We start from the raw sequence: 57,671 nt of genomic DNA, 5'->3' as shown, positions 1-57,671 counted from the left end.
ACTCAGATAGTAGACTATTTAAATTCAGGAAAAATTGATATAGCTATTGTTGAGAATACACCTGAACTACAAGCAAACTCAACTCTTTCAATTACGTCTTTATATGAAGAAACATATCATTTATACGTACCTAAAGACGATGCTATTGCCTTATCATTTAATCCGCCCTTAACACAACTTAAACAATTTGAAAAAAATCCTTTATATACACTTCACGATTTTCCTGATTCTATTAAAAAACGATTAGAATCTGTAATTAAAGTACCTATATATACACTAGGTACAAAGTCTCTTGGTCAGTATCTATTAAAACAACGTCGTGGCCATCTACTCTTACCTGATTATATATCGTTGGATCATTCATCTGAACAATTAGAGGATATCTCTTTATCACATACAGAATTAAAACGTTCATTTTGTGTGGTATTTAAAAAAGACAATAAAAAAGTAGATATCTTTAATCTATTTCATCTCATTCAAACATTGCTAAATAAAGTTTCAACATATCACTAGGTCTTGTAACGAACACTAACACATAACATGTGATTGAATATCATTTTGAACACGCATATATTTACTTTATTGCAATAAAGGGGTAAATTATATAATTAAAAAGAGGTTTAGGTTTAATGAATATAAAGACACTTCATGTTTCTAAAATTAAAAACACTCATCGTCTAATTATTATTGTTACTTTCATAATGATTGGATTATTTATTTTTACATTTTTTAATGCTTCATTTTATCAAATACCTATTGGTAAAATCACAAATATCGAAACAAGTCATGGTCAAAAAGTCACAGACGAGCATCATAATACTGACACAAAATATAATCAACGATTAACTATACGCATTCTAAACGGTAAGTATAAAAACGAGATCACAACTGTTAATAATCATTTTGTAAAATCTCAAGCAGATTCAGAGCAATTTGCTAAAAACGAAAAAGTATTATTACATATACAAAAAGGTCCATCTGACGCTACCATTCTAGAAAAAAAACGCGATGGCCTTACTGTGGCGATTGTAGGCATATTTATCGTGACACTTTTAATTGTAGGCAAAAATGTAGGGTTACAATCAATTCTATCTCTACTATTTAACACTGCGTTTATTATTGTTTCCATAGGCATTCATAATACTTTTTCAGGTACAAATTTATTTTTATTAATGAGTATAGCCATTATTTTATCAACTATTCTTACATTAGTATTAGTAACTGGGTGGCAAAAACGAACTTGGGTTACGATAGTTGCTACTTTATCTGGAACGTTTTTATGTGTAGGGATTACTGAATTATTAATTCAGTTTACAGGTGGTAATGGCATCAAATATGAAACAATGAGTTTTTTAACGCTACCTCCAAAAGATGTCTTTATGTCTTCTGTTCTTATAGGAACATTAGGAGCGGTGATGGATGTAGCCATTACAATTTCTAGTGGAATGTACGAAATTCTCCAGCGTACGCCTCACATTTCAATGGCTCGTTGGGTTTTAGCTGGACGTCATATTGGCCAAGATATTATGGGTACCATGACCAATATCTTATTATTTTCATATTTATCAGGTAGTCTAGCTATGGTATTAATTTACTTAAAAAATGCGAATACATTTACTTACACTATATCTATGAACTGGTCTCTAGAAATGACACGTGCACTGACTGGTGGTATCGGTATTGTATTGACCATTCCTATAACAATAGGACTTATGGTCACTATATTTAAGTGGAAAGGAGTAAGCCGATGACTACAATTTTTTTACTCGCACTATTACTTTTTATTTTAATGATTTTGCTTGGCGGTAAAAAAGGACTCATCTCCTATCTCACTTTATTTTTAAATTTTATTATTCTTATTATTAGTATTGTTTTCATTCTGTTTGGCATGCCAATCTATCTTGTAGCCTTTATCTTTTGTCTTGTAATTGCTGCTTGTAACCTCTTTATTTTAAATAGTTACAATATTAAAACACAAGCCGCATTTATCGGAACGATAGTAACAACCGTCCTTCTTATCATAGGCGTCTATTTATCTGTAAAATTTGGTCATCTACAAGGTTTTGCTACAGAACAACAAGATGAAACCTATATATTTTCAATGAATATTGATATAAATATGCTACAATTCTCTGTTTTTACTATTATGTTGGCTGTCATCGCTGCTGTAATAGATTTAACGATTACAATAAGTTCACCAATGTATGAGTTGAATGAAACCAATCCTAATCTTTCTCGTAAAGAATTATTTCAATCTGGTATGCGTGTGGGCAGAGAAATTCTTGCTACTTCCGCTAATACAATTTATTTAGCTTATTTTGGTGGACAATTAACATTATTCTTTTGGTTTTTTCAACTTCATTATTCATTTGGGCATATTTTAAATTCTAAAATTTTTGCTCAAGAGTTTATCTCAATCTTATTAGGTGGCATTGCAGTCGCGTTAAGTATTCCTATCACGGCTTGGGTTAGTGCTCGGTTGATTAAATATCATCAACTTAAACAAACAGATCACCACATTACTACTTCATCCTTAAACGAAGATATAAAATAGTAAAGACCAAACAGTGGCATTTAATGATTGAAAGCATCAAATGTCACTGTTTTATTTATTCAATACTTATGTTGAAAATGTTTCAATCCACTTAATTACAGCTGGTGCGATATATTGTGTATCAAATTTATTGAACCAACGAATATCAGTAACTTCATTATCAATTTGAACTTCATTCCAATTAATACTTCGATTAACCTTAAATCCATTTAATTCGGTCAAAGTATTTGGTTGAGGATAGGCTTCACCAATCACTTTTCCAATATATGTAAAATCATCTTGAGAAAAATGAAGTTGTAGTTCTTCTTCAATTTCTCTTTGAATAGCTTCTAAGAGCGTTTCACCTTCATCAATTTTCCCACCAGGAAAATAATATTTTTCTCTGTGACGCACTTGTACCAGTAAAATTTGGTCCTCTGTTTCTTCCACTAAACATACACATTTAATCATTCTATTCATCCTTATTAAAATATTCTCACTTCAAAAAAATAATTTAATTTAGTATGATATTAACATACATTAAAACAAACATTGGGACAAATTCTTAATGAGTGGTATAACATTCAGATTTGTTTTTTATTTTTATGGAGGTCTTGTATGATGGCAAAACAATCAAAACTTTCACGCTTATCTAGTTTAGTAAGTACAGCAGGATTTATTGTGGATGGATATAATGGACTTAAATATAGTGCAAAAAATAAAAATTTAGTTTATCTATCACTAGCACTTAGCACAGCGGGTACTGTGTTCGATTTTATAGTTTCTATGAGATCACCACGTAAATTCCGTAAATTCACATCATTTATCTCATTTATTGTTAATGTGACACGCTTAGCTTCAAGCTTTAGAAAAGTGAAAGAAGATTATCATTTCGAATAAAAAAACGAGCCTAAGACATAATGAATTGTCTTAGGCATTTTTAATATATTGGCAGTCGATGACTGAAGTAAAAATACGCTTGTATCAAGCTTTTTTCAATTCTAGTCCCGGATTCCCAACATAAAGACTTTCAATAAGAAAGTCTATGTCCAACGCAAATTAGGGATACGTTGCCAAGGTAGGACGACGGATTCAAAATGAATTCTGTCCCATTTCCTTCATTTTTTTACTAATGAATAAATTTATATTGTCTAACTTGATAGGCTGGAATTGTACGATATGTTAAAATTCCTGGACCTGCACTAAAGTTCATTTCAGATACTAAAATACTTCCATTACTATTGACGCGTTCTACAAATGCAACATGACCATAGTAGCCAGCATCTGATTGAGCAATTGATCCTACAGTAGGATGATAATCAATTCTATAGCCATCTCTTTCAGCTGCATTATCCCAGTTATTTGCATTCCACCAATATGTACTAATACCTTTACCGATTTGAGCACGACGATTAAAGACATGCCATGTACATTGACCCCAATCATATAAATTTCTATGATTAAAAATCGGTGTATGATAATAATAATTTGATGATGAACTTGTACTATTTGTATTACTACTTGATGATGCTGTGCCGCTTACGCGTAATGTTTGACCTGGGTAAATAAAGAAATTATTTAACCCATTTAAACGCATAATATTTTGATATGTCGTATTATATTTCCAAGCGATGCCCGATAATGAATCACCGTAACGCACAGTATAGTAGCTTGAAGAACTAGATGAATTTGAGCTACTTTGTGTGTGGCTACTCGAACGTGCTGTCCCTGAAACTTTTAATGTTTGACCTGGAAAAATTAAAAAGCTATGAAGTCCATTTAATTCCATAATATGGCGGTACGTTGTACCATAGCGACTAGCAATTGATGATAAACTATCTCCACTTTTTACTGTATATGTACTGCTTGAGTTATTACTATAAGAATGGGATGAACTAGAGCCTGAAACAGTTAATACTTGATTTGGAAAAATAAGATTTGATGTCAAACCATTTAATGATTTTAATTTAGCTATTGTTATACCATAGCGATTTGAAATAGACCATAATGATTCTCCACTTTTTACGGTGTGAGTTGTTGCTGCTTCTGCTTGATGTGCAAATATTGTACTAAATGCCCCAGTTCCAATAATTGCTGTTGCAAGAACTTTTTTATTCATAAATAAGCGCCTCCTTAATTTTATGCTTATCTTTGACATGTCCTCATGACAATTGTTGTATTAACGCTTAGTTTTATTACGTTAATTCTAGTGCTTTAACTTTAATTTTTTCTACTCAAGTAGTCTACTTATATAAATTAATATATTTCATCATAATATTCCATTTCAATTTGATTACATAATGATGAAATTTTAGTACGATACTTATAAATTTAAAACTTTATAAAAATCAATTTCTTTAGTCTAATTATTGCATAACGCAAATAAGGATTTTTTTAATGTGATTATATTTAATCAAAAATTTATGATACTATTGAAAATGATATAAAAAAAGAGCGAGACAGAATTCATGTTTGAATTAGCTGTCCCACTCCAAGAGTCGAAAAAAGCTTGATATATGTGTATTTTTAATTCATTAACCTACGATACATGCTAAACGACTAAACAACGATTGATATTCTACAATTTTTAACTTACTATTTTAAGCTATCTTCAATGTCTTTAATTTCTTTTTGAGATAAATCGACTGCTTTTTCGCCATCTTTAGTGTCTTTTTTCAATGCTTCTTGTGCTTCTTTACTATGATATAGATCTACAATTTTTTTGTATGTTTTATTATCTTTATCTTTTGAGTTAACGGCAATTAAATTAATGTATGGTTTAACTGCATCTGAAGTAGAACTTTCTAAATAAATTGGATCTTTCTTAGCATCTAAGCCTGCTTTCGTTGCTACACCATTGTTGATAACTGAAATATCAACATCATCTAATGCACGTGCAGTTTGTTGAGCATCTACTTCTTTAATTTTTAAATGTTTAGGGTTATCTTTAATATCTTTTGTTGTACCACTTAAACCAAAGTTATCTTTTAATTTAATAAGTCCTGCTGATTCTAATAATTTTAAAGCACGCGCTTGGTTAGAAACATCATTTGGAATCATCACTTGCGCGCCATCTTTAACATCTTTAATATCTTTTACTTTTTTAGAATAGATGCCTAAAGGTGCTAATACGGTTGTACTAATTGCTTCAATTTTTGCATCTTTATGTGCTTTTTTATATTCATTTAAGAAAGCAAAGTGTTGGAATGCATTCATATCGATATCTCCATCACTTAATGCTTTATTAGGTACGTTATAATCTGAAAAGTGCTTAATTTCTAAATCAATATCATCTTTTTTTGCTAATTCTTTTACTTTTTCCCAAGCAGCAGTATCATTTGATGCTACGCCAACTGTTACTTTCTTACTATTTCCTCCGCCTGAACATGCTGCAAGGACAATAATAGATGCTAATAATAAACCGATTATTCTCTTCATTAAAAACTGCCTCCCAATATTAAAATAATTTATTTAAATAACTAATTTCTGCGAATTATTCTAGAAATAAAGTTACCTAATGACTGAATAATTTGTACGATAATAACTAGAACGACAACTGTAATAATAATGACCAATGTATCAAAGCGTTGGTAACCATAAACAAGCGCTAAATCTCCAATACCACCGCCACCTACAGCACCGGCCATAGCTGTACTACCAATTAAACCAATAATCGCTGTAGTAATAGCTAGTACAAGTGAACCTAATGCTTCAGGCAATAAAAAATGACGAATAATTTGAAGTGGTGATGCTCCCATAGCTTTTGCTGCTTCAATAATGCCATCATCTACTTCTAAAAGTGAATTTTCTACTAAACGCGCAATATATGGTGCTACATATACTGTAAGTGGAACAATTGCAGCTGTCGTACCGATTGACGTACCTGCAACTAATTTAGTAAAAGGTACAATTGCGATTAATAAAATGATGAATGGAATAGATCTTAAAATATTAATAATTGGATTAAGAATTTGGTGAATAACGACATTAGGCCAGATTCCATGTTTTCGAGTGACTACAAGTAAAATACCTAATGGGATACCAATCAATGCACCAATAATTAATGATACTGTTACCATATAAAGTGTTTCATACAATGCTTGCATTAATTGAGATGACTCTATGCTTGAACCAAACATTTAACGCACCTCCTCATAATGAATATGTCGCTCATTAAAATATGATTCTACCGTGTCACGACTAAATTGTGCATCGTGTTCAAAGCGTAACCATAAATAACAAATCGTTTCATCTTGAATATCTGACATAGACGAGAATAGAATATTTACATTAAAACCATATTGGTTTATTAACTCGTTCATTAATGGATAATCAATTTGCTTTTTATCTAAGAAAAGTCTGTAATCTGTATAATGATTATCTGCTCTTTCAAATGAGGCACGTAATGCTTTAGAAGGCTCTGTACTAATAACTGTTGATACAAAATTTTGTGCTGTTTTCGTTTTCGGATGACTAAACACATCTTTTACTGTACCAATTTCTACAACTTCCCCGTGTTCCATTACAGCTACACGATTACAGATTTTTTGAATCACGCTCATTTCGTGAGTAATCATCATAATCGTAACCCCAAATGTTTCATTCACATTTTTAAGTAATTGAAGAATAGAACTTGTTGTCGCAGGGTCTAATGCACTTGTCGCTTCATCGCACAATAATATTTTAGGATTTGTTACAAGTGCTCTTGCAATTGCAACACGTTGTTTTTGTCCTCCGGAAAGCTCATCTGGAAATTGATTTTTCTTATCTGCAAGTCCCACAAACTCTAGCATTTCTTCAACTTTCTCTTTAATCTCAGAATTACTTTTGTGACTCAGTATCAATGGCATTGCTACATTTTTAAAAACGGTTTTAGAATTTAAAAGATTAAAATGTTGGAAAATCATTCCTATATCTTTTTTTACGTTGCGAAGTTCTTTTTCACTATATGTATTAATATCATGTCCATCTACAATAACATGGCCCTCTGTAGCTTGTTCTAATTGGTTAACTAAACGTACTAGTGTACTTTTACCAGCACCACTATAACCAATCACACCAAACACATCACGCGCATCAATTTTAAAAGAAACATCTTTTAAAGCGTGGATGGTTTCTCGTTTCTTTCGAAATACTTTATTTACACCCTGAAATTCAATCACTATGTTCACCCTTATCTAATTCTGATTAAATTCGTATGATATGAAGTATAGGCAAAAGTTAAGGATGCGTCAATATAGTTTTTTAAAAAATTGAAAATTTCAGATATTTTTAGTATTGAATTACTCTTTTAGTTCCAAATATCATAATAAAAATACAAGAGTACAATAAATATCGTTTCAATTTCTATTGCACTCTTGCATTAATACTTTCACTATATTCTATTTATTTAGCGTATCTATGGCTTGTTTTAAATCTTGTACTAAATCTTCAGTGTCTTCAATACCGATTGATAATCGAACTAAACCATCTGTAATTCCTTCTTTAGCACGCACATCTGCTGGAATAGATGCATGTGTCATCAAAGCAGGTACAGAAATTAAGCTTTCCACCGCACCTAAGCTTTCAGCAAGGGTGAAATAGTGTGTTTCACGAATTAATTGTTTAGCTGCTTCTGTATCTTTGACTTCAAATGCAACAACGCCAGTATGACCACTTGCTTGAGCGATATGAATATCATGATTAAGATGACTTTCAATACTAGGATGGAACACTTGTTGTACTGATGGATGTTCTTGTAACATTTTCACAATACCTTCTACGTTACGATTGATTTGTTCCATACGTAACCCCAGTGTTTTAATTCCTCGAATTAATAAATAACTATCTTGTGGTCCTAATACACCACCTGTAGAGTTAGAAATAAATGCTAAGCGTTCACCTAATTCATCATTAGATGTAGCGACTAAACCTGCAACAACATCACTGTGTCCACCAATATATTTTGTTGCTGAATGTAATACAATATCGATTCCAAAATCTAACGGATTTTGATAGTACGGTGTCATAAATGTGTTATCGACTACAGAAATGAGTTGATTTTCTTTCGCAATTTCTGCTGCACGTCGAATATCTGTCACACGTAATAAAGGATTAGACGGCGTTTCGATATATAACATTTTTGTTTCTGGTTTAATATAATCTTTTACGTTTTCAATATTTGTAGTATCAACGAAATCAACATCAATACCAAATCGTGTAAAGACTTTTGTTAAAGCACGATAAGTTCCACCATACACATCAGAATTTAAAATTAAATGATCACCTTTATCTAATAACATTATAACAGCGCTAATCGCAGCCATACCTGAACCAAATGCAAATCCATGTTTACCATTTTCTAAATTCGCAATGACGCTTTCAATAGAAGCACGTGTTGGGTTTGCAGTACGTGAATATTCATAACCCTGTCTTAAATCACCAATATCATCTTGCAAATAAGTACTTGTTTGATAAATTGGTGTCGTTACTGCTCCAGTAAAATCATCCGTCGTATGTCCACCATGAATCATTTGTGTTTTTTTCTTCATTATTATTCTCCTTTGTATTCAAATATTTTTTTTGACATATAACGATCACTGCCATCTGGAAAAATTGTTACAATAATACCTTTATCAATACGACGTTTAATATCTAAAGCACCTTGTAATGCTGCACCAGATGAGCTACCAACAAGTAGTCCTTCTTGTTTAGCTAATCGTTTTACATTTTCAAATCCTTGATTATCACTAACTGTAATAATATCATCAACGATAGATTTTTCTAAAAATACCGGCCATTTTTCAGAGCCAATACCTTCAATATCATGAGCATGTGCTTTGCCACCATTCAAGACTGAGCCTTCAGGTTCAACAATAATATTTTTAACATTAAATTGTTGTAAATGTTTAGCTACACCGGTAAACGTTCCTCCAGATCCAGCACCAGCTACAAAATAATCAATGTGTGGTAATGCCTCTGTAATTTCTTTTCCAAGTGTATGCGTATAGGCTTCTGGATTATGTTCAGTTTCAAACTGGTTCATATATACTGCATCGTATTTGTCAGCATAATGACGCGCTTCTTTTTGTGCACCAATCATTCCCTTATTTTTAGGTGTTCGTTTGATTTCAGCACCCAATACTCGCATAATTGAAATTTTTTCTTCTGAAAATCCTTCTGGGGCAAAAATCACACACTTTAAATGATAACGATTAGCGGCCATTGCTAATCCAATTCCTGTATTACCAGCTGTAGCTTCAACGATGGTATCTCCTTTTACAATACGTTTTTCTTTTAGCGCAGTTTCTACAAGATATTTCCCTAGTCGATCTTTAATACTTCCACCAGGATTAAATTGTTCTAACTTCGCATAAATTTGTACATGTTCATCGCTAAAACTTTCTAATAATACTAGTGGCGTTTGTCCTATTAAATCATAAGTAATCATATCTTTCGTTCAATACACTCATGTAATGTCTGAACATACCTACTTTCTATAATCATATTCATTTCCAATATTTAATTTTAATTCTTACTCAACCGCTACGAATTATACGCTAACTTATATCTTATTGCAAAAAGCTAGATTCTTTATGTAAAATGTAATTAGTTATTGCGTTTAAGTACTCATATTATGATAAAAGTGAACTACTGGAAATGAATTAAATTTTACGATGAATCAACGTACAAAGGAGAATCGATGATGACATCTAAAGCAGACTTATCTTTATCCGTCTTTACTAAGGATGATTATAAAAATTTAAATTATAAAAATAGTACATTTAGAAACTCAATGTACGACGAAATTGAAGTAAATAAAAGTCACTTTAAACATTGTGATTTTAGCGAAGGTATTTTTAGGAATGTAAGCACTATTTCAAATTCAAAAATGATCAATTGTAATTTTGATAAAAGTATCTTTGAAAATGTAAATTTTTTCAAGACGCTGATTAGTAAATCAAATTTAACTGTTACCTCATTTGATGAAAATCATTTTAATACATTAACGATTGAACATTCTATTTTTAAAAATAGCAATATACGTAATGTAAAATTTGATAACGTCACGTTTAAAAAAGTGATTTTTGAAAATGTCACTATGGATTTGTGTCATTTTGAAAATGTAAAAATAAAAGATTGTATATTTAAACATGTCACTATTAATAATTCTTCAATTCCTGAAAAAATATTAAAAGAATTACATAAACAAGATGTTACGTTTGAAAATATGTAATTCAAATTATCTTTATGCTAAACAGAGTCTAGAACAACGATTTGTATTCTAGACTCTGTTTATTTTTGTTAATGTTAAAATAATTGAACAATAAAAACTAATATAATAATAATGGGCATCATATATTTAATTAAAATATACCATGGAACAAAAAGTTTAAATTTATCTTTCCCAAAGCTCTCTTTTAATGCTTGTTTATCTAATAATTGACCTACAACTAATGTCGTTCCTAATGCTCCTAATGGCATCAAGATATTCGATACGATAAAATCCATATTATCAAAAATTGTACCCGCTCCAAACTTAATTCCACTTAAACTGCTAAATGATAGTGTTGCTGGGATACTAATAATAAATACTAATATACTTGCAATAACTGATATAGCTTTTCGTTTAGTATTATCATTTTTAGTGAAATTTGAGACATTTAATTCCAATAAAGAAATAGAAGACGTTAATGCCGCAAATAAAAATAGAATTAAGAAAATTAAATAAAATACAATACCAAAGCCCATTTGATTAAATACTAACGGTAACACTTTAAATAAGAGTCCTGGTCCTTCTTGAGGTGCATAACCAAATGTTTTTAAAGCTGGGAATATTGCAAGTCCTGCTAATACAGAAACTAAAATATTCATAATAACAATTGAAATGGCGGAAGATTTAATCGTCATTTCCTTAGGCGCATAACTCGCATATGTAATCATACCTGTCGTGCCTAAGGATAGTGTAAAGAACGATTGACCTAATGCAAATAAGACACCCTTAACTGAAATATCTTCTATTCTCGGTTGTAATATATAGCGAACGCCCTCTAATGCTCCGTCTAATGTCAATGATTTAGCAACAACAATAATTAGAAAAACAAATAATAAGGGCATCATCATTTTAGAAGCTTTCTCTAAACCTTTTTCTACACCTAGCATAACGATAATCATTGTTAAAAGAATAAAAATACCCTGTCCCAACACAGTTAACCACGGGTTACTAATTATTTTTTCAAATTTAATTTGAGTTAATGACGTATGTTCAACAGATAATAATTGTAAAAACACATTCCCAATATATATAACAATCCAGCCACCGATAACACTATAAAAGCCGAATAAAATAAAAACAGCTAAATTTCCATTCCACCCAATAATATTTAACCATTTTTTTCCTGTTAATTTACTATAAATTCGAGTCGTATAAGTGCGCCCCATTATTCCTACCGTAAATTCCATAATCAGTAACGGTAATCCTACAAAAATAGTAAAGATTAAAAATAAAAATAAAAAAGCGCCACCACCATAAATACCAGCCATATATGGAAACTTCCACATTGCGCCTAATCCTATAGCAGAACCAGCACTTGCTAGAATAAATCCGGTTGATGTTTTCCATTGTGATTGATTACTCATTTTCTATCTCCCTTTAACGCGTTAAAGCATGTGTGCGATTAAGTTCTACTCTAACATGTCTGACTAAATAGTGCAATATGCATATAAATGAGTATTAAAAAGATAAGAATAGATGTAAATGACATCTCTCAACTATTCTTATCGTTTAAACTTACTGTTACATTTATTTTTCAAAATCATATATTATGGATTGACCTTCATCTACTTCTTGAATATTCAAACTTTCGATATGATCAACATTAATGTAATGAACTTGTGAGTCATCTTTTAGAAATAAATAGGCCAATTCATCAAATTCATCAATAATACGCTGTATGCATGTGTCATAGTCTGGACCATCTTGGAACGTTTTAAATTCTTTATAAGTAGTTCCAGAAACCGTTGTATATATAAGTAAGAATGTACGTTTCATCTTATTACTCCTTTATTCAGATTTAAAAAAAGTTACAACTTGAGTGATAACGTCTTCATGTCCATCTCCATAAGTCATTAAATGACGACTTAACGGATGACATGTTAAATCTTTGTTATTACTATCAATATGATTAAAAATATAATGGGCACTATTTTGATAAAAGGCATCATCATTACCACCATACAAAATACGAGCGGGAACATGTATACGTTCTAATTCATTAGAAATTATCTCAATAAATGCTTTAAATTCTGCGATATGTGGTTGATAGTCTTGAATTGTTCCAAGTTGTTGTTGTGAAGTAGTTTCATCAAATTTCAATAATTGATTCATGCGCTGACCATAACGTTCCATACGCCACGCAATACTTTTTTCTTCTTTTTCACTTGGTGCAGACATCACTGCTATTTTAGAAACATCAAATAACTCAGCTAACTTTAATGTAAATAGTCCCCCTAGTGAGATCCCCGTTACAAAAATAGTGTCAAACCCTTTATTTTTTAAAAATTGATACCCTTCTAATACATCATTCCACCAATCCTGAATCGTAAATTGAGTAAATTGGTCTAAAGGTAAGCCATGTCCCTGATAATTTGGTGCAAAGCATGTGAAGTTTTCTTCATTAAGCGCCTTAGCTAATGGTTTTACATCACGAACAGTTCCTGTAAATGAGTGAAGTAATAATATCGCTTCTTTTCTTGAACCTTCTAAATAAATCGGATGTGGTGATTTGATTTTCATAGTATTCTCCCCTTTTAAAATACTTATGTTATGAAACTTAAGCTTTACTTCTTTCTTAATTTAATATTAAAGAGTGGTAACGTCATTGAAAATAAAGCAACCCAAATCATTCCTAACGAAAAACCACCAATGACATCAGTTAGATAGTGAGCGTGGAAATATAACCTACAACTTAATACGCCTATCCAAAATATAACGACAACTATAGCAATACTATATCGTATCGCTTTGTTTTTAATAAGTGGAATAACAACTAAGAGTATAGCTAAAGCAAATAATGTACTGGCATTTGAATGACCACTTGGAAATGAATATCCATGGTCTACTAAAAGATGGTTATACGGACGAGGACGAGCTATTATTTGTTTAATTAAAAAATTAACATAAGTTCCTGTATAAATCGTAACTAATAACCACAATGAAAGTTTATAATTTTTAAAAATTAAGATAAGTGCTAAAAATAACGTTATGTAGAGAATGGATTTTACTTCTCCAAAATTAGCACAAAACGTCATCATTTTATGCCAAATTGTACCGTCATAGTGTCTTCTAGGTTTACCAAAATAGTTGGTCAACTCATGTAATGAGTTTAAATCTAATTTTTGCATTAGTGTGGTATGATAAATGACATTCATTGCCGTTATTATAAAAATAATTAATCCAACAACAAACATAGAAATAGTTTTAGTTGGCGATACTTCTAATTTATTTTTCATATTTGTTTTTCCTTTACTACATTTGATACTAATATTTTATGAAAACTCTTTCAAATAATATATCCGTTCTTCATATTCATTAAAGTTTGAAGATGTATCACACAATTCATTCATCAATATGTTGACTACTTAACTTAACTCATTGATCGTATTGCCCTTTTATACCTCTAGCATCAGAATAGTCGGACAAATGATAATGAGTAAGAGGTTCTGATTGAATTGATTCGTTCGCATCTCTATCTCTCTTTTAATGTTAGTTAGATTTTACAATAAATGATAAAAATTCGCTTGTAAAAAAAGAGATTAGGAATTATTTTTTATATAACATTTCCTAATCTCTTCTCGTACTTATAACATTTTATTTTAAAGTGATTTTTCAAGGTTCTTATCTAATTTAAAAACAATAATACGTTCACCAGTAATTGTACTTAAATCACTATGGAAGCTTTTAACTTCAGTACCTGTGATTTTGAAAACAAGTTGCATTAAATCATCTTGTCCAGATTCCACCAGTTCTGAGCGTGTACGTTTAATGTTAAGTAATCCCTCTTGAGTTTCACATACACGATACTCCGCAGGCGTCAAAATACCTTGTAAGTTGACGATAATCATATCTCGTAGAATATCTGTCTTTACTGACAACGAACCACGTCCAAGAAAATCTTTTTCCCATTGCGTAATTGCTTTACTAATTTCTGCTTCATACATACCTTTCGATTTCGTCATTGCTATAACAAATCTCCTAATGTTTAATTAACATTAGTGTATCATTTTTTAAATTAAAATCGAATAGCTTACCAATCTTTAAAACTACCCTTTTCATCAATACTTGCAAGACGTACCCATTGATGATCGACTTTTTGTTTAAACTTAATATTATCATTAAGTAAACGTTGTATATAACGATCTGGTGCTTGAATCACGACTAATAATCGAATTGGAGCATGATAAATTTTATTGTCCCCTGCCATCACAGACTGCCATGGCAATCCAGCTAATAAATCACTTGAATTCCCTTGCATAACGCCAACACCAGAAGTGACAGATTGTGTTGTTTTATTACCGCTACCATAAAAATGTGGTGCCACTGTAGAGGCATAATACTGTAGGTTAATCCACTGTGCAACGAGTGCTGGACCAGAAATAATTGTATTTAGTAATTGACCATCAGGATCTTTCGCATAATCATAATTATGTAAAAATGCACGTCCTTCTAAATTACTACCTTCTGTAATACTTCGTTGCCCAATAATAAATTCTGCATTACGTGCTAAGCCCCATTCTGGACGGATTTCGCTCCAATCATTTGCAAAGCGATGTGCTTCCGCAATTGGATGTTTCAATTCTCTATCGCTTAAACGAGGTAATTGAGCAAGACGTTCTAAATTTGCATGATAACTTACACGTGGCATGGCTTCTTCTAAAATATCAAATGCTTTCTTTGCTTCTGATGTTAATGAGGGAACGTAAATCCATTCTAATTCATCAATTGATGTTTTATGTTCTGCAGCAACAAATACTGTCTCATCCGGAATATGAATGCCTTCAGCGGCTAACCCTTGACGTACTAAAGGTAAATTGCACATCATGGCAAGTAATTTCGCATTAAATCCACTTGAAGCTCCTCCACAAGCACCACATTCTAATGATGCATGGTAGGGATTATTGTTTGTTTCGCTTCCATGCCCTCCAAGTACTACTAATGGCGCAAAATTTGTAGTTAAATCCATTAATTGTAACGCTTGTTTCGTAAAAGCAATTTGTTCTTCTTCAGTAAATCCAACAGGCAAATCACTATGTACATGATGATCTCTATCAATCGTTAGCTTAGCATTCGGTTTTTTTAACCAATTTTTAGTCAATTTACGAATAAATACGCCTGTTTTCTTTGGCATTAATGTACTTGCAAGTGTATTTAAACTTAAAAATGGCCCACTTAATTCTGGCAATAATAAACTAGGTAGCACATTATTCTTCATTAATTTAAAAGTATAAAACATGGATGTAATGGAATGTTGCTGTTGATTATACGTATTTAATGCATGTCGCTCTGCATATTCTTTAATAGTATATGCAGGAGGTACCATCACTGGTAAAGAATCATGACTAAACTGTTCATCTAATGCTTTTTTTCGTATAGGTAAACCAAAGAAACCTGCAATTCCTATAGTTTCAAATGGCCCTTGATTTTCTAAATGACGACGAAATGGTTCAGAACGTACATCGATACAAAATGCAAGTTGTACTTTTGTAGGTTGTTTGTCACGCTTGACCGATTTATCGTAAATCATCTCAACAAGTTTGCGTTCGTGAGTTTCTTCCCAAGCCTCTAACCATAATTTCTTGAAGTATAATGGATTAAAATCATGAGCAAACTTCAAGTGTTCAATTTGACCCTCAATAGACATCTCAGCCCATTCATCAATCGTCATTTCACCATAATATAACCATTTACTCACAAGTTCTTTTATTCTTTTTTCAACATTTAAGACTGCCGGACGGCTCATTTTTTCAGTATCTAATAGAATACATTCCATTGTAAGGCGTATTGCAAGATATTGAGTTAATAAGTCTTTTTCATGTTCATGTTTTTCAGCACGATAATACATCATACCTGCCCAACCTGGTAACGATAAAAGATGTCCAGTTAAATAAAATTCATATTCATCTTCAGCAATATCTAGATGATTAAGTGCCATGATTAATGCGTCTTCATAGTTGTGTGGCAACATCTTAATCATTTTACGTTGAGTTTTAGTCAACATTGGATCATATTTCGCTAAATGTAACCAGGCTACATAGAACCCTTCTTCGCGTTTAGGCATTGTCCAACTTGATTGGAAAGTATCTAAATATAATTTTGACCATTTAATAATATGAGTATTTAACTCATCCATTAAAGATTCGCCTTTAGCATTAAATGCATTTGCACTTTTTGAACGTGCATAAGCGAATGACTCATTTTCGAATACTTTTTTGAGTTTTGAGACTTCTAATTTCAGATAGGCTTCTTTAGTAATTAAATCTCTCGGAATATCTTTAATATTCATAGCATTTTTGCAGTACGTATCCACATGAGTCTTAGGAATATCCGTCTTATAAGATTGAATAGCTTGTTGTACTTCTTCTTCAACGATATGTTTATCAATCTCACCATTTTCAAGCGCTGTCATTACAGAAGCATGGCTTGGATATAAATCAATATCACGCACATGTTTAAACCATTGTGCAACTTGATCAAAGGTTTGATACTCAAGTTCTTCCCATGGATTACGTGCTGCAAAGATTGAAATTGGTGAAAGTGGCGTAATCACACGACGTGCAGATTGAACAACGTCTTCTATATTAATAGTCATGTAAATGTTCACCTCTTATAAATATTTCTTTAAATAATTTGGATGGCTTTCTACAGATTTAAATTTAGCTTCTCCAATTTTAATTAACCATAAGTAAACTTTAGCAAAGGCTGTAGATGTACGATGGCGAGCGACCCAAATACTAAAAATACTACCTAGCACTAAAATTGCAATACTAATGATAATACTAATTAACGGTGGATGGGCAGGAGCCATATATACATGATGGAGTATATTAACAAATACTTGATGAGTCACAATATAAACCATTGCAACAACTACAATCATTGTAATACCTATAAAGCGTCCCATTACTCCTTTATTTAATGCTACAAGTTGATTCCATGATACAGAGATAGACCAAGCTAAGATAAATGCACTAATCAAAATATATGGACTATGGTCACTTGTCATAAAAAATACAATTGCAATAATCAATGCAAGAGCTCTTCCAAGTATTATCCATCCATATGATTTCTTAATATTAGGTGGAGTTGGTATATTAAATCGTCTGACAACTGAGCCTGATTGTAAGAATAATGTAGCTTTAAATATACCATGCAATATTAAATGGATAATCGCAGCTGAATAAACACCCATTGCACATTGAACGAGCATAAAACCCATTTGACTCATCGTTGATCCAACAAGTTGTCGTTTATAATCAACATGTACTAAACTAATGCCCGAACCAATCAATACTGAAATACTAGAAATAATTAATAATATTGTAAGAGCAATAGAATTATCAAATATCGGTGAAAAACGCGTTAAAATAATGCCCCCCGCATTAACTATACCGGCATGCATAATAGCTGATACAGGTGTAGGCGCAACAACTGATTCAATTAACCAACTCTGAAATGGATATTGCGCAGCTGGAATAATAACAGCAACAACAAGCAATAAATCAATAACTAATTTTAGACCATGATTTAGAGCATAGTCATAATTTTGAGAAGGATCGATTGTCCATTCTCCTGTTCCTATGTATAGCAAAATAACCGCAATTAATAGCGCTAACCATCCAATAATAAAGGAACGTGCAGAAACTTTTGCTGCCTCCGCTGGAACTTTCCAAGTTTTATTCAATCTAATTAGTTGCGTTAAACAAAATAACGTTAATCCCCAGCATAAAGTCATTAAACGTAAGTCATTGCTTAACCATCCTAGTGAAGCAAAAATAGTTATAAATGTATATAAAGGAAAATACTTACGATAATTGTGATCTCCTAATAAATAACGCGTTGAAAACTTTTGAATAATAAAACCTAACGCTAAAACAAAAGCACCTACTAACCAAGCAAGTTTATCTAAGGCAAATATGCCAATAACTTCTCTTTCATTTATAGTCACTAACCCTACAATACCTACAATAACTGGCAATAGAAGTAAAGCTAAGTGAAATCTTATGTATTTAACTGGAACTGAGGGGATTAAAACAATCAACCCACTTAACGCTGCCATAATAAGCGTTATAAAAAATAATATAAGTAAACTACTCATACTTAACATTATCATTCCTCCACTTTTAAACTGTAACCTATATATAACTATTGCTTATAATATAATAAAACACCTACAATAGTTTAGTTTTATCCCATTAAAAAGGACGACTATCTATTGTAGGCTTCTTTTATGCTCATTCAATATATTTATTAATGCTCTTTAAGCAACCTATAATTTAGATTTAAGTACATTAGTTTTACCCTTCAATTAAACAATAAAGTAAATGATACTTTTTGCCTCATTGCTTGATATAAACCTATGTATAATTTAATGCATATTAAATACAATATATGAAAATATCAACTAAAAGTCAAATTTCTAATATATAAAAAGAGTTTGAGACGATAAAGTATGTCCCAAACTCTCACGGATAAAATGAATTTACTTCATTACTTATAAAATAACATATTTTGTTCAATATTCATGTAACAATTCTGTGAAAACGCTTAATTTTTTTGTAAAGTTTTTTTATATTTTATTTGCTTTTTTTGAATAATGAAGGATGACTATCATATTTTTGTGATTACCTTAGCTTTTTTGTCTTTAAATTTATTTTAATATTAAATCATTCTTTGTATCGATAACTTTAGCGCTTTAACAAGTTAAACTAGATTAAAATAAAGAAAGGTATAGTACTGATGCAAAATAAACAATATACATTAACCATTTCATTTATAATAAGTAGTCTCATTTTTTTAATAACTATTTTTTCGGTTTTTACTAAGTCGTTATGGACACATATATTAGATTTACAATCATTCTATTGGTTCTTAAACACATTTGGCGAACCAAAAATGAATTTCAAAGGTAATTGGTTCAATGACTTTATGACGTTTCTAGCATCATACGGTGATATTGCAACCTTTATTACCCTGACCCTTATCATCGCAACTATTGTTTTAATTAAGCGACGCTTCTTATTAGCAATATGGTTACCGACAACAGTAGCTTCAGCAGGTATCATAGGTATTGCGTTAAAAGACATCATTCATCATTCAAGACCTTATGATCACTTAACAATTGATGCAGGATTTTCATTCCCAAGCGGACATGCTTTAACAAGTACGATTGTTATTTTTGCTCTTATTTTTGTACTTATCCCTAAATTAGGAACTATCTGGGTAAAACGCATAATAAATACGGTGTTAATTGTAGTATGGTTAGGTATTTTATTTTCAAGATTATACTTCCATGCTCACTATCTCACTGACGTAGTTGGCGGCATATTTTTTAGTTTTTCATGGTTATTCATATCATTGATGGTGTATCAATATATTCTTCAAAAAGTACACCATAGAACATCATTACAACAAAGACGATAATCATTTCAATCAAAAAGAAATTAGCATAAACGTCCAAATTATTGAATTTAATAAAAAAAAGCGAGCATTTCTCACGAAAATGCTCGCTTTTTTTAATGGGCTACTCCCATTCTATAGTGCTTGGTGGCTTAGAAGTAATGTCATAGACGACACGGTTTACATGGTCTACTTCATTAACTATACGACTAGAAATTTTTTGTAATACTTCCCAATCGATACGTGCAAAATCACTTGTCATACCATCAATTGATGTTACAGCACGAATACCTACTGTATGATCATACGTACGATAATCACCCATAACACCTACAGATTGAATACCTGGTAGTACTGTGAAGTATTGCCAAATCTCTCTTTCAAGACCTTCTTCTCGAATCACTTCACGTAAAATCGCATCAGATTCACGAACGATTTCTAATTTATCTTCCGTAATTTCACCTAACACACGAATACCTAAACCAGGACCTGGGAATGGTTGTCTCCATACTAAATGTTCAGGGATACCTAATTCAATACCTAAGGCACGAACTTCATCTTTAAATAATGTATTAATAGGTTCAATCAATTCAAATTCCATGTCTTCAGGTAATCCACCTACATTATGGTGAGATTTAATTGTTTGCGCTGTTTTTGTACCTGATTCAATCACATCTGTGTAAAGTGTACCTTGTGCTAAGAAATCAACATCTGTTAATTTAGCCGCTTCATCATCAAACACATATACAAATTCATTACCAATGATTTTACGTTTTTTTTCTGGATCAGAAACGCCTTTTAGTTTTTCCATAAAACGTTCTTTGGCATTTACACGAATAATATTCATATCAAAGCCTTCACCGAATTGTTCCATTACCATATCGCCTTCGCCTTTACGAAGTAAACCATGGTCTACAAAAATACATGTTAATTGATCACCAATGGCCTTATGCAATAATACTGCAACAACTGATGAATCTACACCACCGCTCATGGCACATAATACTTTACGATTGCCTACACGTTCACGAATTTTTTCGATTTCAATTTCAATGAAGTTTTCCATTGTCCATTCACCTGTACAATTACATACACGACGGACAAAATTTCTTAGTAAATCATTACCGTATTCTGTATGACGTACTTCTGGGTGGAATTGCACACCATAAATACGACGTTTTTTATCTTCGATAGCAGCATAATTTGTACTTGGGCTATCAGCAATAACTTCAAAACCTTCAGGAATTTCAATGACTTTATCTGAATGACTCATCCACACTGTTTGTTCTTCTGGTAAACCAAAGAATAACTCATCAGATTTTGCTTTAATAATTGCTTTACCATATTCACGTTCATTTGCACGTTCAACTTTACCGCCTAATAGTTTGGTTGTAAGTTGCATACCGTAACAAATACCTAACACTGGAATACCTAAATTATAAATTTCAGGATCAATCGTAAATGAACCTTCTTCATAAACAGAATTTGGACCTCCTGAAAGAATAATACCTTTAGGATTCATACGTTTAATTTCATCTATAGAAATTTCATGATCGTGTAATTCACTGTAAACGCCCATTTCACGAATACGACGTGTAATTAACTGGTTATATTGACTACCGAAATCTAAGACAAGAATTAACTCTTGTTCTTTAGCCATTTCCATAATAGTAAATCTCCTTTAAATTAATTTATGTAAACAATAGAAAGACGCTTTTCATATTTATAAAGACAATAAATAATTTCAACCTCTATAAACAATTTATAGAAAAGCGTACTTTCTTAATTTAATCGCTTCTTGCTCACCTTACATTAAAATGAATAGTTTGGTGATTCTTTAGTAATTTGTATGTTATGTGGATGACTTTCCGCTAAACCTGCAGGGCCCATACGTGTGAATTGTGCTTCTTCACGCAATACTTTTAAGTTTGGTGAACCAGTATAACCCATACCAGCTCTTACTCCACCCATAAGTTGATAAATGGTATCTTGTAATGGTCCTTTATAAGCTGTGCGACCTTCAATACCTTCTGGAACAAATTTTCTAGGAGATTTATCTTCTTGGAAGTAACGATCATTTGACCCTTTTTCCATGGCTCCAAGAGAACCCATTCCACGATATACTTTATATTGTCTACCTTGGAAGACTTCAGTAGCGCCTGGGCTTTCTTCAGTACCAGCTAATAAGCTACCTAACATAACAGCATGACCACCAGCCGCTAATGCTTTAATAATATCACCAGAGAATTTAATACCACCGTCAGCAATAATCGCTTTACCATGTTTACGTGCTTCAGTAGCACAGTCATATACTGCAGTAATTTGTGGTACACCTACACCTGCAACGACACGTGTTGTACAGATTGATCCTGGTCCAATACCTACTTTAACCACGTCTGCACCTGCTTCAAATAAAGCGCGTGTCGCTTCAGCAGTTGCAACATTTCCTGCAATAATTGTAAGGTCAGGATATTTATCTTTCATTTTTTTGACTTGCTCAATCACACCTTTAGAATGTCCATGCGCTGTATCAATAATTAACGCATCTACTCCTGCTTCTACAAGTTTTTGTGCACGAATTTCAGTATCTTTAGATGTACCGATAGCTGCTGCTGCAAGTAAACGACCATGCTCATCTTTCGCTGCATGAGGGAATTCAAGTACTTTTTCTATATCTTTAATTGTGATGAGACCTTCTAAACGACCATTTTCTACTAATGGTAATTTTTCAATTTTATGCTTTTGAAGGATTGCTTCTGCTTCATCTAATGTTGTACCAACTGGAGCTGTAATTAAATTTTCTTTAGTCATCACATCTGAAATTTTAATTGAGAAATCTTCAATAAAACGTAAGTCACGGTTTGTAATAATACCAACGAGTGTTCTTGATTCTTCATCTTTTACAATAGGCACACCTGAAATACGATATTTACCCATTAATGCTTCTGCTTCATAAACACTTTCATCTGGTGTTAAGAAGAATGGATTCGTAATAACACCATTTTCTGAACGTTTTACTTTTTGTACTTCATCAGCTTGCTCTTCAATGCCCATGTTTTTATGGATGACACCTAAACCACCTTGACGTGCCATAGCAATAGCCATTTTAGATTCAGTTACTGTATCCATACCAGCAGAAATAACTGGAATATTTAATTTAATTTTATCTGATAATTCTACGCTTAAATCAACATCACTTGGTAATACGTCTGATGCAGCTGGAATTAACAAAACATCGTCAAAAGTTAATGATTCTTTAGCAAACTTATTTTCCCACATTTATAACACAGCCTCCATTTTTTATATAGTTAATCTTATTATTTCACATTTTCGTCGTTTTGTTTATACTTTATACCGTTAAAAAAGAAATTAAGAATAATAGCAGAGATTGCTCCTAAAACAATACCATTTTGAGTTAACCAAGCGAACTGTTCTCCTAAAGCTTTAAATGCTTGAGGTACAGCACTAATTCCTGTACCAAGTCCGACTGATACAGCAATAATTAATAAATTATTTTGATTTTTGAAATCAATATTTCCTAAAATACTTACCCCATAAGCCATTACCATACCAAACATAGCAATCATTGCACCGCCTAATACAGGTAAAGGAATAATATTAGCCAGAGCACCTAGTTTAGGTATACAACCACTTATTAAAAGTAAGACTACCATTCCGTATATGACTTTATTTTTCTTAGCTCCAGAAAGTGAAACAAGTCCTACATTTTGCGAATAAGCTGTATAAGGGAAAGAATTAAAGATTGATCCTAAAATGATGGCTAGACCTTCCGCAGTGTAACCTTTACGAAAATCTTTACGTTCTAGCTTACGACCAGTGATTTCACTTAATGCATGATATACACCAGTTGATTCAATCAGACTTACAATTGCTACAATTGTAAACACTAATGTTGCACCGAAATCAAAGCCAAATCCTGAGAAACGGAATGGTCGTGGAATACCGAGCCAATGTGCGTCACCAACTTGGCTAATATTAACTAATCCAAAGATACTAGCCAATATAGTGCCTATAACTAAACCAATCAAAATTGCAATAGATTTTAAGAATCCCGTTGTAAATCGTTGTAATAGTAAGATAACAATAAGTGTCACTCCACCTAAAATTAGATTTTTAGGGTTACCATAATCTTTAGCGCCTTGACCACCAGCAAGATAATTCATAGCAACGGGCATTAAGTTAATTCCGATAATTGTAACTACACTACCTGTAACAACAGGTGGGAAAAATTTAACTAAATAAGAAAAGAATGGAGCAATGATCACAACTAAGATACCTGATAGGAACAATGATCCATATAACACGTCTAAACCTTTAGTCTGTCCAATTAAAATCATAGGTGCTACAGCAGTAAATGTACATCCTAAAACAATAGGTAGCCCTGTACCAGTAATCTTATTTGCTTGTAAAAATGTAGCTACTCCACACATAAAAATATCTACTGTAATTAAATAAGCAATCTCTTCAGGTGAGAATTTTAAACTTGTTCCTACAATGATAGGTACTAAAATAGCACCTGCATACATTGCTAATAAATGTTGTACACTTAAAATTAAATTTTTCATTCATCTTCACCTAGTAAAGTCACTTTATTCCCTGTTAAGGAAGCAACTTTACATAATGAAGAAACAGTTAAACCAGCCTCTTCCAATCTTTGTCGTCCATCTTGGAAACTTTTTTCTACAACAATTCCTATGCCTACTGTTTCTGCTTTAGCTTGTTGTGCAATGTCGTACAATCCAAGTGAAGCATCACCATTTGCTAAGAAATCATCAATAATTAATACTTTATCTTCAGACCCTAAAAATTCTTCTGATACAATCACTGTACTTGTTTTATTTTTAGTAAATGAATGGATATCAGTACTGTAAAATCCATCTTTTAAAGTACTTGGCTTTGCTTTTTTTGCAAATAAGCATGGCACATCGAAATGTAATGCAGCCATGATTGCAGGAGCAATACCGGAAGCCTCAATAGTTAAAATTTTCGTAATCCCTTTATCCTTAAATTGTTTATAAAATGTTTGACCCACTTCATACATTAATTTGGCATCAATTTGATGATTTAAAAATCCATCAACTTTTAATATTTTTTCATCAATGACTACGCCATCTTCCTTGACTTTTTGTTCGAGCGCTTCCACTTCAAAACCTCCTAAACTTTATATAAAAAAACCCGAAACTTTTATCTAGTTTCAGGATCTATAAGTGAACAAGTACGATACACATTCATTTGTAACTTAGAAGTAAATAATTTAGATTTATAGATGATAAACACTACTTTACATTATACAAATGATAATATAGTATAAGACATCTTAGCCAATCCTCAAACTTCTCATTAACTTCCTTACCTTTGTACTTGAACTCATAGTCGCGTTGTTTATGGCAACACGGTAGAAACTTCTAAAGCCATATTCTTCAGATTATATGAGCAATATAAATTATTTAATGATAATAGCAAATTTTAAGCTTATTTTCAATAACTGATGGAGAGTTTATCCTTGTAATCACACTACTTATAAATGTAAGCGTTTAATATCATATAAAAAAACTGTATTTGTAAAACACATATGTTTAATTATATAATTATATAGAAACGTTTTATATCTATTCATTAGGGTATAAATATTTAAAAGTAGCATGAAATGATGGAGGACGATGAATATGCCAGATATTACAGTTATAGATAATGAAAATCAAATTTACAATGTGATTGAAAAGAAAAAAGCAGAAGGATATTCAGAAAATGAGATATTTGTTATCAGTAAATCTAAATTACATTTAGATGATTTACATAATTCTCAAGTAACACTTATAGCAACAAGTGGTTCATTCAGTGATCGCATGTCACGCTTATTAACCGGTGAAGATGGTGAAGAAGCTGTATTGAATAATTTCAAACTATCTGATAACCAAGCAGAACAATATAAAAAAGATATGCTTGATGGCAAATTTTTAGTAATCGCTAGAAAAGACGCTTCTTCACATAATGAAGTTGAAAAAAACAACGCAGCTTATGAAGAAGTTGATATCACTCATTACGCTAATGAGTCTAAGGGTCCAAAATCTTAAAAATAAGTTTAACCATTCATTGTATTTATTCATGTCGATTGTTAAATGAATATAATTTCTTACAAATTAACAGTCAAAAATTAATATATGCTTCTTTCAAAGTAAAGTGTGAATCATTTATAACTTTGAAAGAAGTTTTTTAATATATTTTGTATTATGATGTGCTACTTTACAAATGTGCTATACTTAAAAAAATATGATGCGGGGAGATCGCTATGAAATTTCACACTATTCATTCTTTAGAAGACGCTTATTATCAAAAAGCCGTCGAGTTTTATAATAAACAATTAGATGTTGATTTTTTTGAAGACAGCATTATCACAAAACGGTCCTTACAGAATAATAAAACAGAAAATGATTATGTTTTGATTGTTGGTATTGAGAAAGAAAATATAATCAGTTTGGCTACAGCGCACTACGAGGCAACAACAAATTCAGCCTTTTTAGTCCACTTATTAGCTGTAGTTGATTCAAACTATGATGAAATCATATCTCAAACTTTAAATGAAGTTGAAACTCACCTAAATATATTATCTAATAAAGTACATGCTAGAGATATTAACTTTTTAATGATTGAAGTCCCGAAACTTGATAATAGTATATTAGATAATCAATTAATTAAACGACGTCATCATACCTTATTAGAAAATGACTTTGAACAACAATATGACATTGATTATTTGCATCCTAACTATACGTTTGAAGAAACACCTATACGTACTGACTTATTTATTAAATCTAACATTGAACTTACAAAAGACATCTATCCTGCTAGTGTGAAATCTAATTATATTCTCAAATATGTATTTGCGAATGGAATTTCTAGAGATATTATATACCCCCTTTTAGAAAAGATGAATTTACGTTTACCTTGATAGAACACTTGAAAAGCGCGATATAAAAGGTTAAACTAATATGCGAGGTTAGACTGACGTGTCACTAACCGAAGACAAACGTCAGTGTAAATGAACAATATTCTATAGATACGAAAGGACTTCAAATTATGTTAACTAAAGAATTCGCTCAACGTGTCAAACTAAGTGAAAAACAAGTCCGCAAAATCGTCCAACATTTAGAAGAACGAGGATATCAACTTAGTAAGACTGAATATCGTGGTCGTGAGGCTACAGACTTTAAAGAAGAAGATATTGAACTTTTCCAAGATATTGCAGAAAAGGTAAAACAAACAAATAGCTATGATTTAGCTTTCGAAGAATTAGAAAAAGAAAAAGATTTTTTACAAGTTATCGTTAAAGAAGACCAACAACAGTTACCAGCTGATCAAGGCGTCACACAATTGGTAGAAGACTTACGTACGGAAATACAAAAAATGCGTGAAGAACGTCAAATGTTAGGTCAGATGATTACTCAAGTTCATCAACAGCAAAATGAACTTAAAGAATTACAAAGTCAAATTACTGAAAAATTGAAAGCAAATAATGAGTCATTAGCTGCCATCCAAACATCACAACAAGCCCTTCAAACTGCTCAAAAAGAACAATCTGATTATACTAAAAATAACTTAGTTAAAGAAATTAATGATAACAATCAACAAGCGATTGATAATTTAAAAGAACATCAAACTTATGTTTCATCTTCAAATGAGAAAAAAGGATTCTTAGCTAGACTATTTAATCTTTAATGTAACAATTGTATATAGTGCTATTTACTAAAACAGGATTGAAATTAAAAAGATTTCGATCCTGTTTTTTTGTTTTAATACTCATTTAGTGTCTATTTATAATTAATTTGTAAAAATATTTAGTAATTTATGTTATTTAAAGTATTGAATTATTATATATTTAATACTATTCTTATGAAATGTGTCGGATTTAACTAATAAAAGGAGAATCATTATATGGGAACATTATTTTCAATTATTAATATTGTCATAATGTTGATTTTCATTATCGGCTTATTCATTATGGCTAAAAAACATGTATCATTCCCTAAACGAGTCTTTACCGCTCTAGGATTAGGAATTGTATATGGTATTATTTTACACCTTATTTATGGTGTTAATTCTAAAGTGCTTGAAACTACAACTGATTGGTTTAGCATCGTTGGAGATGGCTATGTGACATTATTACAAATGATTGTTATGCCTCTTATTTTTATTTCTATTGTTTCAGCATTTAGTAAGATACAAATTGGCGATAAATTTGCTAAGATAGGTTCTTATATTTTTATGTTTTTAATTGGTACTGTCGCTATTGCAGCCGTTGTAGGTATTTTTTATGCCATTGTATTTGGCCTTGATGCTTCAAGTATCGATTTAGGTAGTGCAGAACATGCACGAGGAAATGAAATTAGTAGTGAGGCGAAGCAACTTACAGCGAATACACTACCACAACAAATTCTTGAATTATTACCAAGCAATCCGTTCTTAGATTTTACTGGTCAGAGAACAACTTCAACTATTGCAGTAGTAATATTTGCCATTTTTGTAGGATTTGCATACTTACGTGTTGCACGTAAACAACCTGATAATGGTAGCTTATTAAAACGTGGTATTGATGCTGTTTATGCTCTCATCATGTCAATTGTTACCTTTGTTTTAAGATTAACTCCTTATGGAATTATCGCAATTATGGCTTCTACAATTGCTACAAGTGATTTTGCAGCAATTTGGACATTAGGTAAATTCATGATTGCATCTTATGCAGCTTTACTTACAATGTATGTTATTCATTTAATTATTTTAGCGATTATGGGAATCAACCCTATTCGTTATGTCAAAAAAACACTTGAAGTACTGATTTTTGCATTTACATCACGTTCAAGTGCAGGAGCGCTTCCTTTAAATGTGCAAACTCAAACGCAACGTTTAGGAGTACCTGAAGGTATTGCAAACTTCTCAGCTTCATTCGGCTTGTCTATTGGCCAAAATGGATGTGCTGGTATTTATCCAGCAATGCTTGCTATTATGGTTGCTCCTGTTGCTCATGTTGACATAGATATACCATTCATTCTTACACTAATTGCTGTTGTAGTTATTAGTTCATTTGGTGTAGCTGGCGTTGGTGGCGGTGCAACTTTCGCTTCAATTCTTGTATTATCAACTTTAAACTTACCAGTTGCATTAGCGGGTGTATTAATTTCTATCGAACCAATTATTGATATGGGTCGTACTGCTCTAAATGTCAATGATTCTATATTAGCAGGTACTGGTACAGCACATTTAACAGGTAACTTAGATAAAGAAAAATTTAATTCTAATCATTATGGAGAATTATCCACAGAATCATAAATAACAAGAGAGGCAGAATTTCGAACAAATTCTGCCTCTCTTTTTTCGGTTTTATTTTATCTTTTCATTAATCCAGATTTATTTAATTGCTCTAACATATCCAATCGTGCTTTTCCACTTAAAAATCCAGCAACTTGTTGAGACCAGGTTTCATTTCTCACACCATTTGTACGGTCTTGATAGTATTTACTAACCATTTGATCATAAGCGTTTAATGTTTCTTTTTGTTGTGCTTTATTACTATTATAGACATTTTTATGGAAGACATGTCCAAAAGGTAAACGTGGTTTTGGTGATCCATTTTCATCCTCAGCTGGCTCCCCTATAGCCATACCAAATAGAGGGAAGGCATATTCAGGTAAGTCTAAAATCTCACGTACACGTCCGACATCATTGCGAAGCGAACCTAAGTATACAATGCCATAGCCCATATCTTCAGCTGCTAAAGCAATATTTTCTGATACTAATGCAACATCAATGGCACCAACTAATAAGCCCTCAGCTGACTCAAATGACGTCTCCATTTGTTGTTCTACATCTTCATTAATAAGACTATGACGATAATAATCTAAAACAAATACGAATAAATAGCCATTATCTACCACATAATGTTGTCCTGATACTTCTTTGAGTTCTGCTTTAATTTCTGGGTCTTCTACTCCAATAATTGAATACGTTTGTAAATAACTAGATGTTGAAGCACTTTGCCCAGCTTCAACTAACTTTCTAACAACGTCTTCACTTAAAGGTTGATCTTTAAATTTTCGAACTGAATGATGTTTTTTAGCTAATTCGTAAACATAATCTGACATTAAGTCCACTCCTTTTTTAATTACTGAATATATGTTAACAATTTATATTTTATTTTTCTTCTAAATTGCCCTTTATTTTAAATTAAGATTTGCATGCTAAACTAATTAAAGTTATCATAATAATGACAATTTTCAGATATCAAAGGAGAGATACTATGACTCACGCTAACAAAGAAGTTTCAACAGCCTTATATCAAGCTTTTACATCAAAAAAACCGATTGATTTTATCAGTTCCTCTTTTGAACTAAATGAGTTAGAAGCCTATCACACACAAGATGATCTCATTAATCAATTAAAAAATAAGCAAAAATCAGAAATTAAAGGTTACAAAGTAAGTATGACAAGTGCCGCCACTCAAGCCATTGCCAATACAAATGAGCCTGCGTACGGTACTATTTTATCTACTCAAGTAGTCGAAGGTGGTAACTCTATCTCATTATCAACATTATTTGATCCATTACTTGAACCTGAACTTATCTTTGAATTAACTGCAGATTTACCAGAGAATGCAGATGTTCAAACCATCTTAGAAAGTGTAAAAGTAGCTCCAGGTATTGAAATTCCTGACGCACGTTATAAAGATTGGTTCCCTAACTTTGCTTTATCAGATTTAATTTCAGATAATACTGCAACAGGTTTAATTGTGGTTGGAAAAAGAGTAACACCTCTTGATTACAAATCGTTTGCTGATATTAACTTAAAGTTATTTAAAAACGATCAAGAAATTGAAACAGGACATTCTAGTGACGTACTAGGAAATCCTATTGAATCTATAAAATGGTTAAATAAAAAATTACATTCACATGGAAAACGTTTAGAAAAAGGTCAATTTATTTCTTCAGGTACATTTATTTCACCACTACATTTAGAAAAAGGTATTTATATTGCTGAATACGAGAAAGTAGGAAGCGTAAAAGTAGAAGTCAAAGACTGATTTTAATAAAATAATATTGAAAATACTTGATACTCTCTTCAGATTTATATGTTTCATAGCGTAACTTGAAGAGAGTTTTCATCTATTATTTTTGATTTCCATTATCAAATACTTTCCTTTAGTTGAGAATAGATTTAAGCGAAAAGATGTATTTGTATTTACAATTTACATTTTTTAATTAGGAAAAATAAACCTCACAATATCTTAAAAAAGTTAATATTTTTTATATAAACCTTATTATATCAGTGCTTTATAATGTTTTTCTTACTTTTAAGTATATTATGTTGACGAAATAAAATCTACATGTAATAATATTAATCAAGAGATTAGAATTATTATAAATAAGCAATAATTATTATGTAGTTCTAATTAATATTCGATAAATCAGGAGGAATTTAAGTTATGTCTTTAATTAATAAAGAAATCTTACCTTTCACAGCTCAAGCATATGATCCTAAAAATGATGAATTCAAAGAAGTAAGCCAAGATGATTTAAAAGGTTCTTGGAGCGTTGTTTGCTTCTATCCAGCTGACTTCTCTTTCGTATGTCCAACTGAATTAGAAGATTTACAAAACCAATATAGCCAATTACAAGATTTAGGTGTTAATGTATTCTCAGTTTCAACTGATACTCATTTCGTACACAAAGCTTGGCACGATCATTCAGACGCAATCAGCAAAATCCAATACACTATGATTGGTGACCCTTCTCAAATCATCACTCGTAACTTCGATGTATTAGATGAAGAAGCAGGTTTGGCACAACGTGGTACATTTATCGTTGACCCTGATGGTGTAGTTCAAGCAGCAGAAATTAATGCAGATGGTATTGGCCGTGATGCAAGTACATTAGTAAATAAAATCAAAGCCGCACAATACGTACGTCAACATCCAGGTGAAGTTTGCCCAGCAAAATGGGAAGAAGGTTCTGAATCATTACAACCAGGATTAGACTTAGTAGGTAAAATTTAAGGAGGCATTTAAGTATGCTTAATGCTGATTTAAAACAACAATTACAACAATTATTACAACTTATGGAAGGCGATGTAGAATTTAGAGCAAGTATCGGCTCTGATGATAAATCTAAAGAATTAAAAGATTTATTAGATGAAATCGCTGAGATGACAGATTATATTACAATCGTTGAAAAAGAATTAAAACGCACACCAAGTTTTCAAGTAAGTAAACCTGAAGAAGATACTGGTATCACATTTGCTGGTATTCCTTTAGGTCATGAGTTTAATTCACTTGTGCTTGCCATTTTACAAGTAAGTGGTCGTGCGCCTAAAGAAAAACAATCAATCATTGATCAAATTAAAGGTCTTGAAGGTAACTACAATTTTGAAACTTATGTAAGTTTAACTTGTCAAAAATGTCCAGATGTAGTTCAAGCATTAAACTTAATGAGTGTAATTAATCCAAATATCACTCATACAATGATTGATGGTGCTGTATTCCGTGAAGAATCTAAGGATATCATGGCAGTCCCTGCTGTATTTTTAGATGGTGAAGAATTCGGTAATGGTCGTATGACAATTTCTGATATTTTATCTAAACTTGGCAGTACACAAGATGCTTCAGAATACGAAGATAAAGATCCATACGATGTATTAATCATCGGTGGTGGGCCAGCAAGTGGTAGTGCTGCAATTTATACTGCGCGTAAAGGTTTACGCACTGGTATTGTTGCAGATAGAATTGGTGGTCAAGTTAACGATACAGCTGGTATTGAAAACTTTATTACTGTTAAACAAACCACTGGATCAGAATTCTCTTCTAATTTAGCTGCACATATCGAAGAGTATGATATTGATGCTATGACTGGTATTCGTGCAACTAAAATTGAAAAAACTGATAAAGCTATCCGAGTAACTTTAGAAAATGATGCAGTTCTTGAAAGTAAAACTGCTATTATTTCGACTGGTGCAAGCTGGCGTAAATTAAACATTCCTGGTGAAGATCGCTTAATCAATAAAGGTGTTGCTTTCTGCCCTCACTGTGACGGACCTTTATTTGAAAATAAAAACGTTGCAGTTATCGGTGGTGGTAACTCTGGTGTTGAAGCAGCTATCGATTTAGCAGGAATAGTTAAACATGTGACACTATTTGAATTCGCTCCAGAACTAAAAGCGGATACAGTGTTACAAGAACGTTTACGTTCTTTCCCTAATGTTGATATTCACACAAATGCTAGAACTGCTGAAGTTCTAGGTGAAGATCATGTTACTGGTTTAAGCTATGAAGATATGTCATCTGGTGAAATGAAAGAATTAAGCTTAGATGGTATCTTTGTACAAATTGGCCTTGTGCCAAATACAAAATGGATTGGTGACGCAGTAGAGTTAAATAACCGTGGAGAAGTCGTTGTGGATCGTGAAAATAACACAAACGTTCCTGGTATTTTTGCTGCTGGTGACGTTACTGACCAAAAATATAAACAAATCATTATATCAATGGGTTCAGGTGCTAACGCAGCATTGAGTGCATTTGATTATATTATTAGAAATTAATTTACAGTTTAACTTTCTACATGAAAGTAAGACTTAGAACTTAACCTATCAAATATCTTCATTTTAAGCAGAGTCATTTTATTAATGGCTCTGCTTTTTTAATTTATTTTTTTACTGATATTGCCACAATTTGTTCATAGATTTATATTAATTTTAGGTCTTAAACATTCAATTCTGTTTCTATAAATGATACTCTATTATTATGCTTAAATAGAAACGTTTACTAATAAAGGAGATTATTGAAATCTATGAAAAAGAGTATGATTATTAGTAGTTTTTTAGCATTGTTATTAATATTAAGTGCTTGTGCACCTAATAATGATAATAATGAAGACAATCATAATCAAAGTAACGGTGTTAATGCACCGAAACATGCTAAAAACTTAACTGAAAATGATATTTTTACATCAAATAAATCACATCAAAAGCTTACTGAAGATGAAATGAACCAAGCAATCAAAAAATATCTAGATGTTAATAGTGATATTTTAGATAATAAATATATAATGCAAAGTCAAATCGACCGTCAAAGTTCAGGACAAACAAAAATCACTGATAAACAAGCTACAAAACTTAGTAATTTATCTAATATTGCTGTTAAAAATGACTTACACTTTAAAAAATATGTTGAAAATAACACATTGCCAGACGGCTATAAAGATCATGTAAATCGTATTATTAAATACTTTCATGCTTTGAATAGTACAATTGCAAATGTTGATGAAAGTATCGAACAACTGAATTACCAACCTCAAAATACAATTAACGTTGTAGATGTTCCTACTCATTATGCTGGAGATGTAAATGGAAACCAACAAAATAAAATCAAATCTTTCTTAAATAAGAAAGATATCAAAACAGACGTTTTTGATAAATAGAATAGGTAGTATCCGTTTGAATATGTTATTCAATCCATTAATGGTGACGTCTAATATATAAAAAATCTGAGACGATGAATGATGTCTCAGATTTTTTTATAACTCAATAAGATATGGCTTACAATTTTCAATTACTTTAGTTAATGCTTCTTCTTTATTTATATAGCCAAAGTAAACCATAATACAACGTATCACAACTTGATGTGCAATAATGACTATCGTGTGATTATCTTGAATATGGATCGTTTCGAAAAACTGTTTCACTCTATGATAAACATCATTATAACTTTCCCCCTCAGGCGCTTTTTGAATAAAGCTATGTCGAAAATCTTTATAATTTGAATCATGAAAATAGCGATGATACTTATTATTTTTCATAAGTTTATCCTTAAATTGACCTTCAAATAGACCCAATGAACGTTCACGTAATAATGAGGTAACTGTAGTTGGGATATCGTAAGGGAAGATATATTGATATGTTTCTTTTGTTCTTGTTAAATCAGATACATACACATCATCAATTTTTATATTATAAAAATACGTCTTTAAGTTTTTTGCACTTTCAATGCCCCTTTCAGTTAAAGGAACGTCTAACTGACCACAATAATATGCTCGATTGTACTTATTATCGTAATTAGACTGTGATTCACCATGTCGAATAAGATATAAATTCATGTTTTACCTCCTATTTCAATTTATTATATTAAATAATAATTGAATGAAGTCTACTAATAATACAAATTATATATTTTTAAATAATATAAGTTTTTATGATTGTCAATATTTATATTGCATGATACTATTAACTTGTAGTTATTTAATAACTACAAGTCTTTTATATTCATGAACATAATACTCCTGGATGACGTCTTAACCCGACGTCATCCTCTTTTTTTAGTTTAATAAATAAAAAAAGAGCACTACATAACGTAGTCCTCTTTAAATACTATACTTATTTTTTGATTGCTTTTAAAATTAAAGAAACAATAAAAATAAGAATAATTGCACCGATTAATGCTGGGAAGATTGGTACTCCGCCCCAAACAGGACCCCAAGTACCTAACAATTTACTTCCGATGAATGAACCGATTAAACCAGCAATGATATTACCTAAGATACCACCAGGGATATCTTTACCCATGATCATGCCAGCAATCCAACCGATTAATCCACCAACTATTATCATAATAATAAAGCCCATAGTTAGATTACTCCTTATAGTTTTATTTTATTTACTTCTTATTCATACCACCTATTTCAATTTTATAAACATCATTATTAAAATAATTTATTTTTTATAACAAAAACAACTAAATAATAACACCCACATATTTTATTAGTATTTATTCAATTAATGATTAAAAATATAAGGCTCCTAAAAATAGCAACTATTTTTATATAAAATACTTGCTAAACATTATGAACAAGCATATTATAATAAAATATATAAAAGACTTAATAAATTTTCATATAATAAAATTTTGTTTATATACAAAATTGATACTTAGGAGGTTATGTATTATGAGTTCACATGCACTGTATAACTTAAGAAAAAAAAGACATCTTGAAATTAATGAATTAACTGAAATCCTAAACAAAAAGTATGGCACACATTACGAACCACATCAATTATACGAATGGGAAAATCATCAACATGAACCAAAGTTCAAAGATGCAATGATTCTGGCAGATTATTTCAATACATCTTATCAAGTTCTAGTTGAAAGTAAATATAAAGAATATCAACAACAATTTGATGATGTTGATATTCGACTATAAACAACTTTAAAGGAACAAAACATATTCATGTTGAATATAATGTCTTGTTCCTTTGTTTTTATTCTTCGGTATTTGTACTTTGATGATTTGGTTGTGCTTGTTCATTACGATCCATTTGAGAAGTTGTGGGTTCTTCTTTAGTTTGTGTAGAAGCGTCTGTTGAAGTTGAATGATTGTTCTCGGATTGATTCGATGTCTGGACATCATTTTGAGTTTCAGATTGCGCGCTATTTTGATTTTCTTCATTAGATGATGTATGTTGCGTTTCATTATTATTCTTTGTTTCATTATTTTGTACATCATTATTTCGTTGTCGGTTACTTTGTTCTAATTTACTTTCATTCATTTGTTTTCTTTTAGCTTTTTCTTCATCTGTCATATTATTATAATTATCAACAATACTACCTGTATGTTTATCTACAATAGCTACATAAGGTGTACCAGTACCATAAGCGTCACTTGCTGCATAATCTATATAATACATATCGTCAGTACTTTTACTAGGATTGTAATTAAATTCATTTCTTAAACGATGTCCAAATCCTTGATTTTTATACCAATCATAGACAACATCCTCTGCTTGCTGAGGTGTAAGTTCTTTATTCGAAGAATCGTTTGATTGATTGTCACTAGTTGAATGACTTTCATTTGTAGTCGTTTCATTATTTCCATTGATTCCGTTTTCAGATTGGTTTTGAGTATTCTGTTCGGATGACTGAATACTATTATTATCATTTGGTTGAATATCTTCAGTTTGATTATAATTAGTATTTTCATCATTATCATTTTGTTGTGTATCTGATGAATCTATATTCTTCTCATTATTAGTATTATTATTTTTATTTGAACTATTAGGCGTTTTGTTATTATTATCACTCTTCTCAGTTTTTTGTTTATCCTCTGAACTATCATTATTTCCGCCTGGTAAATGAATATTTAAATCACAAGCACCCAAAAGTAAAGTAGATGCAACAATACCTGCTAATAAATATTTTCCTCTCATTATCATCAAAACTCCTTATGTATATCTCTTTTAATGATAACATTTTATATTGCATCCCTTAAAGATATTACCCAATACATTTTAAAATCAACTTAATATGTATAATCTGCTCATTTTTTATTACTCGACATAAAAATAACCCCGCAAGCCTTGAGCTTACGGGGTTTAACCCTAATTATATATTAGTTTTCGTCTTTAACATATGGTAATAAAGCCATATGACGAGCACGTTTAATAGCTGTAGTCAACATACGTTGATATTTAGCTGAAGTACCAGTTACACGACGTGGTAAAATTTTACCGCGTTCTGAGATAAAACGTTTTAATAATTCAGTGTCTTTATAATCAATATGTGTAATACCATTTGCTGTGAAATAGCATACTTTTTTACGACGACGTCCGCCTCTTCTTGGTCCACCTGCCATGGTTAATTACCTCCTTTTATATTTTTAATCTCATTCTTTCGTTAGAATGGTAAGTCATCATCACTAATATCAATTGGACCATTCGCATTTGCAAATGGGTTATCTGATTGATTATTGTTTGATGCACGATTGTTATTATTATAAGATGTATTTTGTCCTGATTGTGAACCACCAAATCCTTGGCCATAATCTTGGAAATCATTATTTCCTTGATGACGTTGTCCACCTTGTGCATTTTTAGGTTCAAGGAATTGAACACTATCCGCTACAACTTCAGTGACAAATATACGACGACCTTCTTGATTTTCATAACTGCGTGATTGTATGCGACCATCAACGCCAGCTAAACTACCTTTTGAAAGATAGTTATTTACGTTTTCTGCTTGTCTTCTAAATACAACAACGTTAATAAAGTCAGCTTCGCGTTCCCCTTGAGCATTCGTGAAAGTACGATTAACTGCTAGAGTAAATGTCGCTACACTTACGCCTGAGGGAGTACTTCTGTATTCTGGATCCTTAGTTAAACGACCTACTAATACAACTCGATTTATCATTTCAACGCCCCCATTTAATTATTACTTATCTTGGTCTTCACGGATAACGATATAACGGATAATATCGTCATTGATTTTAGCTAAACGTTGGAATTCGTCTGTAGCTTTGTTATTATCTGTTTTAATGCGTACGATGAAGTAGAAGCCTTCTTTGAAATCTTCAATTTCGTAAGCAAGACGGCGTTTACCCCAGTCTTTTTCTTCTAAAACTTCTGATCCTTCTGAAGCTAAGATACCGTTAAAGCGTTCAACAACTGCTTTTTTAGCATCTTCTTCAATGTTAGGACGTACGACATACATAATTTCATATGTTCTCATTTTATAATTGCACCTCCTTGTGGTCTATGCGGCCTATCGAATCCTATCCATAGGCAAGGAATAATTTTCATTACTCACAATCAAGAATTATAGCATAGGTGATTACTTTTTACAATAAATATTATTTGAAATATTTTGTCTGAAAGTGGATAAGATTTATCGTATTGGCCTATAAATTTATATTCAAACTTTAAACATATCTTTTCAAAAGAGAACTGATATTCTATAATGTCCTTGAGGTGTAACTATGCAATTAGATTTAGATTGGAATAAAGATTTTCAAGAGTTTCAAGAAATCTTAAATTGCGGTATCACTCCAGAGTGGCTATACTGTGCAAAAGCCAATATGATTCTTGAGCCAGCTTATACTGGAGAAGGTAAACAGTTTTTTAGCACCAAAGATATTGTTAAAGCAAGTAAAGTTATACCGTTTTTTTAAGATATAACCATAATGATATAACTAAAGCGCGACGTCTATAATAAATAGATGTCGCGCTTTTTTATATTCCTATACATTAAATCGGAAGTGAACAATATCTCCGTCTTGCATAATATAATCTTTACCTTCTAAACGTTGTTTACCTGCTTCTTTCGCACCTTGCTCACCACCATGCTCAACATAGTCGTCATAACTTGTTACTTCGGCACGAATGAAACCACGTTCGAAGTCTGTATGAATGATACCTGCACATTGTGGTGCCGTCATCCCTTGTCTAAATGTCCAAGCACGTACTTCTTGAACACCTGCTGTAAAGTAAGTAGATAATCCTAACAAATCATATGTTGTTCTGATAAGACGATCGAGGCCTGGTTCTTCAATACCTAAGTCTTCTAAAAACATTTCTTTATCTTCATCATCAAGTGTTGCAATTTCTTCCTCGATTTTTGCGCTAATGACGATAACTTCAGAATCTTCTTTTGCTGCGTACTCACGAATGGTTTTCACTTTATCATTTTCATCGTCACCAATTTCATCTTCGCCAACGTTTGCAATATATAACATTTTTTTAGATGTTAATAATTGAGCTTGATTTACATATTTTTGATCTTCTTCGTTAAAATCTAAACTACGAACTGGATTTCCTTCTTCTAACGCTTCTTTTATTCTAGATAAAATGCGGAACTCCATTTCGGCTGTTTTATCTTTTTGACGTGCCATTTTTTCAATTCGAGGCAAACGTTTCTCTACTGATTCTAAATCAGCTAAAACAAGTTCCATATTAATGACTTCAATATCATCTAATGGATTTACACGGCCAGCGACGTGTGTCACATTTTCATCATCGAAAGCACGTACTACCTGACAAATAGCGTCTACTTCACGAATATGTGATAAGAATTTATTTCCTAAACCTTCACCTTTTGAAGCACCTTTAACAATACCTGCAATATCTGTGAATTCGAAAGTGGTAGGAATCGTTTTCTTAGGTTCTACCATTTCTGTTAATTTATTCAAACGTGTATCTGGTACTTCTACAATCCCGACATTCGGGTCAATCGTAGCGAAGGGATAGTTCGCAGCGAGCGCACCTGCTTTTGTAATTGCATTAAATAGAGTAGATTTACCAACATTAGGCAAACCTACGATACCTGCTGTTAAAGCCATGAATCATTCTCCTAACTTTCTGTATCTTGATGAGATACTAATATTTTTTTTATTTTTTTATCAAACACTTGTCGTGGAATCATAATACTTCTTTGACAATTTTCACATTTAATTCGTATATCTGCACCCATGCGAATAATTTTAAATCGATTTGTTCCACAAGCATGTTGTTTTTTCATTTCTACTATATCATTTATACCATATTTTGGTGTCACAACATTACCCCCAACATTTATTAAGCGTCTTGTTTATCGGTATTTCTTACGTACATGGGTTGTGGCAATTTAATACCTTCTTGTACAAACATTTTTTGAATTTCTTTGCGTAAAATTCTAGAACCTGAAGCACCTTCTCCAGGAATAGTTTCTGCTGATATTCTTATGATAACTTTTGTTTCATCTAACCCATCAATTCCTAAAACAACTGGATCAGTAATGAATAAGTAGTATTTACTACGCATTGCTGTAAATAATTTATTTAATTTCTTTTCAACTTTATCTAAATTTTCATCAACTGAGACTGGAATTTCTACAATTGACGTACCATTAGTAATAGAATAGTTAGTAATCTCACCCATACTACCATTTGGTAAAATAGTTAACTCCCCAGTGATGGTATTAATACGCGTTGATCTCAATCCTATAGATTTTACTGTTCCTTCAGCAACTGTAGTACCACCGCTATTAATTTTAACATAATCACCTACATCAAACTGATTTTCAAAAATAATGAAAAATCCAGTAATAATATCTTTGACTATAGTCTGGGCTCCAAAACCAACAGCGATACCTACAACACCGGCGCTGGCGATAATTCCGTTTACGCTAATTCCAAATTTACTTAATACTGTTGTGAGCACGATAAACCACACAATGTATCTTACAACATTTTTGATAAGGGACACGAGCGTTTTAGAGCGTTTTTTATTTCCTCTATTACTTTTATTTTGAAATTTAAATGCTTCTTCTATCGCTTTATTAATAATTCCAATTACAATTAAGCCTACTAAAATATAAATAATAACCATTGCTAATTTAGTTGCTAAATTTGTATATACTTCGGGTTCTGTTAATGGTTGAAATAGCGATGTTAACACGTTCTTCAACTGATTCATATAGCCCCCTCCTTTTCCATTTAGTCCACATTAAATTTGTATTCCAATTTATTTATTATACAAAAATTCTTCTAAAATTGTATCAGTCTTTTGATTTATCATTTTCTTTTTTATTTTATTAATAGGATACTATTTATTAAGTTTATCTATAATACGTCTAAACTCAGCCTCGGATTTAAACTCAAACACAATTTTCCCAACATTTTTAGATACAGATATATCTATATGAGTTCCAAATTTTTCCTTAAGCGCACGTTCTTGTTTCTGTATGAATTTGGGTTTACTTGGAGTATTTAATTTTTCTTTTTTAGACTGCCCACCGTCTTGAATTTCAGAAACAACTTTCTCTAAATAACGTACACTCCACCCCTCTTTGATTGCTTGTTTACCTATACGTTTCATCGTATTTACATCTTTTAATGCAAGTAAAGTACGTCCATGGGCACCTGACATGCGATGCTCTCTTACAAGCTTAGCAATATCAGAGGGTAAATTTAGTAATCTTAGCATATTAGCAATGTAAGGACGTGATTTTCCTAACCTTTCAGCAACTTTTTGTTGTGTCAGACCAAGATCGTTCATTAATCGTTGATAACTTTCAGCTTCTTCAATTGCATTCAAATCTTCTCTTTGTAAGTTTTCTATAATGGCTAATTCCATCATGTCAGAATCAGAAAGGGATTTTACAATTGCAGGAACTTCCTCTAACCCAGCTAATTTAGAAGCTCGAAAACGTCGTTCTCCTACAACGATATAATATCCATTGATCGTTTTTCTTAAAACAATAGGTTGAAGTATACCATGAGTTGTTATAGAATCTGCTAAATCTTGAAGTTTCTCCTCATCAAATGTTTTTCTAGGTTGATAGGGATTAACTTTAATACTTGAAATTTTAATATGTTGTACGTGTTCATCATTATTTAATTGAATACGTTGATCTTCAATATGGTCCACTCATAGTCCTCCCTTATCTTTAAAGTCATTACTTAATTTTAAAAAAAGCGTGTTATATCTACAAGTCTTATAAACTTTTTTAAGAAAAATTTTACTAGGTAGAAAGTATATATATCAATCATTCAACCGCTTTCTGAATTTATTATTTAATCATAATTTTCAGAAAAGTTGTTGACAAATGTAATTTATGTCTGTAAGCTATGAATTAACTTAAAAAAACACAAATTACACACGGTAATAAGGAAAGTAAAACTTACACTGCAGATACAGAGAGTCTTGTAAGCTGAGAAGAGACATTGAAAGAAAGTTTGAAAATGGCCTTTGAGTGTTGATGCCAATATGAGGTATCAACGGGTTCGCCCGTTATAGCGATACAGTATTAACATTTATTGTTTAATGGCGTACTGGAATCACCGACGTCACTAAATTATCGTTAATACTCATTTATCATTAAAAGTTAAATGAGTTTTTTTATTACAGATATATCTGATATTTTACGATAATGTGTGTCACTTTTTCAAGTACTCCTAAAACATGATGGCGTACTGTTTGAGGTTACTTTAGCAATAAAGTAGCAAACAAAGGTGGTACCACGAAACAAGCTTTCGTCCTTTACATCCGATACATATCGGGTTTAAAGGACGGAAGCTTTTTTTATTTAGAAAATGATAGGAGGATTTGAAATGAAAGATACTCAATTAGCACAAATTTCATTAACAAAGGATTTGACTGGCGCAATTGCTAATCCAATTTACTTATCGACGGCATATCAACATCCTCACCTAGGTCAGTCTACAGGATATGATTACACACGAACGAAAAATCCAACGCGCTCTTCATTTGAAGAAGCATTTGCCAAATTAGAAGGTGGTACAGCTTCATTTGCAACTTCAAGTGGTATGGCAGCAGTTCAACTTATTTGTAACTTATTTAAACCTGGTGATGAAATTTTAGTAGCTTTTGATTTATATGGAGGAACATTTAGATTATTTGATTATTATGAACAACAATATGGAATTCATTTTAAATACGTTGATTTTTTAAATTATGAAGAAGTCGAAAATAGTATAAATAAACACACGAAAGCACTCTTTATCGAACCAATTTCGAATCCTCAAATGATTCAAATTGATGTAGAACCATATTATGTTCTAAGTAAAAAACATCATCTATTAACCATTATCGACAACACGTTTTTAACTCCATACTTATCAACACCTTTAGAACAAGGTGCTGACATTGTTTTACACTCAGCTACAAAGTATATAGGTGGTCATAATGATGTACTTGCAGGTGTAGTGACAGTTAAAGATGACACACTTGCTGAACAATTAGGTCAATTTCACAATATGATTGGCGCCACATTGTCTCCACTTGATTGTTACTTACTTCAAAGAGGTTTGAAAACACTACATCTCAGAATAGAACGATCTCAAGACAATGCACGTCGTCTCGCAAAACGTTGTGAAACATCCGATTCTATTGATGAAGTACTCTATAGTGGAAAAACAGGTATGCTAAGTTTACGTCTTAATAAGGCTTATAGCGTAGCTAAATTTTTAGAAAATTTAGAAATTTGTATTTTTGCAGAAAGTTTAGGAGGAACTGAAACCTTTATTACTTTCCCATATACACAAACACACGTCGACATGCCAGATGATGAAAAAGACAAACGCGGTATTGATGAACATTTAATTCGCTTATCCATTGGTATTGAAGATTATAAGGATGTTGAAGCAGATATTATTCAAGCATTAGAAAATTCTAAAGTAGGAGTGATTTCATGAGCTTATCTAAAGAAACAGAAGTGATATTTGATGAACATAGAGGTGTAGATTACGATTCAGCAAACCCACCATTATATGATTCTTCAACTTTCCATCAAAAAGTACTTGGTGATAACGCAAAATTTGATTATGCCAGAAGTGGTAATCCTAATCGTCAATTATTAGAAGAAAAATTAGCTAAACTTGAAGGCGGCCAATATGGATTTGCTTATGCTTCAGGTATTGCAGCAATATCAGCCGTATTACTCACATTACAAGCTGAAGATCATGTCATTTTACCAGATGATGTGTATGGCGGAACATTTAGACTAACTGAACGTATTTTAAATCGTTTTAATATTAAATTTACGACGGTAAATGCGACTCATCCTGAAGAAATTGAACAAGCCATTCAACCTAATACAAAATTAATTTATATAGAAACACCATCGAACCCATGCTTTAAAATCACTAATATTAAAGCAGTTGCTCATATCGCTAAAAAGCATGATCTACTTTTAGCAGTAGATAATACATTTATGACTCCATTAGGTCAATCTCCACTTGCACTTGGTGCTGATATAGTGGTTCATTCTGCAACAAAATTCTTAGGTGGACATAGTGATATTATTGCTGGCGCTGCTATTACAAATCGCAAAGACGTCGCTGAAGCACTTTACCTACTCCAAAATGGAACAGGAACTTCCCTATCTGCACATGATAGTTGGACTTTAGCCAAACATTTAAAAACATTACCTGTTCGTTTTAGACAATCTACATCGAATGCTGAAAAGCTTGTAGACTTTCTAAGTCAAAGAGATGAAGTTGCTGAAGTGTATTATCCGGGAAATAGTAATTTACATTTATCACAAGCTAAAAGTGGCGGTGCAGTCATTGGCTTTCGTCTAAAAGATGAAACAAAAGCTCAAGCATTTGTAGATGCGCTAACTTTACCACTTGTATCTGTAAGTTTAGGAGGAGTAGAAACGATTCTCTCACATCCAGCCACAATGTCTCATGCAGCTGTTCCAGAAGAAGTGAGAAACGAACGTGGCATTACATTTGGTCTATTCCGTCTAAGCGTAGGTCTTGAACAACCTGAAGAACTCATAGCTGATATTGACTACGCATTGAAGGAGGCATTTAATGAGTCGATTATTGAACCATTTGAAGAACAACGTTTTAGTAGCTGATGGCGCAATGGGAACAATCCTCTATTCCGAGGGCCTAGATACTTGTCCTGAAGCATATAATCTTACACATCCCAATAAAGTTGAACGTATTCATCGTTCATATATAGAAGCAGGAGCTGATGTCATTCAGACAAATACGTATGGCGCTAACTTTGAAAAATTAAAAGTATTTGGCTTAGAGCATAAAGTAAAAGAAATTCATAAAGCCGCTGTACAAATTGCAAAACGCGCAGCCAATAAAGAGACATTTATCTTAGGAACGGTGGGTGGCTTCAGAGGAATAAAACAAGAAGACTTATCGCTTTCTACTATTCAATATCATACAGACAATCAAATTGATACTTTAATTGAAGAAGGTGTAGATGGTTTACTATTTGAAACCTACTACGATTTAGATGAATTAACGAGTGTGATAACAGCGACACGTCAAAAGTACGATATTCCAATTATCGCACAACTGACCGCTTCCAATACGAATTATCTCGTTGACGGTACAGAAATTAACGAGGCGTTAAAACATCTCATTGAATGTGGCGCAAATGTGGTGGGCTTAAATTGTCACCATGGCCCACATCACATGCAACGCTCATTTTCACATATCGAACTACCAGAACATGCCTATCTCTCATGTTATCCTAATGCGAGTCTACTCGATATTGAAAATAGTGAATTTAAATATAGTAACAATGCTAAATATTTTGGTGATGTTGCACAAGAATTAATTAACGAAGGCGTTCGTTTAATTGGTGGTTGTTGTGGTACTACACCGGAACATATCTCTTACATTAAAGAATCTGTAAAACATTTAAAACCAATTAAAACTAAAAAAGTTATTCCAATTCATCGAACAATTAATACAAATGCAAAACGTACATTAAAACAAAATTTAACATCAAAAGTAAAACAAAGACCTACTGTGATTGTTGAATTAGACACTCCAAAACATCTCGATACAGAATTGTTCTTTGAGAATATAGGTAAGCTAGATGAAGCAAATATTGATGCAGTAACACTCGCAGATAACTCTCTCGCTACTGTAAGAGTCAGCAACATTGCTGCTGCAAGTTTAATCAAACAACGATACGAGATTGAACCTCTTGTTCATATCACATGTCGAGATCGGAATCTAATTGGTTTACAATCTCATCTACTTGGCCTTTCACTCATCGGTGTGAGTGAAATTTTAGCTATTACAGGAGACCCTTCAAAAGTAGGTCATCTACCAGGCGCAACAAATGTGTATGATGTTAACTCAAAAGGCCTAACAGAACTTGCACTACGATTTAATCAAGGTATTAATGTTGATGGTGATGCGCTGAAGAAACATACCAACTTTAACATCGCCGGAGCGTTCGATCCAAACGTTCGTAAATTAGACGGAGCAGTTAAACGTCTTGAGAAAAAAGTAGCGGCAGGTATGAGTTACTTTATTACCCAACCTGTATATAGTAAAGAAAAAATCAAAGAGGTATATGAAGCAACTAAACATCTTGATACCCCACTTTTTATCGGTATCATGCCTATTGCAAGCTACAATAACGCACTTTTCTTACATAACGAAGTGCCTGGAATTAAAATGTCAGAAGATGTATTAAATCAATTTAAAGCAGTAAAAGATGATAAAGAAAAAACAAAAGAATTAAGTTTGAGACTGTCTAAAGAATTAATCGATACGGTACATGAATACTTTAATGGTTTATATCTCATTACACCTTTCCAACGTATTGATTATTCATTAGAGCTCGCAGCATATTCTAAAGCAATTACCCAAAACAAGGAGGCAATATCATGACAACAATTAAAACTTCAAACTTAGGATTCCCAAGATTAGGTAGAAAAAGAGAATGGAAAAAAGCAATCGAAAGCTATTGGGCTAAAAAAATCGATAAAACTGAATTAGATCAAACATTAACAGACTTACATAAAGAAAATTTATTACTTCAAAAGAATTATAATTTAGACAGTGTACCTGTTGGTGATTTCTCATTATATGACCATATTCTTGATACATCATTACTTTTCAACATTATTCCTGAACGTTTCCAAGGACGTATAGTAGATGATGATTTATTGTTTGATATTGCACGTGGTAATAAAGAACATGTTGCAAGTGCATTAATTAAATGGTTTAACACAAACTATCACTATATTGTTCCTGAATGGGATAATGTTGAACCTAAGGTGAATCGCAATGTATTATTAGACCGTTTTAACTATGCTAAATCAATTAATGTAAATGCACATCCTGTCATTGTTGGTCCAATCACTTTTGTGAAACTTTCTAAAGGTGGTAATCAATCTTTTGAAGAAAAAGTTCAAACATTACTTCCACTATATAAAGAAGTATTACAATCTTTAGTAGATGCAGGTGCTGAATACATTCAAGTCGATGAACCTGTTCTTGTAACAGATGAAAGTGAAAATTATGAAAATATTACTAAAGAGGCTTATGACTACTTTGCTGATGCTGGTTTAGGAGAAAAATTAGTCATACAAACCTATTTTGAACGTGTTAATGTAAAATTCTTAAGCCGTTTACCAGTGGCTGGTCTTGGTTTAGATTTTGTTCATGATCAGGGTTATAACTTAGAACAAATTAAAGCAGGAGATTTCGATAAATCTAAAACATTATATGCTGGTATTATTGACGGTCGTAATGTTTGGGCTGCAGATATTGAAGCGAAAAAAGAATTAATCGAAACTTTACAACCTTATACTAAAGCAATTGTAATTCAACCTTCCTCTTCATTATTACACGTTCCGGTATCATTAGATGATGAAACATTAGATACATCAATTGAAGAAGGCTTAAGCTTTGCTACTGAAAAATTAGATGAGTTAGATGCATTACGTCGATTATTTAATAATAATGATAATAAAAAATATGATGAGTTAAAAGCACGCTATGAACGATTCCAAAGTCAATCATTCAAAAACCTTGAATATGATTTTGATAGCGTACCAACCAGTCGTAAATCTGATTTTAAAGACCGTAAAAAAGCACAAGACGCTCGTTTACATTTACCAGATTTACCAACAACAACGATCGGCTCATTCCCTCAAACAAGAGAAGTACGTAAATACCGTGCAGACTGGAAAAATAATCGAATTTCAGACGAAGAATATAACAACTTCTTAGAAAATGAAATCGCACGTTGGATTAAAATCCAAGAAGAGATTGGCTTAGATGTACTTGTACACGGTGAATTCGAACGTAATGACATGGTTGAATTCTTCGGTGAAAAACTTCAAGGTTTCTTAGTCACAAAATTTGGATGGGTTCAATCTTATGGTTCACGTGCTGTAAAACCACCAGTCATTTATGGAGATGTAAAATGGACTGCACCTTTAACAGTTAAAGAAACTGTTTATGCACAAAGCTTAACTGATAAACCTGTTAAAGGTATGTTAACTGGTCCAGTCACTATCTTAAACTGGTCATTCGAACGTGTAGATGTTCCTCGTAAAGTCGTTCAAGATCAAATTGCCTTAGCTATTGACGAAGAAGTATTAGCACTTGAAGAAGCAGGTATTAGCGTCATTCAAGTAGATGAACCAGCATTACGTGAAGGTTTACCATTACGTTCTGAATACCATGAACAATACCTTGCTGATGCGGTAAATTCATTTAAACTTGCAACATCTTCAGTCCAAGATGAAACACAAATTCATACGCATATGTGTTATTCTCAATTTGGTCAAATCATTCATGCAATTCATGACTTAGATGCAGATGTTATTTCAATTGAAACATCACGTAGCCATGGTGATTTAATCAAAGACTTTGAAGATATTAACTATGATTTAGGTATTGGATTAGGTGTATATGATATTCATAGTCCACGTATTCCTACTGAAGAAGAAATTGCAACAGCAATTGATCGTTCTTTACAACAAATCGACCGTTCTTTATTCTGGGTTAACCCTGACTGTGGTCTAAAAACACGTAAAGAAGACGAAGTGAAAGATGCCTTAACAGTACTTGTAAATACTGTTCGTAAAAAACGTGAAGAAAAAAATAAACCTGTCGCATAAGATACAGATAAACATGTGAGGGAGAAATTGAGTTTTCTCCCTCTTTTATTCTTATATTAGACTTTCGAGGTGAAACATATGACAAATTATCCATTGTGGGACCAATTACAACAATTAAAAACAGCAGAGTGGGTAGATTTAACCCATACTTTCGATCCAGACATTCCACGATTTAGTGAATTTGAAAAAGGCCAAGTATCCACATTATTTACAGTCAAAGAACATGGCTTTTATGTACAACGTTGGAATATCGTTACACAATACGGCACACACATTGACGCACCGATACATTTTGTAGAGAATAAACGTTATCTTGAGGATCTTGATTTAAAAGAATTAGTCTTACCACTTATCGTGTTAGATTATTCAAAAGAAGTAAAAAATAATGATGACTTTATCGTGACACGCCAACATTTAGAACAGTGGGAAGCGGAGAATGGGCGCATTGAAGAAGGTACCTTTGTTGCTTTACGTACAGATTGGTCAAAACGTTGGCCAGATATTGAACAATTCGAAAATAGAGATGCTGATGGTAACCAACATTTACCAGGTTGGGGACTAGATGCTTTAAAATTCTTAATTGAAGAACGCGGTGTAAAATCGATTGGTCATGAAACATTCGATACAGATGCATCAGTAGATACAGCTAAAAATGGCGATATTGTTGGAGAACGTTATATACTTGGACAAGATACCTTCCAACTTGAACTCTTAACAAACCTAGACCAATTGCCTACGCGTGGCGCAGTCATTTATGCAATTAGTCCCAAACCGAAAGATGCGCCAGGTTTCCCTGTCCGTGCATTTGCTATCAAACCATCTTAAATATAAGTGATATGTTGATAATGAGCGATCAAATTTATCACTTTCCTATATAATATATAACATCCTGATACTAAAGTACTTGAGCAAGACGAAGTATCAGGATGTGTTGTTATTTATATTCATTTTCATATTCTTCTCTCAACACACTATACACATAACTATCTGAGGATTTCCCTTCTACACGTTCATCACTTCTCAATATACCCTCTTGTGTGAATCCACGAATACCATACATAATTATCATCATTGCTTAATTTTGTTGAGCTAAACCTAAAGTTAAAAATCCAACATGAAAAATAATCCATATTATAAATGCTAAAGTCATCAGTCGACGTGGACTAAATACTTCTGCTAGTACTCCAGACATCCATGAAGCCAGTGCTACTATTAATCCATATATAGCTATCACTCTACCTGCTTGTGAATCACTATATCCAAGATCGATAATATACTTAGACAAAAACGCTTGTTCAAATCTATCACCTGTCATAAATATAGCTACCGCTACATAACCCCAATTAATACTCTAGGTAATCCTAAAAGCTGACGATTTTGTTTAGTTAAATCATTAGTCACAATAATTCCACTTTCTCCCTTTGCTTATTTGTGATTTCTTTAAAGTTGTTCATTAGCAAGACGTTCTATAGGAAGACCTTTTTTAAAACGTTCAATATAACGATTAAAGCTTTCTATTTCTTTTTCATTTGGTTCAATTTTGATGGACTCAGTATCTTTAAAAGCAATTTCATTAAGATAACTAGATAAATTTACATCGTTTTCTGCTATAAGATACCTAGCTAAAACAGCAATCCCCCATGCTCCACCTTCACCAGCTGTTTGCATAACACTAACAGGACTTTGCATTGCTGCTGCTAAAAATGTTTGAGCAACTTTTTTGGTTTTGAATATACCTCCGTGCCCATATATTGAATGAATTTCAATATCTTCATTTTCTTTTAATAAATCAATACCAATTTTTAATGTACTAAATGCACTATATATATGAGTCTTCATTACATTAGCTAAATTGAATGAACTATCTATCGATCGTACTAACATAGGGTAACCCTGTTGAACCTCTGTAATAAATTCTCCAGATATATATCCATATGAAAGTAATTTCCCAAGTTTATCATCACCATTTAAAGCGTTTTCGAATAATTTTGTAAAAAGTTCACTTTTTTCATATTTGACACCCATTACTTCTAATACTTCTCCAAATAAATCAACCCATGCATTAATATCAGATGTGCAATTATTCGCATGTATCATGGCTACTTCATAGCCATCTGGTGTTGTGACAATATCCACTTCTGGATAAATATTTTTTAAAGATTTGTCTAATACAATCATTGAAAAGATACTTGTTCCTGCAGATATATTACCAGTCTTTGGTGCTACGCTATTTGTAGCTACCATTCCAGTTGCAGCATCAGCTTCTGGAGCACACATAGGACAGCCTGCTTCTAATTGACCATTTGGATCAATAAGTTTTGCTCCTGTTTCTGTTAAATAACCTGCATTTTCACCTGCTACCACAACTTTTGGTAATACTTCTAAAATATCTTGATGATATCCCATTTCAGAAAAAAGCTGATTAAATGTTTTAGCAATATCTTGTCGATACTCTTTAGTTTCTACATCAACGGGAAACATGCCTGAGGCATCGCCTATACCTAATACTTTTTCATCTGTTAAGTACCAATGAATATAACCAGCAAGTGTTGTCATGTAATCTACTTTAGCAACATGAGACTCATTATTTATAGCTGATTGATATAATTGAGCTATGCTCCATCTTTCTGGAATATTTACTTGAAATGATTCTCTTAAAATCTTAGCCGCCTGATTAGCATTGTTATTACGCCAAGTTCGAAATGGAACGAGCAAATCTTCTTGTTGATCAAATACTAAATAACCATGCATCATCCCACTAATGCCTAATGATTTAATTTTTTTCACTGTAGTCCCATACTGTTCTTTTATAACTTTAGTCATTTCACTATAACTTTTTTGTAGACCTATCCATGCATCGTTCATAGAATATGTCCAATATCCGTCTTGATATGTATTTTCCCATCCAAACGTTCCTGTAGCTAATGTTTTACAGTTGTCATCAATTGCTACCGTTTTAATTCTAGTTGAACCAAATTCAATACCAATTGTTAAATTACCCGCTTCAATAAATTGTTTTATTGAGGAATTATTCATTTTATGCACCTCCCTATAAAATTAGTGAAAACGCTTACTTATTTAATGCTATCAAAACTTTATATAGCAAACAAGTAATTTTCAAATATAATATTTTATTAATTTTAATATTTATAAATACACAATTGATACTTTTAGTTATATAAAATCCTAAATACAAACTTATTAGTTATTTATTTAGAAAAAGTATACAAACGATATTTTTCTTTTCTCAATACTTACAGTGTTGTAAGTTTATCTATTAATTGTTGTAATATTTTATTATTGATGTTTTTATAATAAGTAAAGAGAAAGAAGGTGAAAAAAGTGGAAAATACAAATAGTAAAATGCATAAAAATGACAATAGTTATGTTTTATCAGCATTGAGTTATTTAAGTATCTTTTTTGCACCTATCATTTTACCTTTATTGGTATGGATACTTGCGGAAGAGCCAACGTCTGAGCATGGTAAAAAAGCATTAGGGAACCATGTTATAACGTGGATCAGTTTTTTTATAGGTAGAGCGGCATTTATTTTTTCAAAAGAGGTCTTTGATAAACCATTCGATCATCAATTATTAATATTTGTTATTGCTTTAATCATTGCTATTGTGTTCTTTTTAATTGCTTTAATATTATATATCCTCAACATTATCAGAGGAATTAAAATTTTATTAAAAAAATAAGTCACTTATATATTAAATTAAAAAGGGAGTACTATACTTCCTTTTTAATTTAACGCTTTTCTATAACTGATGACTTTATTTATAATCTAAGATACTTTCTTCAACGTTTCTAATCACATCTCGCGAAACCTCAAAATTATTATTAATATATCCATGCTTATTAACCGATAGAGCAATCGATTGGCCTGCATAATAATCATTTTGACTTACTCTAAAGGCACGAGTAAATGCTTCACCATCTTGTATTTTATCAATTAAAATATCTCTATTCACAAAAATCGGTTGGCTAATATTTATAGCTTTTCCATCCTTTATATTAAACTCATACAATCTTAATCCATATAATTCAAGATCGTCATTATTTTTCTTAATGACGTATTTAATCGCATTATATTTTCTAGCCATCTTTTTAATCCTTTCTATTGCTATATTATAGTAATTTTTATTTTAGTTTTCATTTATAATGTGTATTTCAAAAAACTTGAAAGATAATTTATTTATTATATAAAACCACTATGAACATTGACATTCAATCACTGCAGTTTAAATTAATAAAAAAAGAGGACAAAGACCTCTACACATCTTTGACCTCATAATATATTCACTTAATCATTTTTTAATTGTTCTTTGACTTCTGCGATAGTTTCATCCATCGTCATATTCGATTTAAGTGCCACACTCGCGATAAAACTACCTTCTACGACGGGCGCCTCCATTTTTTCAATACGATGAGAGCCTTCATACATTTCGATTGCCATATCAAGGTTCATCCCAGCAGACCCTATATCATAAAAACATATTGCATCATCATCTAATTCATTTATGACTGAAAGAATACGATCGAAAGATGTGCCAATCCCTTTATCATCTAAGCCACCAACATCAATAATATTGACGTCATTATCTGTCATTTGTAAATTTAAATCTTTGACACCTTCAGCAATTTTATAACTGTGACTCACAATTACTATTGAAGTCATTCTACCTCTCCTCCTATCATCGCATTTAAAATGTAAACACTACTTTGAGCACCTGGATCGATATAACCTTTTGAATCTTCTTTAAAATATGATGCTCGTCCTTTCGTAGCTATCATGTTTTTAGTTTCATCAGCATATGATTGTAATGTGTTAAAATCAATGTTTTCATCATTATCTAATGCTTCTCTTGTACGTTCAATTACGTCATACATCGTTTTTTCATTTAATTCTACTTTTCCACGTTGTTTAACGGCTTCTGAAAAAGCAGCAATCATCTCTTTTAAATTTTCTTTGTCAATATCATCTTTAACGACATTTGCCATTTTAACAAAGCTAAAACCGTATAAAGGACCTGAGGCACCGCCCACTTTAGACATTAATGTCATTCCTGTTGATTTAAATAATGACTTCATATCTGTGTCATCCAGACCTTGTTCTAACGCTTCAAATCCTCTGACCATATTCACTCCATGGTCGCCATCACCAATGGCACGATCTAAATCAGTTAATTCACTTTCTTTTTCTTTAAAAGTTTCAACTAAACTAAGTAGTCTTGTTTTCATGTCTTGTACATTCATTGAAAAGTCACCTCATTATCTCTATTTTTATTTAAAAATAACGACTTGTTGTTGGAGCTAAAAGACCTTTTTCTATTTCTTCACTATAAGGAACCACTGTAATGGAGAAACCTTGCATATCAAGTGATGTCATATAATCACCAACAAACCATTGTTTAGCAGCTATGTCATGTTCTTGGAATTGTTGATTTAAATACTTCGCCACAATACTTAATTCAGATAAAGGCGTGCCTCCCATACCATTTACCATAACAATTAATGATTGATCTTTCACTTCTTTTAACAACTCATCTAGTAAACGCTCAATAATAACATCAACCGATTGAATCGCTTCACGGTGTAACCCTTTTTCACCATGAATGCCGATACCTATTTCCATTTCATTATCATCAATATCGAAACTATATTTCCCAGTTGTTGGCACCATTGGTGAAGTAAGCGCCATCCCAATACTTTTAATTTTAGGAATAAACGCTTCAATTTTGTTTTTAATATCTTTTAAAGATAGGCCTTGGTCCGCTAAATAACCTGCATATTTATGAACGAATCCCGTACCAGCCACGCCACGACGTTTTTCTACATCTGAAACAGCAATATCATCATTCACAATGACACGTTCAACTTTAATATCTTCCATTTGTGCCATTTCTTGAGCCATCTCAAAGTTCATAACGTCTCCAGCATAATTTTTAACGATTAATAATACACCGTCGCCTGTATCGACTGCTTTAATAGCATCTAAAATTTTATCTGGAGTCGGAGATGTAAAAACTTCACCACATACTGCCGCATCAAGCATACCATTAGCTACATAACCCGCATGTGCTGGTTCATGACCACTACCACCGCCTGATACCAAGGCAACTCCTGAATTTTTTTTATTTTTTTTAACAACAACTGTTTCTGAAATAATTTCAATATTATCATTCGTTAAAGCGAGACCCTCTAACATGTCTGTTAAAATATTATTTTTTTCTTTAATTAATTTTTTCATCAAAAAGCGACTCCTTTTGGCATATTCAAAGTAAGTTTATCTAAGATTAAATATCAACATCATTTTCTTTATTTAAACTTGGAATTTTCATATTAGTAAATATAAAAATACTCTTTCAAAAAAGGATAAAGACATAAGTTTTATCTTTATCCTTCTAATTACTTATCTATTCTTAGTTATCTTCTTTACGAAAATTAACCTTTGGAATTCAACGTACTTTTAGATAATTCACTTACTGTTAAAATAGCGTCTGCAATGTCATCTGCATTTAACTTATCACTTAAATTTGCAAAAGTATCATTTGGTTCTAAAGCACGCTTACCTACGCGAACCAAATCTTCATAACTTTTATCGGCAATGTGGAGTTCTTCTAAAGTCGTTGGCATATGGATACTACTTAAAAATTGTTGATATTTTACAAATTTTTCTGTTGGCGCATTTTCCAATACTAATTGGACTAAAATACCATAGGCCACTTTTTCACCATGCGTTAAATGATGAATATCGCCTTCAAGTGCTGTAAAACCATTATGAATTGCATGAGCAGCTGCAAGTCCTCCATTTTCAAATCCTAAACCTGAAAGTAATGTGTTCGCTTCAATCACTGCTTCAACTTGTGGAGATACAATATGATTTTTAATTGCTTCATATGCACTATGTCCATATTCAAAAATTACTTCTTCACATTTCTGCGCAATCGCTAAGCTAGCTAATGATGGTTTTCCACTAAACATATTTTTTCCTTGTCTACGTAACGTAGATTCTACCTCAACTAAAGTAGCTAATCCATCACTCATCCCTGAAGCAAATAAACGTACAGGCGCTTGCGCAACAATTTGTGAATCCACCATTACTGTATCAGGATTCTTAGGGTAAAATTCATAACCACTAAATACGCCATTATCATCATAAATAACAGATACGGCTGCCGTAGGTGCATCCATTGATGCAGTAGAAGCGAAATCGATAACACTTGCATTTAAAGCATTGGCTACTGCTTTACCTGTATCAAGTGCCTTTCCACCACCTAAACCAATGACTACATCTATGCCTTTTGTCTTAGCTTCATCAACGATACGATTAATTTCATTTTCTGAAGATTCGCCTTTAAATGTTTCGTAATCATAATTAACTTCTGAATTATTTGAAAAACTTTGATCAATTTGATCTTTAGTTATATTCCAAACAACTTCATCTGAGATTATTAATGCATGTGAACCTAAACGTTGTGTTTCATCTGCGATAGATTCGATAACTCCTTTTCCTTGTACATATCTTCCTGGAGATTGATAAATAATTTTTGCCATAGAGCTTTCCCTCCATAATAAATATTTATACTGCATCATTTAATAACTCTTCAGTAAATTACGCTCACAAATATATGATATAGAAAATACATATTAGCGTATTTACCATTACAATACGAAAAATAAGAATCAAAAGAAAGATTAAGTTGCTTAAAAAATTGATTTCTCTCTACACTTCCATTATTAATCTATTAAATATAATTGTCCACATATTAGCTAAAACTTCATTAAATTATCACTTTAAAACTTAAATATTGTAATATTATAATTTATAACCTATAATTGACTCTATCTTTACAATAGGTTTTATTGTGTTATCCTATGCTTGTATTACTCTTAATCTAACATAAAAATTTTAACCACTTTCAATTTATTCTGGAGCGTAAATTGAAAGTGGTTTTTTTAATTTATTATATATAGGTTTACTAAACAATAAGCTTAAAATAGAAAGAGATGATTCTATTCTCTATTATGTTCGGAATGAATCTATAAGTGGATATCATACGTTTATTGATTACTTAAAAAATAATTATAAAATCGTCTTGAAGATAAATTTGAATGTGTATTTACAATAGAATTAATCATCATATTCTTCTCTAAGCAAACTATACACATAACTATTTGAGAATTTCCCTTGTACACGTTCATCACTTCTCAATATACCTTCTTGTGTGAATCCAAGTCTTATTGGTATAGC

57 protein-coding genes, 3 pseudogenes, 1 riboswitch and 1 other annotated feature (1 of these 62 only partly in view) are annotated in these 57,671 nt (G+C 32.0%); of the genes and pseudogenes, 22 read left to right on the top strand and 38 right to left on the bottom strand.

Annotation, left to right across the window (positions count from 1 at the left end; translation table 11 throughout):
• The 3 genes from gltC to HMPREF3131_RS07090 all read left to right on the top strand — a co-directional run.
• Positions 1-513: the 3' portion of a glutamate biosynthesis transcriptional regulator GltC gene (gltC, locus tag HMPREF3131_RS07100; protein ID WP_017175200.1), read on the top strand. Its footprint begins 384 nt before the window's first position; 513 of the gene's 897 nt are visible here — the last part of the coding sequence; the start codon falls outside the window, past its left edge; its stop codon occupies positions 511-513.
• 116 nt (positions 514-629) lie between these two features.
• The gene (locus tag HMPREF3131_RS07095; RefSeq protein ID WP_017175199.1) at positions 630-1,751 is read left to right on the top strand and encodes a YibE/F family protein; all 1,122 of its coding nucleotides are present in this window, start codon (positions 630-632) and stop codon (positions 1,749-1,751) included.
• Positions 1,748-2,554: a YibE/F family protein gene (locus HMPREF3131_RS07090; RefSeq protein ID WP_061544603.1), complete on the top strand. Its 807-nt coding sequence runs from the start codon at positions 1,748-1,750 to the stop codon at positions 2,552-2,554. Before HMPREF3131_RS07095 ends, HMPREF3131_RS07090 begins: the two co-directional genes overlap by 4 nt.
• Before the next feature lie 66 nt (positions 2,555-2,620).
• On the opposite strand, the gene HMPREF3131_RS07085 is transcribed toward HMPREF3131_RS07090, so the two are convergent.
• The gene (locus HMPREF3131_RS07085) at positions 2,621-3,004 is read right to left on the bottom strand and encodes an NUDIX hydrolase (protein ID WP_017175197.1); all 384 of its coding nucleotides are present in this window, start codon (positions 3,002-3,004) and stop codon (positions 2,621-2,623) included.
• 150 nt (positions 3,005-3,154) lie between these two features.
• On the opposite strand from HMPREF3131_RS07085, the gene HMPREF3131_RS07080 reads away from it, so the two are divergent.
• Positions 3,155-3,433 (top strand): hypothetical protein, encoded by a 279-nt coding sequence (locus HMPREF3131_RS07080; protein ID WP_048762529.1) that lies wholly within the window; start codon positions 3,155-3,157, stop codon positions 3,431-3,433.
• A gap of 229 nt (positions 3,434-3,662) precedes the next feature.
• Here HMPREF3131_RS07080 and HMPREF3131_RS07075 read toward each other — a convergent pair whose 3' ends face one another.
• The 6 genes from HMPREF3131_RS07075 to HMPREF3131_RS07050 all read right to left on the bottom strand — a co-directional run bounded on the left by HMPREF3131_RS07075 (position 3,663) and on the right by HMPREF3131_RS07050 (position 9,962).
• Positions 3,663-4,652: a LysM peptidoglycan-binding domain-containing protein gene (locus HMPREF3131_RS07075; RefSeq protein ID WP_017175195.1), complete on the bottom strand. Its 990-nt coding sequence runs from the start codon at positions 4,650-4,652 to the stop codon at positions 3,663-3,665.
• 476 nt (positions 4,653-5,128) lie between these two features.
• Entirely contained in the window at positions 5,129-5,971 is an 843-nt protein-coding gene (gene gmpC, locus HMPREF3131_RS07070; RefSeq protein WP_002448016.1) for a dipeptide ABC transporter glycylmethionine-binding lipoprotein, read from the bottom strand.
• Between the two features lie 41 nt (positions 5,972-6,012).
• Entirely contained in the window at positions 6,013-6,672 is a 660-nt protein-coding gene (locus HMPREF3131_RS07065) for a methionine ABC transporter permease (protein WP_017175194.1), read from the bottom strand.
• The gene (locus HMPREF3131_RS07060; RefSeq protein WP_002447973.1) at positions 6,673-7,695 is read right to left on the bottom strand and encodes a methionine ABC transporter ATP-binding protein; all 1,023 of its coding nucleotides are present in this window, start codon (positions 7,693-7,695) and stop codon (positions 6,673-6,675) included.
• 219 nt (positions 7,696-7,914) lie between these two features.
• On the bottom strand, positions 7,915-9,063 hold the full coding sequence (locus HMPREF3131_RS07055; protein ID WP_017175193.1) for a bifunctional cystathionine gamma-lyase/homocysteine desulfhydrase: 1,149 nt from the start codon (positions 9,061-9,063) through the stop codon (positions 7,915-7,917).
• Positions 9,064-9,065: 2 nt separating this feature from the next.
• The gene (locus tag HMPREF3131_RS07050) at positions 9,066-9,962 is read right to left on the bottom strand and encodes a PLP-dependent cysteine synthase family protein (RefSeq protein WP_017175192.1); all 897 of its coding nucleotides are present in this window, start codon (positions 9,960-9,962) and stop codon (positions 9,066-9,068) included.
• Between the two features lie 255 nt (positions 9,963-10,217).
• Between HMPREF3131_RS07050 and HMPREF3131_RS07045 the strand changes: the two genes are divergently transcribed.
• Positions 10,218-10,748: a pentapeptide repeat-containing protein gene (locus tag HMPREF3131_RS07045; protein ID WP_017175191.1), complete on the top strand. Its 531-nt coding sequence runs from the start codon at positions 10,218-10,220 to the stop codon at positions 10,746-10,748.
• 74 nt (positions 10,749-10,822) lie between these two features.
• Here the strand turns inward: HMPREF3131_RS07045 and HMPREF3131_RS07040 are convergent, their stop codons facing one another.
• The 7 genes from HMPREF3131_RS07040 to HMPREF3131_RS07010 all read right to left on the bottom strand — a co-directional run bounded on the left by HMPREF3131_RS07040 (position 10,823) and on the right by HMPREF3131_RS07010 (position 18,894).
• Entirely contained in the window at positions 10,823-12,151 is a 1,329-nt protein-coding gene (locus tag HMPREF3131_RS07040; protein WP_037541620.1) for a sodium-dependent transporter, read from the bottom strand.
• Between the two features lie 163 nt (positions 12,152-12,314).
• Positions 12,315-12,563, bottom strand: coding sequence for a hypothetical protein (locus HMPREF3131_RS07035; RefSeq protein ID WP_017175189.1), 249 nt, complete (start codon positions 12,561-12,563; stop codon positions 12,315-12,317).
• 12 nt (positions 12,564-12,575) lie between these two features.
• Positions 12,576-13,307 carry an alpha/beta hydrolase gene (locus HMPREF3131_RS07030; RefSeq protein WP_017175188.1) on the bottom strand — a complete coding sequence of 244 codons (732 nt, stop codon included), beginning with the start codon at positions 13,305-13,307 and terminating at the stop codon, positions 12,576-12,578.
• A 44-nt stretch (positions 13,308-13,351) separates the two neighbouring features.
• Positions 13,352-14,023 carry a phosphatase PAP2 family protein gene (locus HMPREF3131_RS07025; RefSeq protein ID WP_017175187.1) on the bottom strand — a complete coding sequence of 224 codons (672 nt, stop codon included), beginning with the start codon at positions 14,021-14,023 and terminating at the stop codon, positions 13,352-13,354.
• 363 nt (positions 14,024-14,386) lie between these two features.
• The gene (locus tag HMPREF3131_RS07020; RefSeq protein ID WP_002447992.1) at positions 14,387-14,749 is read right to left on the bottom strand and encodes a Na-translocating system protein MpsC family protein; all 363 of its coding nucleotides are present in this window, start codon (positions 14,747-14,749) and stop codon (positions 14,387-14,389) included.
• A gap of 68 nt (positions 14,750-14,817) precedes the next feature.
• Positions 14,818-17,379 (bottom strand): DUF2309 domain-containing protein, encoded by a 2,562-nt coding sequence (locus tag HMPREF3131_RS07015; RefSeq protein WP_017175186.1) that lies wholly within the window; start codon positions 17,377-17,379, stop codon positions 14,818-14,820.
• Between the two features lie 15 nt (positions 17,380-17,394).
• Positions 17,395-18,894, bottom strand: coding sequence for an NADH dehydrogenase subunit 5 (locus HMPREF3131_RS07010; RefSeq protein ID WP_069723791.1), 1,500 nt, complete (start codon positions 18,892-18,894; stop codon positions 17,395-17,397).
• 788 nt (positions 18,895-19,682) lie between these two features.
• On the opposite strand from HMPREF3131_RS07010, the gene HMPREF3131_RS07005 reads away from it, so the two are divergent.
• Positions 19,683-20,210 carry a phosphatase PAP2 family protein gene (locus HMPREF3131_RS07005; protein ID WP_228451900.1) on the top strand — a complete coding sequence of 176 codons (528 nt, stop codon included), beginning with the start codon at positions 19,683-19,685 and terminating at the stop codon, positions 20,208-20,210.
• A gap of 100 nt (positions 20,211-20,310) precedes the next feature.
• Here the strand turns inward: HMPREF3131_RS07005 and guaA are convergent, their stop codons facing one another.
• The 4 genes from guaA to xpt all read right to left on the bottom strand — a co-directional run bounded on the left by guaA (position 20,311) and on the right by xpt (position 25,350).
• Complete coding sequence (gene guaA, locus HMPREF3131_RS07000; protein ID WP_017175183.1) at positions 20,311-21,852, bottom strand: glutamine-hydrolyzing GMP synthase; 1,542 nt, start codon at positions 21,850-21,852, stop codon at positions 20,311-20,313.
• Between the two features lie 146 nt (positions 21,853-21,998).
• Positions 21,999-23,465: an IMP dehydrogenase gene (gene guaB / locus HMPREF3131_RS06995; protein ID WP_048681372.1), complete on the bottom strand. Its 1,467-nt coding sequence runs from the start codon at positions 23,463-23,465 to the stop codon at positions 21,999-22,001.
• Between the two features lie 38 nt (positions 23,466-23,503).
• Positions 23,504-24,772 (bottom strand): xanthine permease PbuX, encoded by a 1,269-nt coding sequence (gene pbuX / locus HMPREF3131_RS06990; RefSeq protein ID WP_017175181.1) that lies wholly within the window; start codon positions 24,770-24,772, stop codon positions 23,504-23,506.
• The gene (gene xpt, locus HMPREF3131_RS06985; protein WP_017175180.1) at positions 24,769-25,350 is read right to left on the bottom strand and encodes a xanthine phosphoribosyltransferase; all 582 of its coding nucleotides are present in this window, start codon (positions 25,348-25,350) and stop codon (positions 24,769-24,771) included. The genes pbuX and xpt overlap by 4 nt, the downstream gene beginning before the upstream one ends.
• A 207-nt stretch (positions 25,351-25,557) precedes the next feature.
• A riboswitch (purine riboswitch) is annotated at positions 25,558-25,660 on the bottom strand.
• 213 nt (positions 25,661-25,873) lie between these two features.
• Here xpt and HMPREF3131_RS06980 point away from each other — a divergent pair.
• The 4 genes and pseudogenes from HMPREF3131_RS06980 (at position 25,874) to HMPREF3131_RS06965 (ending at position 29,531) form a co-directional block, all read left to right on the top strand.
• A complete protein-coding gene (locus HMPREF3131_RS06980; protein ID WP_017175179.1) occupies positions 25,874-26,281 on the top strand; it encodes a YflT domain-containing protein in 408 nt (135 codons plus the stop codon).
• Between the two features lie 215 nt (positions 26,282-26,496).
• Positions 26,497-27,156, top strand: a complete 660-nt coding sequence (locus tag HMPREF3131_RS06975; protein ID WP_037541624.1) for a hypothetical protein — start codon at positions 26,497-26,499, stop codon at positions 27,154-27,156.
• A gap of 128 nt (positions 27,157-27,284) precedes the next feature.
• Positions 27,285-27,783 (top strand): annotated as a pseudogene (locus HMPREF3131_RS06970) (DNA-binding protein); the annotation flags it as partial.
• Between the two features lie 356 nt (positions 27,784-28,139).
• Positions 28,140-29,531, top strand: coding sequence for an L-cystine transporter (locus HMPREF3131_RS06965; RefSeq protein ID WP_017175682.1), 1,392 nt, complete (start codon positions 28,140-28,142; stop codon positions 29,529-29,531).
• Positions 29,532-29,587: 56 nt separating this feature from the next.
• Here the strand turns inward: HMPREF3131_RS06965 and HMPREF3131_RS06960 are convergent, their stop codons facing one another.
• The gene (locus HMPREF3131_RS06960; protein WP_017175681.1) at positions 29,588-30,343 is read right to left on the bottom strand and encodes an NADPH-dependent oxidoreductase; all 756 of its coding nucleotides are present in this window, start codon (positions 30,341-30,343) and stop codon (positions 29,588-29,590) included.
• Positions 30,344-30,498: 155 nt separating this feature from the next.
• Between HMPREF3131_RS06960 and HMPREF3131_RS06955 the strand changes: the two genes are divergently transcribed.
• The 4 genes from HMPREF3131_RS06955 to HMPREF3131_RS06940 all read left to right on the top strand — a co-directional run bounded on the left by HMPREF3131_RS06955 (position 30,499) and on the right by HMPREF3131_RS06940 (position 34,666).
• Entirely contained in the window at positions 30,499-31,278 is a 780-nt protein-coding gene (locus HMPREF3131_RS06955) for a 2-keto-4-pentenoate hydratase (protein ID WP_017175680.1), read from the top strand.
• 402 nt (positions 31,279-31,680) lie between these two features.
• Complete coding sequence (gene ahpC, locus HMPREF3131_RS06950; protein WP_002447989.1) at positions 31,681-32,250, top strand: alkyl hydroperoxide reductase subunit C; 570 nt, start codon at positions 31,681-31,683, stop codon at positions 32,248-32,250.
• A gap of 14 nt (positions 32,251-32,264) precedes the next feature.
• A complete protein-coding gene (ahpF, locus tag HMPREF3131_RS06945; protein ID WP_017175679.1) occupies positions 32,265-33,788 on the top strand; it encodes an alkyl hydroperoxide reductase subunit F in 1,524 nt (507 codons plus the stop codon).
• Between the two features lie 248 nt (positions 33,789-34,036).
• Positions 34,037-34,666 carry an NDxxF motif lipoprotein gene (locus HMPREF3131_RS06940; protein ID WP_017175678.1) on the top strand — a complete coding sequence of 210 codons (630 nt, stop codon included), beginning with the start codon at positions 34,037-34,039 and terminating at the stop codon, positions 34,664-34,666.
• A 96-nt stretch (positions 34,667-34,762) separates the two neighbouring features.
• Here HMPREF3131_RS06940 and HMPREF3131_RS06935 read toward each other — a convergent pair whose 3' ends face one another.
• The gene (locus HMPREF3131_RS06935) at positions 34,763-35,341 is read right to left on the bottom strand and encodes a histidine phosphatase family protein (protein ID WP_017175677.1); all 579 of its coding nucleotides are present in this window, start codon (positions 35,339-35,341) and stop codon (positions 34,763-34,765) included.
• 277 nt (positions 35,342-35,618) lie between these two features.
• Positions 35,619-35,867: a GlsB/YeaQ/YmgE family stress response membrane protein gene (locus HMPREF3131_RS06930; protein WP_002447983.1), complete on the bottom strand. Its 249-nt coding sequence runs from the start codon at positions 35,865-35,867 to the stop codon at positions 35,619-35,621.
• A gap of 320 nt (positions 35,868-36,187) precedes the next feature.
• Between HMPREF3131_RS06930 and HMPREF3131_RS06925 the strand changes: the two genes are divergently transcribed.
• Entirely contained in the window at positions 36,188-36,445 is a 258-nt protein-coding gene (locus HMPREF3131_RS06925) for a helix-turn-helix domain-containing protein (RefSeq protein WP_017175676.1), read from the top strand.
• 58 nt (positions 36,446-36,503) lie between these two features.
• On the opposite strand, the gene HMPREF3131_RS06920 is transcribed toward HMPREF3131_RS06925, so the two are convergent.
• The 4 genes from HMPREF3131_RS06920 to rpsF form a co-directional block, all read right to left on the bottom strand.
• Positions 36,504-37,448 (bottom strand): hypothetical protein, encoded by a 945-nt coding sequence (locus HMPREF3131_RS06920; RefSeq protein ID WP_017175675.1) that lies wholly within the window; start codon positions 37,446-37,448, stop codon positions 36,504-36,506.
• Between the two features lie 182 nt (positions 37,449-37,630).
• Complete coding sequence (rpsR, locus tag HMPREF3131_RS06915; RefSeq protein WP_002447994.1) at positions 37,631-37,873, bottom strand: 30S ribosomal protein S18; 243 nt, start codon at positions 37,871-37,873, stop codon at positions 37,631-37,633.
• A 41-nt stretch (positions 37,874-37,914) separates the two neighbouring features.
• Entirely contained in the window at positions 37,915-38,427 is a 513-nt protein-coding gene (ssb, locus tag HMPREF3131_RS06910; RefSeq protein WP_017175674.1) for a single-stranded DNA-binding protein, read from the bottom strand.
• 21 nt (positions 38,428-38,448) lie between these two features.
• Positions 38,449-38,745 (bottom strand): 30S ribosomal protein S6, encoded by a 297-nt coding sequence (rpsF, locus tag HMPREF3131_RS06905; RefSeq protein WP_017175673.1) that lies wholly within the window; start codon positions 38,743-38,745, stop codon positions 38,449-38,451.
• 247 nt (positions 38,746-38,992) lie between these two features.
• Between rpsF and HMPREF3131_RS06900 the strand changes: the two genes are divergently transcribed.
• The gene (locus tag HMPREF3131_RS06900; RefSeq protein WP_017175672.1) at positions 38,993-39,184 is read left to right on the top strand and encodes a hypothetical protein; all 192 of its coding nucleotides are present in this window, start codon (positions 38,993-38,995) and stop codon (positions 39,182-39,184) included.
• A 69-nt stretch (positions 39,185-39,253) separates the two neighbouring features.
• Here the strand turns inward: HMPREF3131_RS06900 and ychF are convergent, their stop codons facing one another.
• The 4 genes from ychF to HMPREF3131_RS06880 form a co-directional block, all read right to left on the bottom strand.
• Positions 39,254-40,351 (bottom strand): redox-regulated ATPase YchF, encoded by a 1,098-nt coding sequence (gene ychF / locus HMPREF3131_RS06895; protein WP_019834710.1) that lies wholly within the window; start codon positions 40,349-40,351, stop codon positions 39,254-39,256.
• A gap of 11 nt (positions 40,352-40,362) precedes the next feature.
• Positions 40,363-40,566, bottom strand: a complete 204-nt coding sequence (locus HMPREF3131_RS06890) for a DUF951 domain-containing protein (RefSeq protein WP_002448008.1) — start codon at positions 40,564-40,566, stop codon at positions 40,363-40,365.
• A gap of 20 nt (positions 40,567-40,586) precedes the next feature.
• The gene (locus tag HMPREF3131_RS06885; RefSeq protein WP_017175670.1) at positions 40,587-41,465 is read right to left on the bottom strand and encodes a mechanosensitive ion channel family protein; all 879 of its coding nucleotides are present in this window, start codon (positions 41,463-41,465) and stop codon (positions 40,587-40,589) included.
• A 129-nt stretch (positions 41,466-41,594) separates the two neighbouring features.
• Positions 41,595-42,419: a ParB/RepB/Spo0J family partition protein gene (locus HMPREF3131_RS06880; RefSeq protein WP_017175669.1), complete on the bottom strand. Its 825-nt coding sequence runs from the start codon at positions 42,417-42,419 to the stop codon at positions 41,595-41,597.
• 225 nt (positions 42,420-42,644) lie between these two features.
• Positions 42,645-43,035, top strand: a binding site (T-box leader).
• 67 nt (positions 43,036-43,102) lie between these two features.
• On the opposite strand from HMPREF3131_RS06880, the gene HMPREF3131_RS06875 reads away from it, so the two are divergent.
• From HMPREF3131_RS06875 to HMPREF3131_RS06855, 5 genes are all read left to right on the top strand, one after another.
• Positions 43,103-44,206: a PLP-dependent transferase gene (locus HMPREF3131_RS06875; protein WP_017175668.1), complete on the top strand. Its 1,104-nt coding sequence runs from the start codon at positions 43,103-43,105 to the stop codon at positions 44,204-44,206.
• Entirely contained in the window at positions 44,203-45,378 is a 1,176-nt protein-coding gene (gene metC, locus HMPREF3131_RS06870; RefSeq protein ID WP_070436577.1) for a cystathionine beta-lyase MetC, read from the top strand. The genes HMPREF3131_RS06875 and metC overlap by 4 nt, the downstream gene beginning before the upstream one ends.
• A complete protein-coding gene (locus HMPREF3131_RS06865) occupies positions 45,332-47,170 on the top strand; it encodes a bifunctional homocysteine S-methyltransferase/methylenetetrahydrofolate reductase (protein WP_002454538.1) in 1,839 nt (612 codons plus the stop codon). Before metC ends, HMPREF3131_RS06865 begins: the two co-directional genes overlap by 47 nt.
• Positions 47,167-49,413: a 5-methyltetrahydropteroyltriglutamate--homocysteine S-methyltransferase gene (gene metE / locus HMPREF3131_RS06860; RefSeq protein ID WP_070436576.1), complete on the top strand. Its 2,247-nt coding sequence runs from the start codon at positions 47,167-47,169 to the stop codon at positions 49,411-49,413. Before HMPREF3131_RS06865 ends, metE begins: the two co-directional genes overlap by 4 nt.
• 78 nt (positions 49,414-49,491) lie before the next feature.
• On the top strand, positions 49,492-50,238 hold the full coding sequence (locus tag HMPREF3131_RS06855) for a cyclase family protein (RefSeq protein ID WP_017175665.1): 747 nt from the start codon (positions 49,492-49,494) through the stop codon (positions 50,236-50,238).
• Positions 50,239-50,347: 109 nt separating this feature from the next.
• On the opposite strand, the pseudogene HMPREF3131_RS11405 reads toward HMPREF3131_RS06855, so the two are convergent.
• The 3 genes and pseudogenes from HMPREF3131_RS11405 to HMPREF3131_RS06845 all read right to left on the bottom strand — a co-directional run.
• Positions 50,348-50,458 (bottom strand): annotated as a pseudogene (locus tag HMPREF3131_RS11405) (RimJ/RimL family protein N-acetyltransferase); the annotation flags it as partial.
• 33 nt (positions 50,459-50,491) lie between these two features.
• Positions 50,492-50,814, bottom strand: a pseudogene (locus HMPREF3131_RS06850) (MFS transporter); the annotation flags it as partial.
• A gap of 39 nt (positions 50,815-50,853) precedes the next feature.
• The gene (locus HMPREF3131_RS06845; protein WP_017175662.1) at positions 50,854-52,449 is read right to left on the bottom strand and encodes a xylulokinase; all 1,596 of its coding nucleotides are present in this window, start codon (positions 52,447-52,449) and stop codon (positions 50,854-50,856) included.
• A 306-nt stretch (positions 52,450-52,755) separates the two neighbouring features.
• Here HMPREF3131_RS06845 and HMPREF3131_RS06840 point away from each other — a divergent pair, with 306 nt between their 5' ends.
• A complete protein-coding gene (locus HMPREF3131_RS06840; RefSeq protein ID WP_029376801.1) occupies positions 52,756-53,115 on the top strand; it encodes a magnetosome magnetite crystal formation protein family in 360 nt (119 codons plus the stop codon).
• Positions 53,116-53,190: 75 nt separating this feature from the next.
• On the opposite strand, the gene HMPREF3131_RS06835 is transcribed toward HMPREF3131_RS06840, so the two are convergent.
• The 6 genes from HMPREF3131_RS06835 to HMPREF3131_RS11545 form a co-directional block, all read right to left on the bottom strand.
• A complete protein-coding gene (locus HMPREF3131_RS06835; RefSeq protein WP_017175660.1) occupies positions 53,191-53,520 on the bottom strand; it encodes a hypothetical protein in 330 nt (109 codons plus the stop codon).
• 200 nt (positions 53,521-53,720) lie between these two features.
• Positions 53,721-54,095 (bottom strand): dihydroxyacetone kinase phosphoryl donor subunit DhaM, encoded by a 375-nt coding sequence (dhaM, locus tag HMPREF3131_RS06830; protein WP_017175659.1) that lies wholly within the window; start codon positions 54,093-54,095, stop codon positions 53,721-53,723.
• Entirely contained in the window at positions 54,092-54,673 is a 582-nt protein-coding gene (dhaL, locus tag HMPREF3131_RS06825) for a dihydroxyacetone kinase subunit DhaL (RefSeq protein WP_017175658.1), read from the bottom strand. The genes dhaM and dhaL overlap by 4 nt, the downstream gene beginning before the upstream one ends.
• Positions 54,674-54,704: 31 nt before the next feature.
• On the bottom strand, positions 54,705-55,667 hold the full coding sequence (gene dhaK / locus HMPREF3131_RS06820) for a dihydroxyacetone kinase subunit DhaK (RefSeq protein ID WP_070436575.1): 963 nt from the start codon (positions 55,665-55,667) through the stop codon (positions 54,705-54,707).
• A 194-nt stretch (positions 55,668-55,861) separates the two neighbouring features.
• Positions 55,862-56,974, bottom strand: coding sequence for a glycerol dehydrogenase (locus tag HMPREF3131_RS06815; protein ID WP_070436574.1), 1,113 nt, complete (start codon positions 56,972-56,974; stop codon positions 55,862-55,864).
• Positions 56,975-57,551: 577 nt separating this feature from the next.
• A partial coding sequence (locus HMPREF3131_RS11545) for a GNAT family N-acetyltransferase (protein ID WP_141751511.1) occupies positions 57,552-57,671 on the bottom strand: 120 nt, incomplete at its 5' end.

Source organism: Staphylococcus sp. HMSC14C01 (assembly GCF_001808085.1).
In the GTDB taxonomy this organism is placed as follows: Bacteria; Bacillota; Bacilli; order Staphylococcales; family Staphylococcaceae; genus Staphylococcus; species Staphylococcus hominis.
This window is presented reverse-complemented; position numbering and strand designations above follow the sequence as displayed.

Bases quoted from the DNA above. Each gene is read 5' to 3' on its own strand.
- HMPREF3131_RS06940 (WP_017175678.1), top strand. From the start codon at position 34,037: ATGAAAAAGAGTATGATTATTAGTAGTTTTTTAGCATTGTTATTAATA.
- HMPREF3131_RS06955 (WP_017175680.1), top strand. From the start codon at position 30,499: ATGACTCACGCTAACAAAGAAGTTTCAACAGCCTTATATCAAGCTTTT.
- guaA (WP_017175183.1), bottom strand. From the start codon at position 21,852: ATGGAAATGGCTAAAGAACAAGAGTTAATTCTTGTCTTAGATTTCGGT.
- HMPREF3131_RS06960 (WP_017175681.1), bottom strand. From the start codon at position 30,343: ATGTCAGATTATGTTTACGAATTAGCTAAAAAACATCATTCAGTTCGA.
- rpsR (WP_002447994.1), bottom strand. From the start codon at position 37,873: ATGGCAGGTGGACCAAGAAGAGGCGGACGTCGTCGTAAAAAAGTATGC.
- HMPREF3131_RS07055 (WP_017175193.1), bottom strand. From the start codon at position 9,063: ATGAAGAAAAAAACACAAATGATTCATGGTGGACATACGACGGATGAT.
- HMPREF3131_RS06900 (WP_017175672.1), top strand. From the start codon at position 38,993: ATGCAATTAGATTTAGATTGGAATAAAGATTTTCAAGAGTTTCAAGAA.
- HMPREF3131_RS07015 (WP_017175186.1), bottom strand. From the start codon at position 17,379: ATGACTATTAATATAGAAGACGTTGTTCAATCTGCACGTCGTGTGATT.
- HMPREF3131_RS07085 (WP_017175197.1), bottom strand. From the start codon at position 3,004: ATGATTAAATGTGTATGTTTAGTGGAAGAAACAGAGGACCAAATTTTA.
- HMPREF3131_RS06875 (WP_017175668.1), top strand. From the start codon at position 43,103: ATGAAAGATACTCAATTAGCACAAATTTCATTAACAAAGGATTTGACT.
- dhaK (WP_070436575.1), bottom strand. From the start codon at position 55,667: ATGAAAAAATTAATTAAAGAAAAAAATAATATTTTAACAGACATGTTA.
- pbuX (WP_017175181.1), bottom strand. From the start codon at position 24,772: ATGAAAAATTTAATTTTAAGTGTACAACATTTATTAGCAATGTATGCA.
- HMPREF3131_RS07025 (WP_017175187.1), bottom strand. From the start codon at position 14,023: ATGAAAAATAAATTAGAAGTATCGCCAACTAAAACTATTTCTATGTTT.
- HMPREF3131_RS07050 (WP_017175192.1), bottom strand. From the start codon at position 9,962: ATGATTACTTATGATTTAATAGGACAAACGCCACTAGTATTATTAGAA.
- HMPREF3131_RS06975 (WP_037541624.1), top strand. From the start codon at position 26,497: ATGAAATTTCACACTATTCATTCTTTAGAAGACGCTTATTATCAAAAA.
- guaB (WP_048681372.1), bottom strand. From the start codon at position 23,465: ATGTGGGAAAATAAGTTTGCTAAAGAATCATTAACTTTTGACGATGTT.
- HMPREF3131_RS07005 (WP_228451900.1), top strand. From the start codon at position 19,683: ATGAATTTCAAAGGTAATTGGTTCAATGACTTTATGACGTTTCTAGCA.
- dhaL (WP_017175658.1), bottom strand. From the start codon at position 54,673: ATGAATGTACAAGACATGAAAACAAGACTACTTAGTTTAGTTGAAACT.
- HMPREF3131_RS06855 (WP_017175665.1), top strand. From the start codon at position 49,492: ATGACAAATTATCCATTGTGGGACCAATTACAACAATTAAAAACAGCA.
- metE (WP_070436576.1), top strand. From the start codon at position 47,167: ATGACAACAATTAAAACTTCAAACTTAGGATTCCCAAGATTAGGTAGA.
- HMPREF3131_RS06930 (WP_002447983.1), bottom strand. From the start codon at position 35,867: ATGGGCTTTATTATTATGATAATAGTTGGTGGATTAATCGGTTGGATT.
- ychF (WP_019834710.1), bottom strand. From the start codon at position 40,351: ATGGCTTTAACAGCAGGTATCGTAGGTTTGCCTAATGTTGGTAAATCT.
- HMPREF3131_RS07075 (WP_017175195.1), bottom strand. From the start codon at position 4,652: ATGAATAAAAAAGTTCTTGCAACAGCAATTATTGGAACTGGGGCATTT.
- HMPREF3131_RS07010 (WP_069723791.1), bottom strand. From the start codon at position 18,894: ATGTTAAGTATGAGTAGTTTACTTATATTATTTTTTATAACGCTTATT.
- HMPREF3131_RS06965 (WP_017175682.1), top strand. From the start codon at position 28,140: ATGGGAACATTATTTTCAATTATTAATATTGTCATAATGTTGATTTTC.
- metC (WP_070436577.1), top strand. From the start codon at position 44,203: ATGAGCTTATCTAAAGAAACAGAAGTGATATTTGATGAACATAGAGGT.
- HMPREF3131_RS07030 (WP_017175188.1), bottom strand. From the start codon at position 13,307: ATGAAAATCAAATCACCACATCCGATTTATTTAGAAGGTTCAAGAAAA.
- HMPREF3131_RS06920 (WP_017175675.1), bottom strand. From the start codon at position 37,448: ATGAGAGGAAAATATTTATTAGCAGGTATTGTTGCATCTACTTTACTT.
- HMPREF3131_RS06865 (WP_002454538.1), top strand. From the start codon at position 45,332: ATGAGTCGATTATTGAACCATTTGAAGAACAACGTTTTAGTAGCTGAT.
- ahpF (WP_017175679.1), top strand. From the start codon at position 32,265: ATGCTTAATGCTGATTTAAAACAACAATTACAACAATTATTACAACTT.
- HMPREF3131_RS06935 (WP_017175677.1), bottom strand. From the start codon at position 35,341: ATGAATTTATATCTTATTCGACATGGTGAATCACAGTCTAATTACGAT.
- HMPREF3131_RS06835 (WP_017175660.1), bottom strand. From the start codon at position 53,520: ATGGCTAGAAAATATAATGCGATTAAATACGTCATTAAGAAAAATAAT.
- HMPREF3131_RS07095 (WP_017175199.1), top strand. From the start codon at position 630: ATGAATATAAAGACACTTCATGTTTCTAAAATTAAAAACACTCATCGT.
- HMPREF3131_RS06845 (WP_017175662.1), bottom strand. From the start codon at position 52,449: ATGAATAATTCCTCAATAAAACAATTTATTGAAGCGGGTAATTTAACA.
- HMPREF3131_RS06925 (WP_017175676.1), top strand. From the start codon at position 36,188: ATGAGTTCACATGCACTGTATAACTTAAGAAAAAAAAGACATCTTGAA.
- HMPREF3131_RS07040 (WP_037541620.1), bottom strand. From the start codon at position 12,151: ATGAGTAATCAATCACAATGGAAAACATCAACCGGATTTATTCTAGCA.
- HMPREF3131_RS07065 (WP_017175194.1), bottom strand. From the start codon at position 6,672: ATGTTTGGTTCAAGCATAGAGTCATCTCAATTAATGCAAGCATTGTAT.
- ssb (WP_017175674.1), bottom strand. From the start codon at position 38,427: ATGATAAATCGAGTTGTATTAGTAGGTCGTTTAACTAAGGATCCAGAA.
- gmpC (WP_002448016.1), bottom strand. From the start codon at position 5,971: ATGAAGAGAATAATCGGTTTATTATTAGCATCTATTATTGTCCTTGCA.
- HMPREF3131_RS07035 (WP_017175189.1), bottom strand. From the start codon at position 12,563: ATGAAACGTACATTCTTACTTATATATACAACGGTTTCTGGAACTACT.
- HMPREF3131_RS07045 (WP_017175191.1), top strand. From the start codon at position 10,218: ATGACATCTAAAGCAGACTTATCTTTATCCGTCTTTACTAAGGATGAT.
- HMPREF3131_RS07020 (WP_002447992.1), bottom strand. From the start codon at position 14,749: ATGACGAAATCGAAAGGTATGTATGAAGCAGAAATTAGTAAAGCAATT.
- HMPREF3131_RS06885 (WP_017175670.1), bottom strand. From the start codon at position 41,465: ATGAATCAGTTGAAGAACGTGTTAACATCGCTATTTCAACCATTAACA.
- dhaM (WP_017175659.1), bottom strand. From the start codon at position 54,095: ATGACTTCAATAGTAATTGTGAGTCACAGTTATAAAATTGCTGAAGGT.
- HMPREF3131_RS06815 (WP_070436574.1), bottom strand. From the start codon at position 56,974: ATGGCAAAAATTATTTATCAATCTCCAGGAAGATATGTACAAGGAAAA.
- rpsF (WP_017175673.1), bottom strand. From the start codon at position 38,745: ATGAGAACATATGAAATTATGTATGTCGTACGTCCTAACATTGAAGAA.
- HMPREF3131_RS06980 (WP_017175179.1), top strand. From the start codon at position 25,874: ATGCCAGATATTACAGTTATAGATAATGAAAATCAAATTTACAATGTG.
- ahpC (WP_002447989.1), top strand. From the start codon at position 31,681: ATGTCTTTAATTAATAAAGAAATCTTACCTTTCACAGCTCAAGCATAT.
- HMPREF3131_RS07090 (WP_061544603.1), top strand. From the start codon at position 1,748: ATGACTACAATTTTTTTACTCGCACTATTACTTTTTATTTTAATGATT.
- HMPREF3131_RS07080 (WP_048762529.1), top strand. From the start codon at position 3,155: ATGGCAAAACAATCAAAACTTTCACGCTTATCTAGTTTAGTAAGTACA.